This window comes from Flavobacterium sp., assembly GCF_044339515.1.
GTDB lineage: Bacteria > Bacteroidota > Bacteroidia > Flavobacteriales > Flavobacteriaceae > Flavobacterium.
Window position 1 is genome coordinate 1 of the sequence record NZ_JBIIVK010000004.1, and the last position, 57,671, is coordinate 57,671.

51 protein-coding genes and 2 tRNA genes (1 of these 53 running past the window's edge) are annotated in these 57,671 nt (G+C 33.4%); 24 read left to right on the forward strand and 29 right to left on the reverse strand.

Going from position 1 to position 57,671, the window contains the following annotated elements; translation table 11 throughout:
• From ACIQ0M_RS01635 to ACIQ0M_RS01645, 3 genes are all read left to right on the forward strand, one after another.
• Positions 1-275 (forward strand): T9SS type B sorting domain-containing protein (locus tag ACIQ0M_RS01635; RefSeq protein WP_396149056.1); only part of this gene is annotated, 275 nt, incomplete at its 5' end.
• Between the two features lie 7 nt (positions 276-282).
• Positions 283-1,293 carry a type IX secretion system membrane protein PorP/SprF gene (locus ACIQ0M_RS01640; RefSeq protein WP_396149058.1) on the forward strand — a complete coding sequence of 337 codons (1,011 nt, stop codon included), beginning with the start codon at positions 283-285 and terminating at the stop codon, positions 1,291-1,293.
• Positions 1,294-1,333: 40 nt separating this feature from the next.
• A complete protein-coding gene (locus tag ACIQ0M_RS01645; RefSeq protein WP_396149060.1) occupies positions 1,334-1,849 on the forward strand; it encodes a gamma carbonic anhydrase family protein in 516 nt (171 codons plus the stop codon).
• Between the two features lie 2 nt (positions 1,850-1,851).
• Here ACIQ0M_RS01645 and murI read toward each other — a convergent pair whose 3' ends face one another.
• The 8 genes from murI to ACIQ0M_RS01685 all read right to left on the reverse strand — a co-directional run bounded on the left by murI (position 1,852) and on the right by ACIQ0M_RS01685 (position 10,090).
• A complete protein-coding gene (gene murI / locus ACIQ0M_RS01650; RefSeq protein WP_396149061.1) occupies positions 1,852-2,628 on the reverse strand; it encodes a glutamate racemase in 777 nt (258 codons plus the stop codon).
• A gap of 76 nt (positions 2,629-2,704) precedes the next feature.
• Positions 2,705-3,205: an OmpH family outer membrane protein gene (locus ACIQ0M_RS01655; protein WP_396149063.1), complete on the reverse strand. Its 501-nt coding sequence runs from the start codon at positions 3,203-3,205 to the stop codon at positions 2,705-2,707.
• Positions 3,206-3,220: 15 nt separating this feature from the next.
• On the reverse strand, positions 3,221-4,261 hold the full coding sequence (locus tag ACIQ0M_RS01660; RefSeq protein ID WP_396149065.1) for an OmpH family outer membrane protein: 1,041 nt from the start codon (positions 4,259-4,261) through the stop codon (positions 3,221-3,223).
• Positions 4,262-4,302: 41 nt separating this feature from the next.
• Positions 4,303-7,041 carry an outer membrane protein assembly factor BamA gene (gene bamA, locus ACIQ0M_RS01665; RefSeq protein WP_396149067.1) on the reverse strand — a complete coding sequence of 913 codons (2,739 nt, stop codon included), beginning with the start codon at positions 7,039-7,041 and terminating at the stop codon, positions 4,303-4,305.
• On the reverse strand, positions 6,974-7,714 hold the full coding sequence (locus ACIQ0M_RS01670; protein ID WP_396149069.1) for an isoprenyl transferase: 741 nt from the start codon (positions 7,712-7,714) through the stop codon (positions 6,974-6,976). Before ACIQ0M_RS01670 ends, bamA begins: the two co-directional genes overlap by 68 nt.
• 2 nt (positions 7,715-7,716) lie before the next feature.
• Positions 7,717-8,400 carry a DUF6089 family protein gene (locus ACIQ0M_RS01675; RefSeq protein ID WP_396149071.1) on the reverse strand — a complete coding sequence of 228 codons (684 nt, stop codon included), beginning with the start codon at positions 8,398-8,400 and terminating at the stop codon, positions 7,717-7,719.
• A gap of 143 nt (positions 8,401-8,543) precedes the next feature.
• Positions 8,544-9,428 (reverse strand): NAD kinase, encoded by an 885-nt coding sequence (locus tag ACIQ0M_RS01680; protein ID WP_396149073.1) that lies wholly within the window; start codon positions 9,426-9,428, stop codon positions 8,544-8,546.
• Between the two features lie 2 nt (positions 9,429-9,430).
• On the reverse strand, positions 9,431-10,090 hold the full coding sequence (locus ACIQ0M_RS01685) for an acetoin utilization protein acuB (RefSeq protein WP_396149075.1): 660 nt from the start codon (positions 10,088-10,090) through the stop codon (positions 9,431-9,433).
• Positions 10,091-10,192: 102 nt separating this feature from the next.
• Between ACIQ0M_RS01685 and ACIQ0M_RS01690 the strand changes: the two genes are divergently transcribed.
• From ACIQ0M_RS01690 to clpX, 6 genes are all read left to right on the forward strand, one after another.
• Positions 10,193-10,906, forward strand: coding sequence for a pyridoxine 5'-phosphate synthase (locus ACIQ0M_RS01690; RefSeq protein WP_396149077.1), 714 nt, complete (start codon positions 10,193-10,195; stop codon positions 10,904-10,906).
• Between the two features lie 35 nt (positions 10,907-10,941).
• Positions 10,942-11,706: an alpha/beta fold hydrolase gene (locus ACIQ0M_RS01695; RefSeq protein WP_396149079.1), complete on the forward strand. Its 765-nt coding sequence runs from the start codon at positions 10,942-10,944 to the stop codon at positions 11,704-11,706.
• A 34-nt stretch (positions 11,707-11,740) separates the two neighbouring features.
• Positions 11,741-12,088, forward strand: coding sequence for a phage holin family protein (locus ACIQ0M_RS01700; protein WP_396149081.1), 348 nt, complete (start codon positions 11,741-11,743; stop codon positions 12,086-12,088).
• A gap of 92 nt (positions 12,089-12,180) precedes the next feature.
• Positions 12,181-13,506: a trigger factor gene (gene tig, locus ACIQ0M_RS01705; protein WP_396149084.1), complete on the forward strand. Its 1,326-nt coding sequence runs from the start codon at positions 12,181-12,183 to the stop codon at positions 13,504-13,506.
• 94 nt (positions 13,507-13,600) lie between these two features.
• Positions 13,601-14,260 carry an ATP-dependent Clp endopeptidase proteolytic subunit ClpP gene (clpP, locus tag ACIQ0M_RS01710; RefSeq protein ID WP_129465182.1) on the forward strand — a complete coding sequence of 220 codons (660 nt, stop codon included), beginning with the start codon at positions 13,601-13,603 and terminating at the stop codon, positions 14,258-14,260.
• A 57-nt stretch (positions 14,261-14,317) separates the two neighbouring features.
• Positions 14,318-15,550, forward strand: a complete 1,233-nt coding sequence (gene clpX / locus ACIQ0M_RS01715) for an ATP-dependent Clp protease ATP-binding subunit ClpX (protein ID WP_396149086.1) — start codon at positions 14,318-14,320, stop codon at positions 15,548-15,550.
• Between the two features lie 19 nt (positions 15,551-15,569).
• Here the strand turns inward: clpX and ACIQ0M_RS01720 are convergent, their stop codons facing one another.
• Entirely contained in the window at positions 15,570-15,734 is a 165-nt protein-coding gene (locus tag ACIQ0M_RS01720) for a hypothetical protein (RefSeq protein WP_396149089.1), read from the reverse strand.
• Between the two features lies 1 nt (position 15,735).
• Positions 15,736-17,262 (reverse strand): GH3 auxin-responsive promoter family protein, encoded by a 1,527-nt coding sequence (locus ACIQ0M_RS01725; protein ID WP_396149091.1) that lies wholly within the window; start codon positions 17,260-17,262, stop codon positions 15,736-15,738.
• A 126-nt stretch (positions 17,263-17,388) separates the two neighbouring features.
• Here ACIQ0M_RS01725 and ACIQ0M_RS01730 point away from each other — a divergent pair, with 126 nt between their 5' ends.
• From ACIQ0M_RS01730 to ACIQ0M_RS01745, 4 genes are all read left to right on the forward strand, one after another.
• Complete coding sequence (locus ACIQ0M_RS01730; protein WP_396149093.1) at positions 17,389-18,183, forward strand: DUF2797 domain-containing protein; 795 nt, start codon at positions 17,389-17,391, stop codon at positions 18,181-18,183.
• 132 nt (positions 18,184-18,315) lie between these two features.
• The gene (locus ACIQ0M_RS01735) at positions 18,316-18,885 is read left to right on the forward strand and encodes a YceI family protein (protein WP_396149095.1); all 570 of its coding nucleotides are present in this window, start codon (positions 18,316-18,318) and stop codon (positions 18,883-18,885) included.
• 31 nt (positions 18,886-18,916) lie between these two features.
• Positions 18,917-20,203 carry a hypothetical protein gene (locus tag ACIQ0M_RS01740; protein WP_396149097.1) on the forward strand — a complete coding sequence of 429 codons (1,287 nt, stop codon included), beginning with the start codon at positions 18,917-18,919 and terminating at the stop codon, positions 20,201-20,203.
• Positions 20,204-20,213: 10 nt separating this feature from the next.
• Positions 20,214-20,738, forward strand: coding sequence for a hypothetical protein (locus ACIQ0M_RS01745; protein WP_396149099.1), 525 nt, complete (start codon positions 20,214-20,216; stop codon positions 20,736-20,738).
• A 64-nt stretch (positions 20,739-20,802) separates the two neighbouring features.
• On the opposite strand, the gene ACIQ0M_RS01750 is transcribed toward ACIQ0M_RS01745, so the two are convergent.
• Together ACIQ0M_RS01750 and ACIQ0M_RS01755 are read right to left on the reverse strand one after the other, a co-directional pair.
• Positions 20,803-23,412: an AsmA-like C-terminal region-containing protein gene (locus ACIQ0M_RS01750; RefSeq protein ID WP_396149101.1), complete on the reverse strand. Its 2,610-nt coding sequence runs from the start codon at positions 23,410-23,412 to the stop codon at positions 20,803-20,805.
• 139 nt (positions 23,413-23,551) lie between these two features.
• Positions 23,552-24,187 carry a queuosine precursor transporter gene (locus ACIQ0M_RS01755; protein WP_396149195.1) on the reverse strand — a complete coding sequence of 212 codons (636 nt, stop codon included), beginning with the start codon at positions 24,185-24,187 and terminating at the stop codon, positions 23,552-23,554.
• Between the two features lie 342 nt (positions 24,188-24,529).
• On the opposite strand from ACIQ0M_RS01755, the gene ACIQ0M_RS01760 reads away from it, so the two are divergent.
• From ACIQ0M_RS01760 to ACIQ0M_RS01770, 3 genes are read left to right on the forward strand one after another with little or no spacing between them, the layout of a single operon-like run.
• Positions 24,530-25,510, forward strand: coding sequence for a restriction endonuclease subunit M (locus ACIQ0M_RS01760; RefSeq protein ID WP_396149103.1), 981 nt, complete (start codon positions 24,530-24,532; stop codon positions 25,508-25,510).
• Between the two features lie 3 nt (positions 25,511-25,513).
• Complete coding sequence (locus tag ACIQ0M_RS01765; RefSeq protein ID WP_396149105.1) at positions 25,514-29,458, forward strand: Eco57I restriction-modification methylase domain-containing protein; 3,945 nt, start codon at positions 25,514-25,516, stop codon at positions 29,456-29,458.
• A 2-nt stretch (positions 29,459-29,460) separates the two neighbouring features.
• Entirely contained in the window at positions 29,461-29,763 is a 303-nt protein-coding gene (locus ACIQ0M_RS01770; protein ID WP_396149107.1) for a hypothetical protein, read from the forward strand.
• Positions 29,764-29,835: 72 nt separating this feature from the next.
• Here ACIQ0M_RS01770 and sppA read toward each other — a convergent pair whose 3' ends face one another.
• Positions 29,836-31,605: a signal peptide peptidase SppA gene (sppA, locus tag ACIQ0M_RS01775; protein WP_396149108.1), complete on the reverse strand. Its 1,770-nt coding sequence runs from the start codon at positions 31,603-31,605 to the stop codon at positions 29,836-29,838.
• A 159-nt stretch (positions 31,606-31,764) separates the two neighbouring features.
• Here sppA and folK point away from each other — a divergent pair, with 159 nt between their 5' ends.
• On the forward strand, positions 31,765-32,901 hold the full coding sequence (gene folK / locus ACIQ0M_RS01780) for a 2-amino-4-hydroxy-6-hydroxymethyldihydropteridine diphosphokinase (RefSeq protein ID WP_396149110.1): 1,137 nt from the start codon (positions 31,765-31,767) through the stop codon (positions 32,899-32,901).
• Between the two features lies 1 nt (position 32,902).
• Here the strand turns inward: folK and ACIQ0M_RS01785 are convergent, their stop codons facing one another.
• Together ACIQ0M_RS01785 and ACIQ0M_RS01790 are read right to left on the reverse strand one after the other, a co-directional pair.
• Positions 32,903-35,038: a T9SS type B sorting domain-containing protein gene (locus ACIQ0M_RS01785; protein WP_396149112.1), complete on the reverse strand. Its 2,136-nt coding sequence runs from the start codon at positions 35,036-35,038 to the stop codon at positions 32,903-32,905.
• Between the two features lie 46 nt (positions 35,039-35,084).
• The gene (locus ACIQ0M_RS01790; protein ID WP_396149197.1) at positions 35,085-35,627 is read right to left on the reverse strand and encodes an RNA methyltransferase; all 543 of its coding nucleotides are present in this window, start codon (positions 35,625-35,627) and stop codon (positions 35,085-35,087) included.
• A 170-nt stretch (positions 35,628-35,797) separates the two neighbouring features.
• Here ACIQ0M_RS01790 and mutS point away from each other — a divergent pair, with 170 nt between their 5' ends.
• Positions 35,798-38,365, forward strand: a complete 2,568-nt coding sequence (gene mutS / locus ACIQ0M_RS01795) for a DNA mismatch repair protein MutS (RefSeq protein ID WP_396149199.1) — start codon at positions 35,798-35,800, stop codon at positions 38,363-38,365.
• On the opposite strand, the gene ACIQ0M_RS01800 is transcribed toward mutS, so the two are convergent.
• The 3 genes from ACIQ0M_RS01800 to ACIQ0M_RS01810 are packed head-to-tail and all read right to left on the reverse strand — an operon-like array spanning position 38,366 to position 41,984.
• On the reverse strand, positions 38,366-40,987 hold the full coding sequence (locus ACIQ0M_RS01800) for a hypothetical protein (RefSeq protein WP_396149114.1): 2,622 nt from the start codon (positions 40,985-40,987) through the stop codon (positions 38,366-38,368).
• A gap of 16 nt (positions 40,988-41,003) precedes the next feature.
• Positions 41,004-41,654, reverse strand: a complete 651-nt coding sequence (locus ACIQ0M_RS01805) for a GLPGLI family protein (RefSeq protein ID WP_396149116.1) — start codon at positions 41,652-41,654, stop codon at positions 41,004-41,006.
• A 48-nt stretch (positions 41,655-41,702) separates the two neighbouring features.
• Entirely contained in the window at positions 41,703-41,984 is a 282-nt protein-coding gene (locus tag ACIQ0M_RS01810; protein ID WP_396149118.1) for a hypothetical protein, read from the reverse strand.
• A 291-nt stretch (positions 41,985-42,275) separates the two neighbouring features.
• Between ACIQ0M_RS01810 and ACIQ0M_RS01815 the strand changes: the two genes are divergently transcribed.
• Together ACIQ0M_RS01815 and ACIQ0M_RS01820 are read left to right on the forward strand one after the other, a co-directional pair.
• Positions 42,276-42,348: transfer RNA gene (locus ACIQ0M_RS01815), tRNA-Gly, on the forward strand.
• 15 nt (positions 42,349-42,363) lie between these two features.
• Positions 42,364-42,449, forward strand: a tRNA-Leu gene (locus ACIQ0M_RS01820).
• Positions 42,450-42,641: 192 nt separating this feature from the next.
• On the opposite strand, the gene ACIQ0M_RS01825 is transcribed toward ACIQ0M_RS01820, so the two are convergent.
• From ACIQ0M_RS01825 to ACIQ0M_RS01840, 4 genes are all read right to left on the reverse strand, one after another.
• A complete protein-coding gene (locus ACIQ0M_RS01825; RefSeq protein WP_396149120.1) occupies positions 42,642-42,845 on the reverse strand; it encodes a hypothetical protein in 204 nt (67 codons plus the stop codon).
• A 200-nt stretch (positions 42,846-43,045) separates the two neighbouring features.
• Positions 43,046-45,193: a S46 family peptidase gene (locus ACIQ0M_RS01830; RefSeq protein ID WP_396149122.1), complete on the reverse strand. Its 2,148-nt coding sequence runs from the start codon at positions 45,191-45,193 to the stop codon at positions 43,046-43,048.
• A gap of 21 nt (positions 45,194-45,214) precedes the next feature.
• Positions 45,215-45,661 carry a GNAT family N-acetyltransferase gene (locus ACIQ0M_RS01835; RefSeq protein WP_396149124.1) on the reverse strand — a complete coding sequence of 149 codons (447 nt, stop codon included), beginning with the start codon at positions 45,659-45,661 and terminating at the stop codon, positions 45,215-45,217.
• Positions 45,648-46,904, reverse strand: a complete 1,257-nt coding sequence (locus tag ACIQ0M_RS01840) for a 3-deoxy-D-manno-octulosonic acid transferase (RefSeq protein WP_396149126.1) — start codon at positions 46,902-46,904, stop codon at positions 45,648-45,650. The genes ACIQ0M_RS01835 and ACIQ0M_RS01840 overlap by 14 nt, the downstream gene beginning before the upstream one ends.
• A gap of 129 nt (positions 46,905-47,033) precedes the next feature.
• Between ACIQ0M_RS01840 and ACIQ0M_RS01845 the strand changes: the two genes are divergently transcribed.
• Positions 47,034-48,164, forward strand: coding sequence for a DegT/DnrJ/EryC1/StrS family aminotransferase (locus tag ACIQ0M_RS01845; protein ID WP_396149128.1), 1,131 nt, complete (start codon positions 47,034-47,036; stop codon positions 48,162-48,164).
• A 14-nt stretch (positions 48,165-48,178) separates the two neighbouring features.
• A complete protein-coding gene (gene galE, locus ACIQ0M_RS01850; RefSeq protein ID WP_396149130.1) occupies positions 48,179-49,192 on the forward strand; it encodes a UDP-glucose 4-epimerase GalE in 1,014 nt (337 codons plus the stop codon).
• A 30-nt stretch (positions 49,193-49,222) separates the two neighbouring features.
• On the opposite strand, the gene ACIQ0M_RS01855 is transcribed toward galE, so the two are convergent.
• Positions 49,223-49,495: a hypothetical protein gene (locus ACIQ0M_RS01855; RefSeq protein WP_396149132.1), complete on the reverse strand. Its 273-nt coding sequence runs from the start codon at positions 49,493-49,495 to the stop codon at positions 49,223-49,225.
• Between the two features lie 138 nt (positions 49,496-49,633).
• Between ACIQ0M_RS01855 and ACIQ0M_RS01860 the strand changes: the two genes are divergently transcribed.
• A complete protein-coding gene (locus ACIQ0M_RS01860; RefSeq protein ID WP_396149134.1) occupies positions 49,634-50,710 on the forward strand; it encodes a DNA methyltransferase in 1,077 nt (358 codons plus the stop codon).
• Here the strand turns inward: ACIQ0M_RS01860 and ACIQ0M_RS01865 are convergent.
• Together ACIQ0M_RS01865 and fabD are read right to left on the reverse strand one after the other, a co-directional pair.
• Entirely contained in the window at positions 50,696-51,589 is an 894-nt protein-coding gene (locus tag ACIQ0M_RS01865; RefSeq protein ID WP_035656073.1) for a hypothetical protein, read from the reverse strand. The genes ACIQ0M_RS01860 and ACIQ0M_RS01865 overlap by 15 nt on opposite strands.
• Positions 51,590-51,609: 20 nt before the next feature.
• Positions 51,610-52,482: an ACP S-malonyltransferase gene (gene fabD, locus ACIQ0M_RS01870; protein ID WP_396149136.1), complete on the reverse strand. Its 873-nt coding sequence runs from the start codon at positions 52,480-52,482 to the stop codon at positions 51,610-51,612.
• A 136-nt stretch (positions 52,483-52,618) separates the two neighbouring features.
• Between fabD and ACIQ0M_RS01875 the strand changes: the two genes are divergently transcribed.
• A complete protein-coding gene (locus ACIQ0M_RS01875) occupies positions 52,619-54,253 on the forward strand; it encodes a hypothetical protein (protein WP_396149138.1) in 1,635 nt (544 codons plus the stop codon).
• A gap of 61 nt (positions 54,254-54,314) precedes the next feature.
• Here the strand turns inward: ACIQ0M_RS01875 and ACIQ0M_RS01880 are convergent, their stop codons facing one another.
• The 4 genes from ACIQ0M_RS01880 to ACIQ0M_RS01895 form a co-directional block, all read right to left on the reverse strand.
• Positions 54,315-55,028, reverse strand: a complete 714-nt coding sequence (locus tag ACIQ0M_RS01880) for a pirin family protein (RefSeq protein ID WP_396149140.1) — start codon at positions 55,026-55,028, stop codon at positions 54,315-54,317.
• A gap of 108 nt (positions 55,029-55,136) precedes the next feature.
• Positions 55,137-55,712 carry a Crp/Fnr family transcriptional regulator gene (locus tag ACIQ0M_RS01885; RefSeq protein ID WP_396149142.1) on the reverse strand — a complete coding sequence of 192 codons (576 nt, stop codon included), beginning with the start codon at positions 55,710-55,712 and terminating at the stop codon, positions 55,137-55,139.
• Positions 55,712-56,881 (reverse strand): formate-dependent phosphoribosylglycinamide formyltransferase, encoded by a 1,170-nt coding sequence (gene purT, locus ACIQ0M_RS01890; RefSeq protein WP_396149144.1) that lies wholly within the window; start codon positions 56,879-56,881, stop codon positions 55,712-55,714. Before purT ends, ACIQ0M_RS01885 begins: the two co-directional genes overlap by 1 nt.
• Positions 56,882-57,097: 216 nt before the next feature.
• On the reverse strand, positions 57,098-57,671 hold the 3' end of the coding sequence (locus ACIQ0M_RS01895) for a pyridoxal phosphate-dependent aminotransferase (RefSeq protein WP_396149146.1). It continues 611 nt past the right edge of the window; 574 of the gene's 1,185 nt are visible here — the last part of the coding sequence; its start codon lies beyond the right edge, outside the window — the gene reads right to left on this strand; it ends in the stop codon at positions 57,098-57,100.

Here is a 57,671-nt window from a genome sequence, read left to right on the forward strand (position 1 = left end):
ATGTGGTGGATTATCCGCTGTTCTTTACACCAAACGGAGATGGATATAATGACACATGGAATATTTTTACGTTAAGAGAGACCAATCCTAACGCAAAAATTTATATATTTGACCGCTATGGAAAATTAATCAAACAAATTATTCCGGCGGGTCAAGGATGGGATGGAACATTCAACGGTCAAAACCTCCCGTCGACCGATTACTGGTTTACGGTAGAGTATTTAGAAAACGATCAAACCAAAACATTTAAAGCACATTTTTCATTAAAAAGATAGAAACCCCATGAATCTGAATCTTAATTTTAAAAAATCTTATTTACTACTAGTGTTATTTGTTTCGCAGTTTACTTATTCGCAAGAAGGTATTGCTGTATATTCGGATTATTTAACTGATAATTATTATCTAATCCATCCCTCTATGGCCGGTGCAGCTAATTGTGGGAAATTAAGAGTAACCAGTAGAGCACAATGGTTTGGACAAGAAGATGCACCAAGTTTGAGTACGGCGAGTTTTAATGCAGGTGTGGGGGAACGTTCCGGAATTGGGGCTATTTTGTTTTCCGATCGAAACGGATATCACTCGCAAAGAGGTATAAAATTAACGTATGCTCACCACATTATGTTTTCACGAAGTGAAATTGATTTAAATCAATTGTCATTTGGTATTAGTGGAGCATTGGTTCAGAGTCAATTGGATGAAACTACTTTTCTAGATAACCAGCCGTTTGATCCAATTATTGGAGGAATTTACCAGAAAGATTCTTATTTTAATTTAGATTTAGGTGCATCTTATAATTACTTAGAGTTTTATGCTCATTTTACCGTAAAAAATGCCATTGCAAACGTAAGACGTGAAATTTACACCGAGTTTGAATCAGATAATTTAAGAAAATTTTTGTTTAGTGCAGGTTATGTTTTTGGAGATAGCGATCGTTTACAATGGGAACCATCTATTTTGTTTCAATTAGTGGAAGAAACTAAGGAGAAATCAATCGATTTGAACTTAAAAGTTTATAAAAACATGGACTTTGGTAAGTTATGGGGTGGTTTATCATATAGAAGAAGTTTTGATGGTGCCCAATTTGTTGACGGAAATAGTGTAAGTGATCAGCGTTTACAATATTTTACACCTATTTTAGGGGTGAACTTTAAACAATTTATGTTAGCATATACTTATTCCTATTTATCAGGAAACGTTCGATTTGACAATGCCGGTTTTCACCAAATCACATTGGGGATGAACTTATTCTGCAAGCGAGAGAAATATCAATGTAATTGTCCTGCAATTAACTAATAAATTATATCCCGGCAGTTGTCGGGATTTTTTTTCATCTATGATAATTAAGTCTGTAAACGGGAAATCACCCATCATTCCAAGTGATTGTTATATAGCGGAGAATGCTACCATTGTTGGTGATGTTCAACTTGGGTCTTTGTGTAGTATCTGGTTTAATGCTGTGGTGCGTGGCGATGTTCATTTTATTAAAATAGGTAATAAAGTAAACATTCAAGATGGAGCCATTATTCATTGTACCTATCAAAAGCACCCAACAATTATAGGTAATAATGTATCCATTGGTCATAATGCTATTGTGCATGGGTGCACCGTTCATGATAATGTTTTAATCGGAATGGGAGCCATTGTAATGGATAATTGTGTGATAGAAAGCAATTCGATTATTGCTGCAGGAGCCGTTTTAACGCAAAACACACATGTTGAATCGGGAACAATTTATGCCGGTGTTCCGGCAAAGAAAGTCAAAGATATCAATCAATCGGACTTTGCAGGAGAAATTGATCGAATTTCAAATAATTATGTAATGTATTCAGGATGGTTTAAGGAAGAATAGTTCTAAAAGTCTTTTTCAATAACTGAGTATTTATTTTTCAGAATAGATTTTAATACCGTTGGATTAAAATTGGTATAAAAGATTTGATTGCTATTCTTTTGTTCGTTTAGTAAATCCTTTTCTGATAAAATATTTTTTGTCTGACGAGCAACAGCTTCACCGGAATCGATAATTCTAATATGCTTTGGTAGAATTTTTTTGATTTGAGGAATCAAATAGGGGTAGTGGCTACATCCTAAAACTAAATAATCAATATTTGCTTCAACCATAGGTTCCAAATAGCTTTTGAGTAAAAAAGTCATTTCTTTAGAAGTCATTTTTCCTTCTTCAATTAGCTGAACGAGACCGTAACCCACTTGTTCTACAATTTTTGTATTGGGATAATTCAACACATTTTGGTTAAATAATTCACTGCTTAATGTTCCTTTCGTGGCTAATATACCAATAGTGTGCGTTTCTGAGTTATTTGCGGCAGGTTTTATAGCCGGTTCAATTCCAATAAACGGGACATCATAACTCGCTCTAAGCTCTTTTATGGCATTGGTGGTGGCGGTATTGCAAGCCACTACAATTAGTTTTGCATTTTGATTTAGTAAAAATTCAGTATTTTTTTTGCTTAAAGCAATAATCTCTTCTTTCGATTTTTGTCCATAAGGTGCATTTTTGCTATCGGCCAGATAAATAGTATCTTCATTTGGCAGTAAGGTGTGAATTTCTCTCCAAATGGAAGTTCCGCCAATTCCGGAATCAAATAGACCTATAGGTGCTGAATTTGTCATACTTCAAAAATAAAAAAAAACTGCTCAATTCCCGTTGATTTGGGTGAGCAGTTTTTATATTTTTTTGATAGATTTTTTAGAAACCTAAATCTTTCTTAACATCTAAAGTTAAATCGGTTCCGTCTGCAAAGATGGCAGAGTTCACATCGATTACATAATTGAAACCTTTTGCTTTTCCAACTTTTGCAATTGAAGCTTTGATTTTTTCCATTAATGGTTTTGCCAAATCAGATTCTTTTTGTTGCAACTCTTTTTGAGCAGTTTCTCTGTAGTCTCTAATTCTTTTTTCCATATCCTGAACTTCTTTCGCTCTTTCTTCATTTACTTTTTCAGTAACAGTTGCCGCTTCTTCATCATATTTTTTTAATTTCGCATAATATTCATCGGCCATTGTTTTGAACTCGGAGTCATATTGTTTGCTAAGTGTTTCTAATTGTTTTTGAGCTTCAATCATAGCAGGCATTTTCGTAATTAACTCATTTGTATCGACATGTGCTATTTTTGTTTGTGCTGAGGCGATTTGGCTTGCACTAAAGAATAAAATAGTCGCAATAAATAAAGTTTTCAATTGTTTCATCATTTCTAGTTATTATTAATTATTGTTTTCGTTTTGCTTTTCTTTGTTTTCGTTTTGTTTTTCTTCTCTTGCTTTTTTAGCAGCCTCTCGATCGGCTAATATTTTTTGTTTACGTTCTTCAATTTGTTTTTTTCGTTCCTCTAATTTTTGTTGTCTTTCCTGTTCTGCTTTCTGTTTTAATTCAGCGGCAGTAGGTTTTGGCTCACCTGATTCAGTATTTTCGTCTGATTTTTTATCAGTGGAAGCCTCACCATCTGTTGTTTTATCGTCTTCTTTTACATCTTTATCAGAAACTGTGCCATTCTTTTTTGCTTCTCGTTCTTCTTTCAATTTAGCACGTTTGTCATCAAAATCTTTTTTCTTTTGTGCAGCAATAGCTTTTCGAGCTTCAGTGATACTATCGCGTTTAGATTTTCTTTCTTCCAGAATTTTTTTTCGTTCTTCTAAAGCAGGGTTGTTATCGTCTTTGTAATCTTCAATACGTTCCTTTTCTTCTAATTCTTTTAGTTGTTTCTTACTCATTTGCTCCCGTTTTGAAGCTCGTGTTAATGAACGTATTACTTGATCGCTGATATCATGTCTTTTCGCAGCAAAAAGTACGGTTAAATCAGATGATTTATCTAAAATAAAATCAAATTTTTTAGCTTCTGCTAAATCTTGTACCGCTGTAAAAACTTGGTCTTGTATAGGTTTTATTAAGACTGCTTTTTGTACGATTAAATCGCCGTTAGGACCAAATCTTTTTTGTTGGTATTCGATAAGTTCTGTTTCAAGAAATTTGATTTCCTCTTCTTTTTCTTCAATTAATTCCTTAGTTAAAAGCACTCTTTCGTTTGCAAGGCTTTCTTTAAAGGCATTAATTTCATTTTGTTTGGTTTCAATTTCTTGTTTCCACTTTTGAGCTTTTAATTCTAATTGATTTTTTGCTTCCGTGTAATCCGGAACATTTTGAAGGATATATTCCATATCAATATAACCAATTCTTACACCTCTGGTTTGAGCTTCAACAGCCATTCCGAATAGTAATAAGAGCAATAAAAAAACTAATTTCTTCATATTCTTTAAAATTATCATGTAAATATAACAGAAATTAACAATTAAAATTGTTGTCCGATAATAAAATGTGTCTCCCAGCCATTTTTTTGTGTTTGTCCGGGTACTGCATCAAAGCCGTGTCCGAAGTCAATTCCCAATAAACCGAAGGCTGGCATAAACACTCTCAGACCCATACCGGCAGACCGTTGCAATTTGAATGGATTATATTCTTGAAAACTATTAAATGAAGATCCTGCTTCCAAAAAGCCCAAAACATAAATAGAAGCGGCCGACTTTAACGTAATTGGATAACGAAGCTCCATGGTAAATTTATTGTAAATTGTTCCACCATCGCCCTGACTTCCGTCTTTATTTAAAGGTACTAGAGATTGATTAGGATATCCACGTAACTGAATAATTTCTCTTCCATCTAAAGCAAAGTTAGCTAAACCATCTCCGCCCAAAAAGAATCGTTCGAAAGGCACTAAACCTCTGTCGTTATTATACGCACCCATAAAACCAAATTCGCCTAACGTTTTAAATACCAGTGCGTTTTGGTTTGTTCCTGCAATTTTAGTGTACCAATCAACTTTTAGTTTAATTTTATAAAATTCTAGCCATTTAAATCTTTCTTGATCTACTTTTCCTTGATCTACCGCTGCATCTTGAAAATTATCTTCGGCAACCGGTTGCCCATTTGAATCAACCAAAGTACCTATCGGAATTGAATTTCCCTCAGAATCATTTGTTATTTGCGTTGTTCTCAGTTTGTAGTCTTTTTGATTTTTTAAGTCCTCATAGTCTACTCCATTAAACAATGAATAAGGTGGAGTGAATTTTGCTGTAATTGAAAATTCTGAACCGTAGACCGGATAAATTGGATTGATTCCTTTGTTGTTTCTTGTTAAACCGATCGTGTAAGCTAAATTTCTTGCAGATCCATCTCCAAATCTAAATAAACCTGTATTATAATTGTTCAAATCGTAGTACTGAAAACTAAGTGATTGAGACAATACAAAAAAGTCATCCGGTACAGTTAACCTTTTTGCAATTCCAACTGAAAGCGAAGTAATGTTAAAACTTCTGCTTCTGTCGACATCTCTGGTTTGAAAGTTATTTAAAAATTGTTTACTGTGTGATAATGAAGTAGAAAATTGAATTGGTTTTTTTCCACCTAACCACGGCTCAGAAAACGTTAAGCTATAAGTTTGAAAGAATGAACTTCCTTGTAAACGCAACGACATACGCTGTCCGTCACCCATAGGGAGTGGTTTATAGGCATCTTTCTTAAAAATATTTCTAGCCGAAAAATTATTAAATGAAAGCCCCAGTGTTCCAATAAATCCGCCACCTCCATAACCTCCTTGCAATTCAATTTGACTTGAACCTTTTTCAACTAGATTATATTCTATATCAACAGTTCCCGCAGCCGGATCAACATTTTTAAATTTAGGATCGATTGCTTCAGGGTCAAAAAATCCTAACTGACCAATTTCACGAATAGTTCGCACTAAATCTTCTTTGCTGTATTTTTGTCCAGGTTTTGTTCGAAGTTCACGATAAATTACATGATCATTTGTTTTGTCGTTTCCAACCACAGTAATCTTATTAAAGTAGGCTAATGGCCCTTCTAAAATTCTTACTTCAAAATCAATTGTGTCGTTGGCTGTTCGAACCTCTACCGGATTAATAGTTGAAAATAAGTAACCATTATTTTGATATAAATTCGTAATGTCATTGGCGTCCGGATTTTTCTTGTTGGCAATTCGCTCTTGCAATAAAACGCCATTGTAAGTTTCTCCTTTTTTAATTCCTAAAACGCGACTTAATCCTTCATCGGTATATATTGTATTTCCTAAGAATTTTATATCACCGAAATAATATTTTTTTCCTTCTTCTACTTTAATTTTTATATCAACCGTATTTTTTTTGTTATTAAAAGTAACACTGTCATAAATAATTCGAGCATCGCGATAACCCTTTTCTTTGTATTTATCCACAAGACTCACAAGGTCTTCTTTATATTTGTCTTTAATAAATTTAGAGCCTTTCCAAAATCTTCCCGGGAATTTAACTTTGGTGTTGGACATGGCCCCTTTTAATTTGCCGTCCTTAATTTGTTCATTACCTTCGATGTCAATACTGGAAACTTTGATTTTCTTGCCTTTATCCACATTAATAACCATTTTAACTTCATTTCCGCTGGTTGTATCAGGAATGGTGTTAATGGCTACTTTAGTATTATAAAAACCGTCTTTTTTGTATTTGTTTTCTATGGTAGTTTTTGTTGTGGTGATTAAATTCTCATTCACAACTTTACCTTTTGTTAAGTTGACCTCTTTTAATAGCGTTTCTGCTTTACTTTTTTTGAGTCCTTGAATTTTAGCTTCATTTAATTTTGGGAGTTCAACCATGTTTAATTCTAAAAAAATAGTGTCTCCTTTGATGCGATTAACATACATATCAATATCACTAAACAAACCTAGCTTACCTAATTTTTTTATTGCTGTACTAATTTCTTCTCCGGGAACAACAATTTTTTGACCTTTTTCCAATCCGGAGAAAGTAACAACTGTTTGTTGATTAAAGGTTATTTTTCCGGTAACTTCAACACCGCCTAAGATGTATTGGGAACCTCTTTCATAAGGTGTAGTTTCTTGTGCTCTTAATTGAAAAATACTTCCCAAAAAAAGTATTGCAAAAATTGACGTAATGTTTCTCAACACGCTTTGTTTATTTAATTTGTTCACTTGTTTTTCCAAACCTACGTTCTCTTTTTTGATAACTAATGATAGCTTCATATAAATGTTGTTCTCTAAAATCCGGCCACAACACATCGGTAAAAAACAATTCTGCATAGGCAATTTGCCATAACAAAAAATTACTGATTCGGTGCTCTCCACTGGTTCTGATTAATAAATCAACATCGGGTAGATTGTGTGTGTAAAGATGTTGATTTATAATTGTTTCATCAATAGATTCTGGCGAAATTATATTATTTTTAACTTTATCACTTATCGTTTTTATGGCGGAAACCAACTCTTCTCTGGATCCGTAACTCAAAGCGAGTGTTAAAGTCATTCGTTTATTTTCCTTTGTTTTGTTAATTACTTCTAAAAGTTCTTTGTGTGCAGTTGTAGGTAAAAGTGATAAATTGCCGATAGAATTTAGTCTAATTTCATTTTTTTGGAGTGTTTTCAACTCTTTTTTCAATGATTTTATTAATAAATTCATCAAAGTATCTACTTCTAATTTAGGACGGTTCCAGTTTTCTGTAGAAAAAGCATATAGAGTTAGGTTTTCAATGCCAAGTTTAGCACAACTTTCAACGGTTTCTCTGACTGATTTAGTGCCTTTTTCATGGCCAAAAGCCCTGAGCATTCCTTGTTGTTTTGCCCAACGACCATTGCCATCCATGATAATGGCTAGATGTTTGGGTAAGTTGTCTTTATTTATTTGTTCTTCTAAAATCATTTTTATTCCGGACAAAAACAAGGGTTTTCTCCAAATGTATACGTTAACGTAAATCCGGTAAACATATACCAATCTTTACTGTTTATATTTCCAAATTGCAAAGGAGAAAGGTTTTCATTTTTTGGATTACTTCCGTCTAAATTGTCGGTAAAAGTAAAACGTGCTCCAACTTCTAATCCTACTACAAAACTTTTGGCCAATTTTGCCTTAAAACCAACAATCATAGGTATGGCTAATGCTCCTTCTTGATAATCTTCACTGGCCTCGTTTTCCACGTAATATAATTCTTTATATGCAAAATAACTCAAACCACTATAAACATAAGGCGTGTATTGAGGCTTCATACTATGTAAATCAAACTCAAAAAAATTAAATTCCATCCCGGCCGAAGCTTCATGAAGGGTGTTTTTAAAATTGAATCCTCTCAAATTTCTGTCAGCCACATCAGCATCTAAATCATTAGATGAAATTTTTCCATATGTATATGAAAAACGATAGGTATGCCTCGTACTTCTATTCCATTTATAAATAATTCCAATAGCAAGGTCATTTGGTGCAATGTAAGTGGTTGGTCCAACGTCACCAATATAATTAGCTCCTCCGGCAAAAATACCTATTTCGTTAATTTGGGCATTTAATCCGGCATAAAAGAGTGTAAAAAACAATGCAATCTTTATTCTATTCATCGATTTTGAAATAGCGTGCAAATATAACAATTATGACTAGTTTACAGCTAAATAATTGCTATTTATCACAAATTAATTTCAAAAAAAACGGAAATAAAAGGGTGGTAGTATAGTTGAAGGGTTTTATTTTTTTTAATCATGGGTTAATTTCGTTTGTCAACACCCCATAATAATTTGTTTCGAAGTGTTTTTAAAAACGTTTCGTCGTGAATTTCAACCATATTAATTTTAAATTGTGTTTTTTTAATGGTTAAAACGGTTTCGTTGTCCATGGTAGCTATTCTGCTATCCAAGGAAACTAAAAACTGAGGCTCTCTTCCGGATACTTTTAACTTGATTTCTGTCTTATCCGGAATAACTAGCGGTCTGGCATTGAGATTGTGTGGAGCTATCGGTGTAATAACCAGACTTTTTACATCGGGAGTTAAAACCGGACCTCCGCAACTTAGTGAATAACCGGTAGAACCTGTTGGCGTAGAAATGATTAAACCATCTGCCCAATAGGAAGTCAAATACTCACCATTTAAGTACGTTTCAACTGTAATCATAGAGGTGGTGTCTTTTCGACTCACTGAAATTTCGTTCAAGGCAAAATTGATATCTCTGATTTCTGTATTTTTCGGACTGCTCTCTAAACTTAATAAAGTTCGTTTGGAAACAGTGTAATTTTTATTCAAAATGGATTGTAAAAACAACTCAATGTTTTCTTTTTGCACTTTAGCTAAAAAACCTAGTCTACCGGCATTAACCCCTAAAATAGGGATTCCGGTATTTCGAACATAGGTAATGGCCCGCAAAATAGTTCCATCACCTCCAATACTTATTAAAAGGTCAAAACTACTGTCTAAATCTTTATAGGTTGAAAATGTTTTGTATTCTTTTTTAAGAATTTCTTCCGCATACAAAATTTTCAAAAAGGCTTCTTCGATTACCAATTCAACATGGTTGTGGTTCAAATACACAAAAATGTCCTTGATAATAGGTCGCGTATCGTTTTGATAATATTGTCCGAAAATGGCAATTTTCATGCTTAGATATTTAAGTATTTATCTAAATAATCTGAACGTTCTTTCAAATTGTTCAAATAATTGTCCTCTTGATGTTCCGAAACGATTTCATAATTGTATCGGCGGAAAGTCTGGATTATTTCGTTCATTCCGCCAAGCGAAAGTTTGATTGTGATTTCTACAAAATCAGCATTTGCCTCAGAAATAAAAACCCCTAAAATCTTACCGTTATTTGTTTCTATAATTTGTGCAACTTGGCTCATCGAAAAATCAACGGTTGGTTTTTTAACGATAATAATTCCGCCTTGTTCTTTTAAAAAAGGGGTTTCTGCAAAAAACTGAACAATATCGTTTAGCTCATAATAACCCAAATAATTGTTCTGTTCGTCTAAAACCGGAATTAAATTGGTATGATTTTGTGCAAAAACCTCCAAAACATCGAGCCAAATCATATTGTTTCTAGCAAAAAAACCCTCCAAAGTGTAACGATAGTCTATTGCCGATTTGTGATTGTCAAAAGTGATAACATCATCGGCTGCAATGCTTCCAATGTAAATTCCTTCCTGCACAACCGGAAAATGAGAAAACGTTAAATCGGTAAAAAAATCTTGAATGTTTTCAATTGTTTCTTTACAGTCAAACGGTTTAAAATCGTTGTTGATATAGTTCGTTATTTCTAACATAGCCTTTTAATTTCGTTGCAAAATAATCAAAAAATACTACAATAGAGCATGTTTTAGTTTGTATTTTTGCAATCATTTTTTAATTCAATCGTTTCTAAATACATGACAAAGTTAAGCGTAAATATCAACAAAATTGCAACCCTTCGAAATTCCAGAGGCGGAAGTATGCCCAATGTGGTGCAAGTGGCCAAAGATGTGCAGCGTTTTGGGGCTCATGGTGTCACCATTCATCCTCGTCCCGACGAACGCCATATTCGTTATCAGGACGCTCGTGATTTGAAACCGATTGTTTACACTGAATTTAATATTGAAGGAAATCCGGTTCAAAAATTCATCGATTTAGTATTGGAAGTGAAGCCAACGCAAGTAACTTTAGTGCCTGATGCGGATGATGCATTAACCTCAAATGCCGGTTGGGATACCATCAAACACAGAGATTTTTTAATTGAAGTGATTCAAGAATTCAAACGAAATAATATCCGAACTTCGATTTTTGTTGATCCTATTTTGTCCATGATTGAAGGTGCTAAAATCACCGGGACAGACCGAATTGAGTTATATACCGAAGAGTTTGCTCATCAATATAGTATTGGAAATAAAGACGGAATTCAGCCCTATATTGAAGCAGCCGTTTTATCTAATCAATTAGGAATGGGTGTAAATGCCGGACACGATTTGAGCTTGGATAATATTCAATTTTTCAAAGAAAATATTCCCGATTTATTAGAAGTTTCCATCGGTCACGCTCTAGTTTGTGAGTCGCTTTATTTGGGAATCGAAAATGTGGTGAATATGTATTTACATAAACTTAAATAGATTATCTTCTCAATTTTTAATCAAAATACATTCAAATGCTATATTCTAAAATTGAAGGCGAAGGAAAACCATTGATAATCTTACATGGATTTTTGGGTATGTCTGATAATTGGAAAACCCTCGGAACTCAATTTGCAGAACAAGGTTTTCAGGTTCACATGCTTGATTTGCGAAATCACGGACGAAGTTTTCATTCAGATGAATTTAATTATACAGTAATGTCCGAAGATATTTTGGAGTATTGCAATTTTCATCAATTAGAAAAAATTGATATTATTGGGCATTCAATGGGTGGAAAAGTAGCCATGTTTTTAGCGGTAAATTATCCGGAATTGATTGATAATTTAATTGTTGCGGATATCGGTCCGAAATATTATCGTCCACATCATCAAGACATTTTAGAAGGATTAAATGCAGTTGATTTTTCATTAAAACCTGAAAGAAATGAAGTGGAAGAAACTTTAAAAAACTACATTCCTGACTTTGGAACCCGTCAGTTTTTGATGAAAAGTTTATATTGGAAAGAACCCGGACAATTGGCTTTTCGATTTAATTTGCAGGTTTTTAATAAAGAAATTGAACAAATTGGGATTGCTCTTTCAAAAGAAGCACATTTAGATAAACCAACACTATTTGTAAGAGGCGGAAATTCTAGGTATATTTTAGACGAGGATTTTGACGCAATTAAAAATCAATTTTCTAAAGCTGAATTTGAAACAATTCCGAACACAGGACATTGGTTACATGCTGAAAATCCGAAATTGTTTTTCGAAATGGTCTTGAATTTTTTAAATAAGTAGATTTTTTTTGTAATTTTAGTAAAAATTTAATCATATGGGATTGTTACTCCGAATTCTAGTTACAGCCGCTTTAGTGATGTTAATTGCTTACCTTTTACCGGGTGTAAAAGTGGATAGTTTTGTTCAATCCATTTATGTGGCCATCATTTTAGGGTTACTTAATCTGTTTATTAAGCCATTGATAATTTTGTTTACGTTGCCGGTAACCATTTTAACTTTGGGACTTTTTCTCTTAGTAATCAACGCCTTTATTGTTTTACTCTGTAGTAATATTGTTGGCGGTTTTCATGTCGAATCATTTTGGACGGCATTGTTTTTTAGTATCATCTTATCGATTTTTCAGTCTGTTGTTTATAAATTAACGGCAGCAGAGGATAAATAACTGTCCTGAATTGTTAAAATTCAAGTCATTACTGTTGGTTGGGTGGCGAAAAAGTTGTACTTTTGCCACCCAATTTTAGTATATAAATAGAAATGAATATCACAAGAACAAATGTGGACGCTTTGAATGCGGTGGTTACCGTGGCGGTTTCCAAAAATGATTATGCTTCTAAAGTAGAAAAAGTATTGGCCGATTATCGTAAAAATGCTTCCATTCCGGGATTTAGAAAAGGAGCTGTGCCAATGAGTTTAATTCAGAAACAATATGGAAAAGCCGTGCTGTTGGAAGAAGTAAACAAAGTTTTACAAGAAAATTTAAACAACTATTTAGTTGAAGAAAAATTAGATATTTTAGGAAATCCGCTTCCAAAAGTAACCGAAGATTTCGATTGGAATAAAGAAGATTTTACATTTGATTTCGAGTTAGGATTGGCTCCTGAATTCTCAGTAGATTTATCTGCTAAAAACAATATTACATCTTTCAAAATCATTGCGGATGATAAAATGTTGAATGATCAAGTGGAGAGAATCAAAAAACAATACGGAAAATTAATTTCGAAAGATACTGTAGAAGAAGGTGACGATTTAAATGTTACGTTCACAAACGAAGCAAACGGAATCAATAGTACAACTTCTATTTCTTTGGATGTTTTTAAAAACAAAAAAACAGCCAAAAAATTCATTGGGAAAAAAGTAGGAGATGTGGTTGAAATCTCAACAAAAGGTTTATTTGATGATGATCATAAATTAATGGATTATTTAAAAGTAGATCACGATTTAGTGCATGGTTTGGATATTGAAGTTTCAGCTAAAATTGAAGGAATTACAACCAGTGAAAAAGCAGAATTAAATCAAGAATTGTTTGATAAATTATTTGGTGAAGGAAATGTAACTTCTGTTGATGGTGTTAAAGTCAAAATCAAAGAAGATGCTGAAAAACAATTTGCTCAACAAGCAGATCAGAAATTCCTAAACGATGTAACTGAATTTTTATTAGAAAGCACCAAATTTGATTTACCATCAGAATTTTTAATCAAATGGTTGCAAAATGCCGGTGAAAAACCTTTGACCGAAGAAGAAGCAAGAGAAGAATTCGCCAAATCAGAAAGAGGTCTTCGTTATCAATTGATAGAAGGTAAGATAATGACAGAGAATAACTTACAAATTACTTTTGAAGATTTGAAAGCATTTACATCTGAATTAATCAAAAAACAAATGGCTCAATTTGGTCAAATGAATCCAACGCAGGAAGACATTGACGGTATCGTAGCCCGCGTACTTTCTAACCAAGACGAAGTAAAAAGATTGTCTGAACAAGTGATGAGTGAAAAGATGTTAGGTCTTTTTAAAGAGAAAGTTAAAGCAAAGTCAAAAGAAGTTTCTTACGAACAGTTCGTTAAAGAAATGTACGGAGAATAAGAATTTTCAAAAAAAGTAGTATATTTGGGCGTCGAATGTCAATTTGACGCTCTTTTACGTTTAAAAGAGCAAATAAAAATAGCCTATTTTAAAAATGAACTTCGGAAAAGAATTTAAAAAATTTGCTACCAAACACCATGGTGTGAATAGCATGTATTACGATAAAATTGTAAGTGGAATGACTCCTTACATTATTGAAGAACGTCAATTAAATGTTTCACAGTTAGACGTTTTTTCTCGATTAATGATGGACAGAATTATCTTTTTGGGAACAGGAGTAGATGATTATGTAGCCAATATTATTCAAGCTCAATTGTTGTTTTTGGAGAGTGTTGATGCTTCAAAAGACATTCAAATTTACATCAATTCACCAGGCGGAAGTGTATATGCTGGATTAGGAATTTACGATACGATGCAGTATGTAAAACCTGATGTAGCAACGATTTGTACAGGTATGGCCGCTTCTATGGGAGCTGTCTTATTGTGTGCCGGTGCTGAAGGAAAGCGTTCAGCGTTACCACATTCAAGAGTAATGATTCACCAACCTTCAGGAGGAGCACAAGGTGTTGCTACTGATATGGAAATCAACTTAAAAGAAATGTTAAAGCTAAAAGACGAGCTCTATCAAATTATTGCTAATCATTCCGGACAATCGTTTGAAAAAGTGTATAAAGATTCAGAACGTGATTATTGGATGATTGCCGATGAAGCCAAAGAATACGGAATGATTGATGAAGTTTTAAGAAGAAAATAGTTGTAGGAAATGGTTTTTTACCAATTACCTTTAACCTATAACCCATTACCATAAATTATGGCAAAAGAAATGTTGGAATGTTCTTTCTGCGGAAGGAAGAAACCCGAAACAAATTTGTTAATCGCCGGTATTGATGCTCACATTTGTGACAAATGCATTGATCAGGCACACGGTATTGTTTTAGAAGAACTAAAGCAAAGCAAGCATTCGCATGGTTTGGGCGATTTGGTGCTCAAAAAGCCAAAAGAAATTCGTTCTTTTTTAGATCAATATGTAATTGGACAAGATCAAACTAAAAAAGTAATGTCTGTTGCCGTTTACAACCACTACAAGCGATTGATGCAAAAAAATCATGATGACGAAGTTGAAATTGAAAAAAGCAACATCATCATGGTAGGTCAAACCGGAACAGGAAAAACATTGGTAGCCAAAACTATTGCCAAAATGTTGAATGTACCGCTGACTATTGTAGATGCAACAGTTTTAACTGAAGCTGGTTATGTAGGGGAAGATGTGGAAAGCATTTTAACTCGCTTATTACAAGTAGCTGATTATGATGTGGCAAAAGCAGAGAGAGGTATTGTTTTTATTGACGAAATTGATAAAATTGCACGCAAAAGTGATAATCCCTCCATTACGAGAGATGTTTCCGGTGAAGGAGTTCAGCAAGCTTTATTGAAATTGTTAGAAGGAACCGTTGTAAATGTTCCGCCAAAAGGAGGAAGAAAACATCCTGACCAAAAATTTATCGAAGTAAACACACAAAATATTCTTTTTATTGCCGGAGGTGCTTTTGACGGAATCGAACGAATCATTTCAAAACGATTAAATCGTCAAGCGGTAGGGTATAGTGCTTCTGCCAATACAGACCAAATTGATAAGGATAATTTGATGCAATACATTATTCCAAAAGATATTAAAGATTTTGGTTTGATACCTGAAATTATTGGTCGTCTTCCCGTGTTGTCTTATATGAATCCTTTGGACCGAGAAACCCTTCGTTCTATTTTAACAGAGCCAAAAAATGCACTTATCAAGCAATATAAAAAATTGTTTGAAATGGATAATGTAGAATTTTCGATTTCAGAGGAAGCTTTAGATTATATTGTAGATAAAGCCTTAGAATACAAATTAGGAGCTCGTGGATTACGTTCGCTTTGCGAAGCTATTTTAACGGATGCTATGTATGATTTACCAAGCTCAGATGAAAAAACATTGCATATCGAAAAAAGTTATGCCGAACATACGTTGAACAAAAACATGTTACAACGACTAAAAGCAGTTTCTTAGAATTACTTACAATACTAAATTAAACTAATCCTGAGGTTTTTGCTTCAGGATTTTTTTGTGGAATTAAATTAAGTTTTTCTTTTTGAGTAGGAGCTTCGCATCGTCTACCTGGTCCGCAACCAAGCCTTCTTGGTCCGCAAGAAAATAAAGTAATTAAAAGAAAAAGTAAAAGTAATTTTTTCATATTAAATCTGTTCCGCAAACTGCATTCGTAATAATTGCTCCAAATAAGTTCGCTCGTTGGAAAGCCTAGGAATCTTGTGTTGTCCACCTAATTTATCACGTTCTTTCAACCAATCATAAAACAAATTTGGTCTGGCAACATTAATGATTAACGGATTTAATGTCATATTATTACGTCTTTTCGCTTCATAATCCGAATTGAGCGTTTGTAATATATCGTCTAATATCTTTCTGAAATAGTTGATGTTTTCGGGTGATTTTTTAAACTCAATCATCCATTCATGAGCTCCTTTTTCCTTGCCATCCATAAAAACAGGAGCAACAGTATAATCAACTACTTCTGATTCAGTTTCATGGCAAGCTTTAGCAATGGCTTGGTCGGTGTTTTCCACAATCAACTCCTCACCGAAAACATTGATAAAATGCTTGGTTCTTCCGGTTACTCTAATGCGATACGGATTTAAAGAAGTAAAACGGACCGTATCACCAATCATATACCGCCATAAACCGGAGTTGGTGGTAATTACAACCGCATAATTTTTAAACAATTCTACTTCGGCCAACCGAATAATTTTTTGCTCTGGTGTTCCAAAGGCATCCATCGGAATAAATTCATAGAAAATTCCATAGTCCAGCATTAGTAATAAGTCGTTGGAATTATTCAAATCCTGAATGGCAAAGAAACCTTCGGAAGCATTATAAATTTCGTAATAATTAAAATCACTGCTCGGAAATAATTTTTGATACTGTTCACGATACGGATCAAAACTCACGCCGCCATGAAAGTAAACTTCGGCATGTGGCCAAATTTCTAATAAATTAGTTTTGCCGGTTTCTTCTAATACTTTATTAAGCAAAACCAACATCCAAGAAGGCACTCCGGCCAAACTGGTAACATCCTCATAAATGGTTTCTTGAACAATAGCCATTAATTTAATTTCCCAATCGCCCATGAGCGAAACCCGGTTGCTGGGTGTAGAACTAAATTCAGCCCAAATCGGCATATTGTCAATCAAAATAGCAGATAAATCTCCAAAAAATGTATTATTATCTTCATATAGTTCTTTGCTTCCGCCCAAGCGAAGACTTTTGCCTACAAACAATTGCGAATCCTCGTTATTGTTTAAATACAAACTCAATAAATCTTTACTGGCTTTGTAATGACAGTTTTCCAAAGCTTCATTACTCACCGGAATAAACTTGCTTTTGGCATTGGTCGTTCCGCTTGATTTGGCAAACCATTTGATAGAAGTTGGCCAAAAAATATTTTGCATTCCTTTTCGCGTCTGTTCTATCATGGGTTCTAAATCTTCATAGGCAGAAACCGGAACCCGTTCGGAAAAAGTATGGTAATTTTTGATAGTATTAAAGTCATATTGCCTGCCAACAACCGTGTTTTCAGATATTTTGAGTAGTGAAAGAAGTAATTCTTCTTGCACTTCATTGGGATATTTCATAAACAATTCAATTTGATGAATCCTTTTTTTTAAGATCCAAGTAGCAATCGAATTGATAATGGGTAGTGGCATTTTTCTCTATTTTAATAATATTGCTGTTTGATTTGAAAATTAAAAATACAAACCTAACTTTACAGCTTCACCAAAAATAATGATTTTTGGTAAACGATGAACTTTAATTGACAAACTTTCTCTTTTATGACATACGAAGGCGTTCTAACCAAAATGCAAACGGAACTTGGTAATCCCATTCACTATTATTTGGTATTTGAAAATAGCTTTTTAAACCTTAATCAATTGTTAGATAAAGAGCTTGAAATTTCATTTCAAGGTTATCAATGTTTGAATTGTGGAAAGAAGAAGAAAATATTTCGTCAAGGTTTTTGTTATGATTGTTTTATGTCAAGTGCTTCTGCCGGTGATTGGATTATGAAACCTGAACTCAGCACGGCACATTTAGACATTGAAGACCGTGATTTGGAGTATGAAAAAAAAGTGCAGTTGCAACCGCATATTGTTTATTTGGCCTTATCAAGTGAAGTAAAAGTCGGAGTTACTCGTAAAACACAAGTCCCCACGAGATGGATTGATCAAGGAGCGGTGCAAGCGATACCTATTATTGAAGTTCCTAATCGTTATTTGGCAGGAATTGCCGAAGTAGCTCTTAAAAGTCAATATGCCGATAAAACCAATTGGCAAAAAATGCTTAAAAATGAAGTTCCCTCTGTTAATTTAGTTCAGGAACGTTTAAAAGCAGGAACCTTTTTACCCAACGAAGTACGAGAATATTACAGTAATCAGCATCCAAATTTGATTGAACTACATTATCCTGTGCTCGTATACCCAAAAAAAGTAACCAGTTTAAATTTAGATAAATCACCAATTTACCAAGGGAAATTATCGGGTGTTAAAGGACAGTATTTAATTTTTCAAGATGGTACTGTTTTTAATATTCGAACATTCGAAGGTTATGTAGTAAAGATTCAACTGTAAGTTATCAACTATTTCGATTTCGAAAACGTATTCTAAATTAAGATATAAAATACTCAATAAACACTGACATTCGTCATGTTTTTTTCCCTTTTTCGGGCAGAAATTTGTCTCATAATTCAAAACCTCACAATTATGAAACGATTATTCAACTTCGAAAAAGGAATTTTGCTATTGTTTTTTATAGCTTCTTCTACCTTTGGTTTCGCTCAAAAGACTTTAACACTTGATGCAAAACCACAATTAAAAATTTCCGGAACATCAAGTTTACACGATTGGGACATGGTTTCTGAAACAGCTACCGGAAAACTTGTAGGAACAGTAGATGGGAATAAATTAACAGCCATTACTTCTCTTGTAGTAGAAATGCCGGCCGAAAGTATCAAAAGCGGAAAAGGCGGTATGGACAAAAATGCTTACAAAGCATTAAAAACGAATCAATACAAAACAGTAAAATTTGATTTAAAAGCAGCTGCAAAAAACACAGATGGCACTTGGAATTTTACCGGGACATTTTCCATTTCGGGTGTAACAAAATCGGTGACATTAAAAATCAAAGAAACAATAATAGGAGGTCAATCTGTTTTTGAAGGAAGTTATTCTTTTAAATTGACCGACTACAAAATTACACCACCAACCGCCTTAATGGGGACCGTAAAAACGGGTGATGATGTTAAAATAAGTTTTACACTAAAATTCAAATAATTCTAAAATCAACCTCTAAATTAATTTAAAAATGAGAAATTTATTTACCCTTGCTCTTGTATTGATAAGTACACTTGCAATCGCTCAAAAGCAACAATATCAATTAAACAACTGGAGACCTTATGATAAGACCGGACTATCTATGTTTGAGGCTCCAAAAGACACAGCATCTACCTTTGAAAATGTGAAAGTACGAATAGGTGGTGCATTTGCTCTCCAGTATCAAGCATTAGACCATGAAAACAATGCTGATCCGGTTTTAAACACAAACAGTGTTAATACCAATCAGTTAGCTAATTTAGGAAATAACTTTAACTTAGCAACAGCCAATTTAGACATTGATGTGGCTTTGTATGATGGTATTAATCTTCACTTGAGAACATATCTTTCTTCTCGCCACCACCCGGAACCTTATGTAAAAGGAGGCTATATCCAAATTGATAAGTTAGACTTTATCAGCAAAGGATTTATGGCAGAAACAATGAAGAATCTTACCATCAAAATTGGTCACATGGAAAACAATTATGGTGATGCTCATTTTAGAAGATCGGATAATGCTTTGGCCATTTACAATCCATTTGTAGGTAATTATATCATGGATGCTTTTACAACTGAAGTTGGAGCAGAAGTTTACTATCAAAGAAATGGCTGGTTGGCAATGCTTGGAGCAACAAATGGAAAATTAAATCAAACGACTAATGCACCAGGCGTAACAAGTCCTTCAGTGATGGCAAAAATAGGCTATGATAAACAGTTGAATAATGATTTACGTTTCAGATTAACAGGGTCTTTGTACAACACAGCTCAATCTGCCAGAACCTATCTTTATGGTGGTGACCGTGCCGGTTCTAGATATTACTTTGTAATGGAAAATACATTGGCAACCTCTTCTGCAAATTATTCTTCAGGTTTGATTACTCCTGGTTTTACTAATGAATTAACCGCAATTATGATTAACCCGTTTGTGAAATACAAAGGATTAGAGTTTTTTGGTATGGTTGAAAAAGTAAGCGGAAAAACAAAAGCGGAAGTAGACGAGAGAGATTTTACCCAATTAGGAGCAGAGTTAATCTACCGTTTCGGTAAAAATGAAAACCTTTATGTTGCCGGTCGTTACAATAACGTAACTGGAGAAACTGCTGCTAACGAAGATGTAGACGTGACTCGTTTCAACATTGGTGGAGGTTGGTTCATGACTAAAAATATTTTGATTAAATTTGAATATGTTAATCAAAAGTATGACGGTTTTGCCAAAACAAATATCTTAAACGAAGGTAAGTTTAACGGATTTGTTGCCGAGGCTGTGATTGCATTCTAAAACAAACAATATGCGTGTTTTTGGTCTCATATTAGTTTTAACAGGAGCACTGTTTTCAACACCTAAAGATTATCTGTTGGTCAGTACGAAACAGTTCACTGTTCAAGGTACTACTTCAATTGGAGGTTTTGAATGTAACTACGATATGAATGCTAAAGACACGCTGTTTTTTAATCAACCTGACAGAACAAAAAAAATTTCGCATAGTGTTCCAGTTAAAAGTTTTGGTTGTGGAAATTTTATTCTAAACAATGATTTTAGAAAAACTTTAAAAGAAAAAGAATTTCCAAATGTTAGAATTGAACTTTCAAATTTTAAAAAAACTGCTGAGAATTTCAGTTGCGATTTAACCCTCAATTTGGTTGGAAAACAAAAAATTTATAAAAATCTCCTATTGAAATCTGATAAAAACCGTTTAGTCGGTAACATTACATTACAGTTTAGCGATTTCAATCTCACTCCTCCCAAAAAAATTGGAGGAGTGATTAAGATAAAAGAAGAAATTAAATTGTCTGTTAGTTTACAAACAGAATAGTAGCGTTAGTTATTTAGTTTTAAAGAAGAACCCCAAATTGTATTTTCAATTTGGGGTTACTTTTTTATTCTTTTTTCTTTTTGTTGCCAAACAAGTTGTTTAAGCCCTCTTTTACTTTGTCTTTTACAACTTCTTCTGTTTTGGTTTTCACTTCTTCTTTTGTTGATGGAGTTGTTGTTTTTGAAGTGTCTTTTGGATTTTTTGTTTGATTTAACAAATTGCCTAAAGCTGAAGTTCCTTGGTTTACTAATTTTTGTTTTTGTTGCTCCACCAATTGATTAACCAAAGCAGTTGTGGCTTGCTTCATGTCCGTAGAGATAGTTGGTTTAGAAAAATTTCCACCCAACACAGCATTTACCGGAATGTTTTTAATTTTTGATGCATCTGCGGGAGATAATTTGGCTATTAAATTGTTTGCTTCTTTTCCTAAATATTTAGCGGGGACATCAAATTTCAGATTGTAATTCATCGATTGATCAAAACCATGGGTTCCACCAATATTTACAGTTACATCTTCATATTTAATGTCAAATGGTTTAACTTTTACTTTTCCATTTTCAAAAGATAAACTTGTTTTTAAATCATTCAAATTCAGTTTTTTCAAATCAATAAAATTAATTTGACTGTCTAAAGCACTTAGCAACGTAGAGTTGGAAGCATTTACAGTAGTAGAAAGTAATTGGCCGGCTAAATCTCCTGTTAATGTTTTTAAATCCGGAGTCATTTCTTTCGCGTCCAAATTACCGGAAAGTTTAATGGTCGAATTGAGTTTGCCGTTTATAACATTCGCTATTGGAGCAATGCTTTTCATCATATCCAATTGGGTAAATGTTTCACTAATATTGACTGTTTTTAAATCCAAATTCATGGCAAATGTGGGCACTTTTGTTTTGGTAGAAACATTTCCGTTTAAACCAATCATCCCACCAAAGATGTTTGTTTTTACATTTTCTAAAGTTACTCTTTCATCTTTCACAATTAATTTTCCTGAAACATCTTTCAAAGTTAAATTATCATAGAAAACCGTATTGGCTTTGGCATTTAGCGTCACATCTAAAAATGCCGGAATCTTCAACGCTTCACTCGGTTTCTGACCTTCTTTGGTTGGTTCTTCAGTTGTCATGAAATCATTTACAGCCAATTGATTAGAACTCATATTGAAATTTCCTTTCAAATTTTGATCGTTAAATAAATAACCATAGAAATTTTCTAAAACACCATTCACATTAATATCGCTTTTTCCTGTTTGTGCGGCGAATTTTTGTAAATTCAACGTACTTGGATTAAACTGAACAATCGCTTCGCTAATGTTCATTCCTTTTCCGTTTTCATCGGTATATTTAAATCCGGTTATACTTACTAAACCTGCATTTTGAATGTTTTGATATTGCTCTTTTTCCACCGATTGCATATCAAATTTTGTTGTTACATCGGCTTTTAAAATTCCTGAAAGCGGTGTGTCTAACTTAATTGGATAGGCTTTGCTGAGGTTTGCTAAATTAATTGTTCCTTTCAAAGCCGCATCAACCAACGGGTTTTCGGAAACATTTCTGATATTTGCTTTCGCATTAAAAACATCTTTGTCAATTTTAAACGACAAATTATCAATGTTTACATAAGTGTCATTCATTAAACCGGTTTCGTTTTTAATTTTGGTATCAATGATGATGTTTTCCACTTTTTTTGGTAAGTCAGGAAATTTAAAGGAAGCATTGTTAGAAGCTATTTCCAAGTTGAATTTTGGAATAGTGGTTTCAGAATACAATCCTTTTGCAAAACCGGAAACTTTAAAATCTCCTGTGGTTTGAATTTTATCTAAATCACCTTTATAAGCAGAAGGAACCAATCCTAAAAAGTTTTTAAACGACGAGGTGGGTGTGTTAAACGTCAAATCATATTGCTGTCCGGCTTCCACTAACTGAATAAAACCGGCAAACTTTAAAGGCAATTGGTTAATTAATGCTTCGTTGTCTTTAAATTCATATTTGCTGTTCTCCAAATCTATTCCTAAAATGGCATCCAATGTTAATGAAACGTCTTTCATATAGTTGGTTTTATCCATATCCAAACTCATCAAGGCATTGGTTTCAGTATCTAAATCTAGTTTGGAAGCGGCGAAATTTCCTGTTCCGGTGTGATTAATTTTATCCACAACCATCTTGATTTTGGAACTTTCATCCAAAAAAGTAAACTTCAAATTTTCAATTGAATAACTCTGAATATTCATCGCAAAAGGCTTGCTATCCGAAGGTTTTTCTTCTTTATCGTCTTTCATGGCAATATCAAAATTGCCAATTCCGTCTTTGTTAAAAATGATGTTTACAATGCCATCTTTGCTGGAAAACGATTCCAATTCCATTGCTTCGCCTTCCGATTTAAACAATTCTTTCACCGACATTTTCAGGTTTAATTCACCCGAATAAAATAATGTATCGCCTTCAAACGGAGCTTTGTTAATAATGCTCAATTTGTCAATCGTTACATTGGCACGCGGAAAACTTTTGAACAAACTCAAACTCACATCATCAAACGCCACATTGGCATCCACATTCTCGTTAATCGATTTTAATACTAATGCTTTGATTTTGTCTTTAAACAAAAACGGGGCAGCTGCTAAAGCAATAATGGCTATTAACAAAAAAATCCCTAAACCTTTTAAAATTTTTTTAATCATAATTATGTTTATTTATTTGGAGCGAATCAATAGTTAGGTTTGGTTACGTAATTCCTGCCCTCCTTTCCAGTTTCATATAAAAAACGAGAGCTAACCAGTCGGACTGGGCTATGGGGATTTTAATTTTCGTTTTTAGGATTTAGTCCAAATTTAGCTCTTCGCCACGAGCTAGGTTAAAACGCTTTTGAAAATAATACACCGCAGCATACAAAACGGGTGTATCTAAAATGGCTATGAGTACTTTAAACAAAAAACCACTTAGTAACAATCCGGGAAACAAATCCCAACTTAATATTTTAAAACTACACAGCAAAAATAATACCGCAAATGTATCAACAAATTGAGAAGTGAAAGTGGAAAAGTTATTTCTCACCCAAAGCATTTTTCCTTTGGTGACTTTTTTCCAAAAATGGAAGATGTAAATATCGATGTATTGTGCCGCTAAATAAGCTATCATCGAAGCTAAAACGGCTAATGCAGTCTGACCAAAAACAACTGAAAAAAGTTCGTCATTCACAGGAGAATTTTCTATCGCAGGAGCGGCATTGGAAATATAAATAATTAATAGAGAAAAAACTGAGGCAAAAATTCCTGTAGTCACCACTTGATTGGCCATTTTCTTCCCATAAATCTCGGAGATAATATCAGTAATTAAAAACGTAATCGGGTAGGGTAGAATTCCCACCGAAATTTCAAACCGATACAACCCGAAAAAATCCCAATAAAAAAATTTCTGAAAAATTAAATTCGACACCACCAACGAAGCAATGAACATGGCTCCCAGTGTGAAATAAATTTTATAGGCAAACAGTTTGTCTTTTGTTTCCAATGCTTTTTTTAACAAAAATAATAAATTAGCAAGGAAACAGTTGTTAACTAAATTAAAAAAAACCTGACAGTTTTTAGTTGTTGAACTTGAACTTGTAACCCAGTGCTTGTCCAAAAAACAATCTGCTATATTATTATAAAAAAATGTTTACTATTTTCATTACAAGAAAATAAAAAACTAAATTTGTTAATCTTCATATTAAATTAGAATTTGAAAAAAAATACTGATTTTTTGAAATAATTTTTTTCAGATTAGATGAATTAAAATCAACTAATAAATGGCTTACCAATGCAAGTAGTTATCGACATATTAGAAAACGAGTTAATCGAGAAATACCCAGACGTTCTCGCAATACTACTACGTGACCAAACTACTCAAAAAAATATTTTTTGGGCAACAGATAACTATAAGAATCTTGGAGAGGCATATAGATTTAGTTCAGAAATATCGCCTGAACTAATCACAGGAGAGAATGGAAATGTTATAATGCCAAGAGTTCACAAAGACAAGATTTTACAATTATCACGCTCCAAAGAAATGGCAGAAGTTTTCACACCTTCTTGGATATGCAACGCACAAAATAATTTGGTTGACAATTCTTGGTTTGGGAAAGAGAATGTTTTCAATAAAGAAATCGTGTTGAAAAATGGCACAAAATCTTGGGAAACAACAAGCGAAAAAATTGTTTTTCCAAAAGGCAAAACTTGGCAAGACTATGTTCGCGATACAAGATTAGAAATTACTTGTGGAGAAGCACCATATTTAGTGAGTAGATATGATACCACAACTGGAGAATTTATCAAGATTGAAGATAGAATTGGACTTTTAGATAGAAAATTAAGAGTATTAAATGAAAATTTAGATATTAAAGAAGATTGGATAAAATCTGTAGAAATAGCCTATAAAAGCACTTATGGCTTTGAATGGCAAGGCGATAGTTTGCTTTTGGCTCGTGAAGCTTTATTAATAACATTTATTGAAAACTTTACACACAAATTTGAAACAGAACCAACTCTTGAATCTATACAAAATATTGCGAAAATTATTTCTTGGAACATCTGGCAAATGGATGGTCTGAAAGGAGTTGTCCCAGTCAGTTGCAAAGATGAAATGGTAGAAGTTGCAGATATTTTTGAAACCAAAACAGAAATAAAGAAATGTAAAGGTTGTGAAACCCAGAACATGAAATTACACAATGGCATTTATTGCAACATTATGGATTGGGAAATTGAAGAGCCTATAAAATTTATATCTCTATTAGAAAAGTAAATAATGAGTGAACAGAATACTATCAATGTAACTATTCTTGATGATTTAATTATTGGAAGAGTTGAACCTCAAATCTATGCTTTTACAACTGAAACAATTCCAAATTTCTTGAAAGTTGGTGATACTTATCGACCAATTGAAAAGAGGTTAAATGAATGGCGAAAGTATTTTCCAAATCTTGAAAAAAAGTATGGAAACGTTGCAAAAGTAGATGACGAAACTTTTTTTAGAGATTATGCAGTTCATTTTTTTCTTGAAAACGAATTAAAAAGAAACCGTTTAAAACCCAATATTTTAAAAGGAATTCCATATTACTCTAATGAGTTTTTTGAAAATGCTACAGAAGCAGATTTACAAGAAGCCATAGAGGATATAAAAAGAGGACATCAAAAAAACGAATCAAAGTATCAATATTATCGTTTTGATGAAAGTCTTCTTCCGATAAAACCTATTTACAACAGAATTGAAGATTATCCACTTCGACCAAACCAACAAAAAACAGTAGACAATTTTAGAAATGCCATCAAAAAAGGCAGATCCAACTTGCTGATGTATGCAGTAATGCGTTTTGGCAAATCGTTCACCTCCATGTGTTGTGCTGTTGAAATGAATGCAAAATTGGTGGTGGTTGTTTCAGCAAAAGCGGATGTTAGAAATGAATGGAAAAAAACAGTTGAAAGCCATATTAAATTTGATGGCTATAGTTTTTTAGAAAGTGATGATTTATATAGAAATGAATTTATCATAGCCGAAAAACAAAAGGCAAATGAAAAAATTGTTTTGTTTCTAACCTTACAAGACTTGCAAGGTGATGAAATAAAAACCAAACACAAAGAAGTATTTGACAATCAAATTGACTTATTGCTCATAGATGAAACACATTTTGGAGCAAGAGCAAATGAATACGGAAAAGTATTAAGAGCAGGCGATTTAAAAGTCAAAGACATTAAAAGTGAAGAAAAACTCAACGAAATTTCGATAGATAATATAGATGAGATTGAAAAAGAGTTAAAAGCAAAAATCCGCATTCATCTTTCTGGAACTCCTTATCGAATTTTGATGAATAGCGAGTTTACCAATGATGATATTATTGCATTCTATCAATTCACAAACATTGCAGAAGACCAAGAACAATGGGATTTAGAAAATATAAATAAAGACGAAGTTAAAGAATGGGATAATCCTTATTATGGCTTTCCTCAAATGATTCGTTTCGCATTTAATCCAAATGAATCTTCACGAAAAAAAATGGAGGAGCTGAAAAAGAATGGTGTTACATACGCTTTTTCAGAGCTTTTTAGACCAAAATCCATTTCCAAAGACAGCAAAACAAATCTTCATCAAAAGTTTATTCACGAAAAGGAAATTCTTGAATTGCTTAAAGTTATAGACGGCTCAGAAAATGATTCCAATTTATTGAGTTTTCTTGACTACGATAAAATACAAGAGGGTAAAATGTGCCGTCATATCGTTTGTGTTTTGCCTTATAGAGCTTCTTGTGACGCATTGGAGGAATTAATCAAGACCAACCAATTTAAACATCTTAGCAAATACGAAATCATCAATATCTCTGGAGTTGATAACGAAAAAAACTTCAAAGACACACAATCAGTTCAAGCCAAAATAAAAAAATGTGAAAGTGAGAATGTAAAAACAATCACTTTGACAGTTAACAGAATGTTAACCGGCAGCACAGTTCCTCAATGGGATACTATGCTCTATCTAAAAGACACGGCTTCGCCACAAGAATACGACCAAGCTATTTTTCGCTTGCAAAATCAATACGTAAAAATTTTCAAAGAGCCGAATGGTGATGTGGTTAAATTCAATATGAAACCTCAAACTTTATTGGTTGACTTTAACCCAAATAGAATGTTCCAAATGCAGGAACATAAGTCGCAGATTTACAATGTAAATACTGAATCTAACGGCAACAGTTTATTAGAAGAACGAATCCGAAAAGAGCTTGAAATATCTCCAATTATCGTTTTAAACAACAATAAAATTGTTCGAATACAGCCAGCAGATATTTTAGATGCTGTTCGTAAATATTCAAGCAGTAGAAGCGTATTTGATGAAGCTACAACTATTTCAATTGATTATTCTTTGTTGGATATTGAAGCAATCAAAGCCGAAATTGAAAGACAAAATAAAATTGGTTCTCGCCAAGGTATTGAAATTAAACCATCAGAAGGAGATGGCGATGATATTGATATTGACAATTCTCCTGAAGATGACGATAATAATAAAATTAAAGTCAATAAACCTAAACAAACAAAAGAAGAAGAAGACCCAACAAACGACTACAAAGGTCAATTTGCTATGTATTATGCAAGAATTTTATTCTTTGCATTTTTGACAGATTCAAGAGTTAAATCCTTACAAGAAATCATTACTCACATAAAGGATAATGCAGATAATTTGCGAATTGCTTCAAATTTGAGTCTTGAAACCACAATACTCGATTTGTTTCAAAATCACATCAATCCATTTATTTTAAGCGAACTAGACTATAAAATCCACAACATTAATTCATTAGCCAACGATACCGCGATTTCTCCAATAGATAGAGCGAGTAATGCAATGAAAAAGTTTAGTCGCTTATCAGATTCAGAGATTGTAACGCCCGAATTTGTGACCGACAAAATGATTGAAGGTTTGCCAGAAAATGCCGTTAACAAGAATACAACGCTTTTAGACATTGCGTCCAAACAAGGCGAGTTTGTCTATGCCGTTTATAAAAAATTCGGCAAAGAAGTAGCCAACAAATTCTACTCCATTCCCACATCAAAAATTGCGTATGAATTTACTAGAAAAGTGTACAAGCTACTCGAATTAGATGTAAAACTAATTGAAGCAAACTACACATCTTATGACTTAATCAGTGAAAACAAATTCATTGAAAAAGAAACCATCAAAATAAACAACCAAAAAATGAAGTTCAATGTAATTGTAGGCAATCCGCCTTATCAGCAAAGTGGTGTAGCTCGTGACGAACCAATTTATCAATACTTTTATGACTTATCAGAAAATTTATCAGAGCAATATATTTTAATATCTCCTGCAAGATTTTTATTTAATGCTGGACAAACATCTAAAATTTGGAATGAAAAAATGCTGTCAGATAAACATCTGAAAGTTGTATTATATGAACAAGATTCATCCAAATTATTTGAACATACAGATATAAAAGGTGGTTTAGCAATCCTTTTTAGAAATAAAAATCAAGTTTTTGAGCCTATTGAAACTTTTACACATTTCCAAGAACTATCAACTATTTCAAAAAAAGTTGATCAAAAAATAGAATTGTCATTTTCTGAACTTGTACAATCGCAAGGGATTTATCGTTTTTCGAATACTTTTTTCTCAGAATTCCCATATGCTGAAAAATTGCAAGGTAAAGGAACTAAAAATAAAATTGTTTCAAAATCATTTTCAAAAATGGATTTTGCTTTTTTGGATAATTGTAAAAATCAAGATTCGATAAAAATATTAGGTTTAGTAAATGCTAAGCGACAATATAAATGGATTGATAAAAAATATTTGTCTTTGCCTGACTCATTCGAAAAATGGAAAGTTATTGTGCCTGAAGCTAATGGTTCAGGTGTAATTGGAGAGATATTAAGTACACCAATTATTGGACAACCTTTTATTGGTCATACGGATACTTTTTTATCAATAGGTGCTTTTGACAATGAAATAGAGGCTCAAAATGTTCTGAAATACATTAAATCAAAATTTACTCGGACTATGCTTGGACTCTTAAAGATTACTCAACATAATACAAGAGCCACGTGGCAAAAAGTACCATTACAAGATTTTACTTCTGCATCAGACATTGATTGGACTAAATCTATTTCTGATATAGACCAACAGTTATATGCAAAATATAAATTGACTAATGAAGAAATTGATTTCATAGAAACTATGATAAAACCAATGGAATAATTATGAAAGCTATTCGATATGAAAAAGATTCCGTTTTAATTCAAGATGGAAAAATCAATGCTTGGGTTGATATTTGGATTGAAAATGAAGTTGTTATTTGTGATTGGAATCAAAACAATTTTGTTATGACTGATTCGAAAGATGTTGCTTTAAAAAACTGGCAAGATAACTTAGAGCATTTTGAAGACGCCACAAGTTTAGCAATGGAAACTTTAGAAAATACAGGAATTATTTTTCAAGACGAAAACGCAAAATGGCATCAAACAGAAAAATATCATACTTTGAAGGGTTCGATTGCTCTTTAGCAAATTAAAAATGGTAGATATTTTACAATTAAAAAAACCTGACAGTTTTAAGTTGCTGTCAGGTTTCTATAATTATTTAATTTTTAACTCAAAAGGCATCAGCGTTTGAATGCCGGTTCGAGCCGTTGCTCTTTTTACTTGTTGTAGCGTTTGATAAGCCTCTTCTCCAATTTCTTCCTTAATCATAGCTTCTTTGGATTTAGCAAAAGGAATACCGTTTTGATTGCTTAAAAATTGCATGAATGTTTTATCAAATTCAGGATAGTTTACCGTTTTATATTTTTTGATTTTTGCTAACGTCGCCGCTTCGCTCAACGCTACATCTAAACCACCTAATTTATCTACTAAACCATTTTGCAATGCTTCTGTTCCGGTCCAAACTCTTCCTTGAGCAATGGCATCTACTTGTTCAAAAGTCATTTTTCTTCCGGTAGCAACGCGATTCACAAAAACGGTGTAAATATTTTCTACCGATTCGGTAGTTACTTCTTTAAATTTCTCATCAATTGGTTTAAACGGGCTATAGCCAATCGCATGATCATGTGTTTTAACTTGAGAAGTACTGATTCCGATTTTTTTGGATAATTCTGTCATATTCGGTAACACACCAAAAACACCAATAGAACCTGTAATTGTGTTGGGTTCTGCAATAATTTTATCGGCATTACAAGCAATATAATAACCACCCGAAGCGGCTAAATTACCCATAGAAACCACAACCGGTTTCACTTTTTTGGTTAGTTCAATTTCTCTCCAGATTAATTCAGAAGTCAAGGCACTTCCGCCCGGGCTATCTACTCGAATTACGATGGCTTTCACTTTTTCGTCTTTTCTGGCTTCTTGCAGTGAAGTTCTCATCGCACCTTCGCCAATCACATTTACATCACCTTCGCCGCCCATGATTTCACCTTGAGCATAAATAATGGCAATTTTATCTTTCGAATCTATTTTTTGAGGCGTTTTTGATACGTTTTTAGCATAATCCATGATCGATATCCACTCATAATCCTCATCTTTTTTAACTTTCAACGCTTTTTTAATTCCGTCGTGGTATTGATCTTCATAACCAATTTTGTCAATTAGTTTTTTTGATTTAGCCATTTCAGGAGTTCTAGCCGATAATTTATTCGCAATACTGTTTAATGAATCTACCGAAATATTTCTGCTTTTTGAAATATCGCTTACAATTGAACTCCAAGCCGAGTTTAATAAAGCCGAAATCTGTTCTCTGTTGGCATCACTCATTTCGTTTTCCAAAAACGGTTCAACCGCACTTTTGTATTTTCCGTGACGAATTACTTCCATTTTCACACCTGTTTTTTCCTGAATATCTTTAAAGAACATGATTTCAGAAGCAAGACCTTTAAAGTCCATTTCGCCCACAGGATTCATATAAATCGTATCGGCAACAGAATTAATGTAATATTCACCTTGCGTAAAATAATCGGCATAGGAAACAATAAATTTTCCTGATTTTTTAAAATCAATCAATTTGTCTCTCAAGGCTTTGGATTGAGCTAATCCTAAACTGCTGTTGCTGTTCAAGATTGAAATTCCTTTTATTTTATCATCGGTTTTGGCATTATCAACTGCGTTTAAAACATCAATTAAACCTACTGATGCTTCTTCATTTAAAATAGTTACCCAAGGATCGGTAAATTTTCCGGTGTAATCTAAAGATACATTTTCCATGTCTAAAACTAAAACGGAATTAGATTCTACTTTTGCAACATCAGAGCCGCTACCAGCAACTGCTCCAACAATCATTAACCCGAAAAATAATATCATACAGAATACAAACAATCCGATGATGGTGGCCAATACATTTCCTAAAAATTTCATTTTATACTTATTTAATTGAATATTGTTTTCCTAATTAGTAGTCTTTCATTGTATTATGTTACATTTTAATTTTTATGTAATTCATTATTACAGAAACTTATTAACAGGATTGGCAAAGATACTTTATTTCTAAAATAGTTTTAGTTATTTTGCTTTTCTATGAATAATCAAAGCCAAGTCATTTTATCGTTAGGAAGTAATTTAGGTAACCGTCTGGAAAACATTCAGTTGGCTACAAAATTCATTCATCAAAACATTGCTACGGTAGTGAAAGTTTCTTCGCTATACGAAACACCTTCGTGGGGTTTTGATAGTGAACCCTTTTATAATTGTGCATTAGTTTTGCAAACTTCAAAAAATGCCGAACAAATTTTAGACGAAGTTTTAGAACTCGAAACCAAATTAGGAAGAGTCCGAAATAACGAAGAAGGTTATCAACCCAGAATAATCGATATTGATGTAATTACTTATAACGAGGAAATCATCAACACCGAAAGATTAAAAGTTCCTCATCCGCACATGCAAAACAGAAAGTTTGTGTTGTTGCCCATGCGTGATTTGAATTTGGATTGGCGTCATCCTATTTTACAAAAGTATTTACCAGAATTAGTTCAATTAGCGGAAGATAAAAGCAATTGCAAAGTAGTACAAAAATTAGAAGCTCCGCTTGAAAAAATAAATCTTCAACAGTTTAATTATATTGCCATTGAAGGAAATATTGGAGCCGGAAAAACTACTTTATCATCCAAAATTGCTGAAGATTTTAATGCCAAGTTAGTTTTGGAACGTTTTGCTGATAATCCGTTTTTACCCAAATTTTACGAAGACCAAAGTCGGTATGCTTTTCCTTTGGAAATGTCTTTTTTGGCCGACAGATACCAACAATTATCGGATGATTTAGCTCAATTTGATTTGTTTAAAGATTTTATTGTAGCCGATTATCATATTTTTAAATCCTTGATTTTTGCAAAAGTTACCTTGGCAGAAGATGAATTCAGGCTTTATAAAACCATGTTTGACATCATTCATAAAGAGATGCCTAAGCCTGATTTATATGTTTATTTATATCAAAACACAGAGCAACTTTTAGAAAATATCAAAAAAAGAGGCAGAAGTTATGAGATGCAAATTCCGGCAGAATATTTAGAAAAAATCAATCAAGGTTATTTGGATTTCATCAAAACACAAACCAATTTAAATGTGTTGATTATTGATGTTTCCGATAAAGATTTTGTAAACAATCAGGAAGATTATATTTTTATTTTAGAAGAAATAGAGAAAAAAATAGCCGGATAAATTACCTTTTTAATGAAAAATGTCCTTTTCGTTCCGCTGTAGCATTGTCAATTTTCAAAACATACCAATAATCATCGGCAGGTAGATTTTCACCTTCAAAAGTTCCGTCCCAAAACGGATTACTTGGAACAATTTGTTTGATTAATTTTCCATAACGGTTAAAAATGGAGATGGAACAATTTGGATAAAATTCCATCCCTTTCAAATAAAAAACATCGTTTAGACCATCGCCGTTGGGTGTGAAAAAGGGAGGAACCAAAAGCACAACAAAGGTTTCCTCGTCGGAATAACCACAATTGTTGATTTTCTCTCGAACATAAGCCGTGTATAATCCGCCTTCGCCAACGGTAAATAAATTTGAATCTTGGTAAGTAAAACCATCAATAGAATACTCATATTCGCCATTTCCTGAAGATATAATTTCAACTGAGTTGTCTTTAACAACAACTGTTTCAATTACCGGAATATCGTATTGAACGATGGTAAAATTTTTTGTTTTAGAACAATTTCCAGCTTCTAAAGAAGTTACCACAACGGAATAATTTGCATTGTTATTCACTTGAATGGTTTGCGAACTTTCTCCGGTTGACCAGAGGTAATTGGCATTTGAAACACCTGCATTTAAAGTGATAACTGTTCCTTCACAAAGTGTAACCGTTTCATCTTCCACATCCGGCAAATCATAAACTTGAACAAGAATTGGAATTCTATTTCCTGATGAGCAACCATTATTTATTCCTTCAGCATAAAAAGTAGTATCTTCTGAAAGAATTGGAGTGGTGAATGAAGTTCCTGTTCCCAAAATAGTTCCGCCCGTTTCAACAGCATACCAATTGATAGTTCCCGCAGTGGTAGAAGCAGTTAAAACAGTTGAATTTTCTCCGCACACCGGATTTGGGTCAACAATTGTAACTGTCGGAATTTGATTTATTGTTGCCGTAACAGCTGTTCTAGTTCCGGTTGTGCAACCAATTTCAAATGCATCGACATAGTAAGTTGTTGTCTCAGTTAAATTTGGTGTTGTAAAGCTGTTTCCGTTTGCTAAGGGTGTTCCTCCGGTTGGTGTTGTATACCATTTTATGGTTCCCGCAGAAGCACTTGCGGTTAGTGTTACCGAACCATCTCCACACCTTGATTGACCTACTGAAGAAGTAATACTCGGAATTGTAATGGTTGTACTTGTTGAAATCTGCAAAACCGGATCACCCGGCATTCCACCATATTCTACGATGAAACCTTTGGGTTGATAATCGCCACTGGCTTCACCCGTATTGGATAAATCATTCCAAGAACCGAGAATACCAACTCCGGGAGCAGTTATGTGAGCATAATCTTCATCACCAATGTTGTTCGGCTCTCCATTGTTCCAATTTGCAAAATTTGGTGTTGTACCATTAATTCCTCCATTCCAAAAAGCAGTACCATTTTCGGGTCCTGTCATCCATCGCCAAACACCTTCATTTGCTTCATCGCTTCCACCAATCCAACCGGCACCGGCTGCTTGTTCGCCGGAAAGTTGAGCTTCATCGGCTGCTGTGATGGTGGCTAAATAACCTTGTAAGCCATAGTAAGTTCGATTTGCAGCTGCTGTTCTTGCATTGTTCCAAGTGATACCAATGGAGGGTACAAACTCGTAATAATGACCATTGGAAGGGAGATAATTCGCCTGACCAACTGTAATGGAAAAAGTTCTAACTCCGCTTGGGTTTGGGGATGAATTTGAATAGACTACATCTTCAATAGCCGAAATTAAATCAGCATAAGTGGGTTGTCCTACAGAACCTGTTAACGTAAGTTTTCCGGTAAGAGCATCCCAACTGAAAATAATAGTAGGATGTGTTCCTGTTAAAGTCAATACGTCTTGACCATTCACATATCCGGATGAAATTTGAATATAAATTGCATCAATTCCGGTATCATCAGGATCGGTGATAGACATGTTGGTCACAATATTCATTTGCGAACCCGGACAATAAATTTGATTACCTGTAGCAATTAAAATGGGAGCATCATTTAAAATAGCTGTTTTTTTTTCTTTAGGGTTTAGAAATAAATTTTTATCAACCAAAGATGAAAAAAAACCAGAACACAAAAATAGAATGAATAAGGAATTGCGAAACAATGAAAATCCGTTCATTTTGTAAAAGTAAGAATTAGTAAGCAAAAGACGCCTTCACTAATTGCTAATTTTCTCCTAAAACTATTAGTTTCGTGAATAAATCCCATACTACAATTCCGGCACTGACAGAAATATTCAATGAATGTTTGGTTCCTAATTGCGGAATTTCAATTACACCTTCCGATTTTTCGATGGCTTGTTGCGAAACACCCTTTACTTCATTACCGAAAATTAAAGCATATTTTTTGTCTTTTTCAACTTCAAAATCATTTAACATAATCGAATTTTCAACTTGTTCGATGGCAAAAACGGAAAAGTTGTCTGCTTTCAATTGCTCAATCACCGAAATCACATCTTTTTGATATTCCCATGCAACTGTGTCGGTGGCACCTAAAGCCGTTTTATGAATTTCCTTGTTGGGGGGTGTAGCCGTGATACCACACAAATATATTTTTTCAATCAAAAAAGCATCTGAAGTTCTAAAAACCGAACCAATGTTATGCAAACTTCTAATGTCATCTAAAATAAGGATGATTGGCGTTTTTTGAGCATGTTTAAACTCTTCAATATTTTTACGTTCCAGTTCAGAATTGGCTAATTTTCTCATCTTACAAAAATAGGTAATGCTTTTGAATTTTGCCATTGAATTTTGCCATTGAATTTTGCCATTGAAATTGCCATTAAAATTTTATTTCCGTATTTTTGAATCCAAACCTAAAACCTAATCCATTGTCAGCCAAATCCAGCACCGTCAAAGAACCGAAAGAAACGCCTTTAATGAAGCAATACAACGAAATCAAGCGGAAGTATCCCGATGCTTGTTTGTTGTTTCGTGTAGGCGATTTCTATGAAACGTTTGGTGAGGATGCCGTTCGTGCTTCGCAAATTTTAGGGATTGTTTTGACCAAAAGAGGTGCCGGTTCTGAAACTGAAACGGCCTTGGCAGGTTTTCCATATCATTCGTTGAATACGTATTTACCAAAATTGGTTAAAGCCGGACTTCGGGTAGCGATTTGCGATCAATTGGAAGACCCAAAAATGACCAAAACCATTGTGAAACGAGGTGTGACCGAGTTAGTTACTCCCGGCGTTTCGATGAATGATGAGGTGTTGCAATCTAAATCAAATAACTTTTTGGCTTCGGTTTATTTTGGTAAGAAACAAATTGGCGTTTCATTTTTGGATGTTTCAACAGGCGAATTTTTGACATCTCAAGGAAATGAAGAATACATCGACAAATTGTTACAAAATTTTAGCCCGAGTGAAATTTTAGTAACCAAAAATCATAAACAACATTTTAGAGAAGTTTTTGGCGAAGATTATCACACTTTTTTTCTGGAAGATTGGGTGTATAATGAGGATTATGGCCATGAAGTGTTGACCAAGCATTTTCAAACTAATTCATTAAAAGGATTTGGAATTGAAGAAATGCAAGAAGGAATCGTCGCTTCGGGTGCGGTTTTGTATTATTTGTCGGAAACTCAACACAATAAAATCCAACATATTACTTCCATTCAACGCATTGCTGAAGATGCGTATGTGTGGATGGATCGTTTTACGATTCGAAATTTAGAATTATACCACAGTACCAATCCCAATGCAGTCACATTGTTGGATGTAATTGATAAAACGCTTTCGCCGATGGGTTCGCGTTTATTGAAACGTTGGTTGGCTTTGCCATTGAAAGATGCAGCTAAAATACAATCTCGTCACGAAGTAGTGACTTTTTTAAAGGATAATTCAGAAGTTTTACAGAAAATTCAATACCAAATCAAACAAATATCCGATTTGGAACGGTTGATTTCCAAAGTCGCAACCGGAAAAGTTTCACCTCGAGAAGTGATGAACCTTTGTCATTCGTTGGATGCTATTATTCCAATCAAAACATTGGCATTGGCAAGTGCAAATGAATCACTCAAAGCGATTGGCGATAGTTTACATGCGTGTGATTTATTGCGAGAAAAAATCAAAACTACTTTGAATCAAGATGCTCCCGTTTCCATCAACAAAGGAAATGCAATTGCCAAAGGAATTCATCCCGAATTAGATGAATTAAGAGCAATTTCTACATCCGGTAAAGAATATTTAGAAGGAATTGAGACCAGAGAATCGGAGCGAACCGGTATTTCATCCTTGAAAATTTCGTTTAATAATGTGTTTGGGTATTACATAGAAGTTAGAAATACGCACAAAGATAAAGTTCCTGCAGAATGGATTAGAAAGCAGACCTTAGTGAATGCCGAACGATACATTACGGAAGAACTAAAAGAATATGAAACCAAAATTCTTGGGGCAGAAGACAAAATTCATCAACTCGAGTCGCAGTTATTTGAGCAATTGGTCATTTGGATTGGTACTTACATTAAACCTGTTCAGTTAAATGCGGCTTTAATTGCTCAATTAGATTGTTTGAATTCGTTTACGCAATTGGCGATTGAAAACAAGTATGTTCGACCCATTTTAGATGATTCGTATGAATTAGAAATTACTAACGGTCGTCATCCTGTTATTGAAAAACAATTGCCGGTTGGCGTTCCGTATATTGCAAACGATGTTTTTTTGGATAGGGATTCGCAACAAATTATCATGATTACCGGTCCGAATATGTCGGGTAAATCGGCTATTTTGCGACAAACAGCTTTAATTGTGCTGTTGGCCCAAATGGGAAGCTTTGTTCCGGCAGAAGCGGTGCGAATGGGTGTAATAGATAAAATATTTACAAGAGTTGGAGCAAGCGATAATATTTCGATGGGTGAATCGACGTTTATGGTTGAGATGAATGAAACAGCTTCCATTTTGAATAACATTTCTGAAAGAAGTTTAGTTTTGTTAGATGAAATTGGTCGCGGAACCAGTACTTATGACGGAATTTCCATTGCGTGGGCGATTGCGGAGTATTTACATGAACATCCGAACCGACCAAAAACGTTGTTTGCCACACATTATCACGAGTTGAATGAAATGGAAGTTACGTTTGACCGCATTCAAAATTTCAATGTTTCGGTTAAAGAATTGAAAGATACCGTTCTTTTTATCCGAAAATTAGTGAAAGGCGGCACCGAACACAGTTTTGGTATTCACGTTGCTAAAATGGCCGGAATGCCACAAACCGTGATTCAAAAAGCACAAAAGATTCTAAAGAAATTAGAAAAAAATCATTCGAGTGAAGAATTATCCGGTATAAAATCTTCGAAGGATGAATTGCAACTTAGTTTTTTCAATTTGGATGATCCGTTGTTGGAAGAAATCAAAGAAGAAATTTTGAATATTGACATCAATACCTTGACCCCTGTGGAAGCTTTGATGAAATTGAACGAAATCAAGCGAATGTTGACGAAGAAATAGTTAGAACTTATATTTTATACCTAAATTCAAATAACCTGGAAGAATATTGTTTGAAGTAATCGATTCATAGCCAATTGCACTTTGATTGGATACAAATACTGTACTATTAAAGTTTAAAATATTATGACCTGTTATCATGTATTCCCATTTAGAATCTTTTTTAGAATATCTTAAAGAAGGTGAGAGAATTTTTATGACACTTTTGTTTAGGTCTGTTTTAAAGTCATTGTGCGAATAGTTAATTCTCCAATATAAATTTTTGATTACCAAGCCATTCATGTTTAAATATACTTTTGAAATTTCATTTTTACTCAAATTATCATTATTATCGAAATTTGTTTGACTATAATTATAACCAATTTCAAAGTGAATAGGTGATTTTTTAAATTTTGATCTTAGTTGCACATCGTATGAAGTGTATATGGATTTGAAATTTGCAAGATCATTATTTATGTAAAAGTCTCTGTTTATATAATTGACATCAAAGTTAAATGATGAAGTAAATGGTATTTTATTGAAATTCTTTTGGTAAAACAAAATGAAATTAGACATTTCTTGTTTTGGAGAAATTCTATTCTCATAAATGTTAAAGCTATTGCCACTTATCAAATTAATATTTTCGGCTTTATTCGTCCAAGAGTAATTTAGGTTAATAATTAAAAAAGTATTTGTGATTGGATTTGTTTTTAAATAATTAACTCCAATTTTTTTTAAAGGAAATAGTGTGTTTGATCTAAAATCCAAATTTCTATATACGGTTCGATAGTCTTTTACAAATTCATTATTAAAAAGATTCTCCCTGTTGGCAAGATTATTTGAAATTGAATTGTTCAATTGTAAAATAGAATTTGAATTAAATTTATATTTCAAATTAGCCGTATAACCGAAATAACTGGCGTTTTCAGTATTTGAATTGTAATTTTGATTTACATTATTATAATTTCCGGTAAAAGAAACGCTTAGTTTATCGGAAAACAAATAGTTTAAATTTATTTCAGGTGTCAAAATATTTTTCATTATGCTGAAAAAATTTTGATAATTTTGCTCTACATCATTCCAATTTCTAAATTCAAAATCTGAATTTTCATAATACAATTTAAATATAGGATTAAATTTATTTAATTTTATAGAATATTCAGATGCTAGTTGAAACTCACTATTGTTCTTATTGAAACGTTGCTCAAAAGAATTAATTGAATTTAAGTCGAATAATTCAAAGTTTGCATTAATATTACTTTGATTAGTTGTTTTGCTAATATTATGAGAAACCGTTGTTGAAAAATATGATTTCTTTATTTTTTTAGAAAACTCAATTTTATTTTGAATTTTTAAAATTCTACTGTTATTATTTTGGTTTATTATAGATTCTTCTTGTACGAAGTCATTAATAAAATTATCTTCTTTACTTAGATTGTCTATCAATACATTATTAGTCATTTTAACTAATGTATTTGAATTGAATTTATGAGTTGAACTTAGATTTAAATTTGCAAAAAAACTGTTTTCATTAATTTTAGAGTTCTCAAAAAAATCAATGTTAGTATCGATAAATCGTTGCTTGTTAGAATAAACTTCTTCTTGCGAAGAACCATTTAAAATAGAATAAAAGTGAACTTTTGTCTTTTTGGAAATATTGAAAATATTTGAAACATTTAAAAATGTATTTTTTTTACGGGCCACATTTTCACCTGAAGTTAAGAATTTTGGAATTTCATTTAATGACGTAAATGTCACAGAACTTTCCTCTTTGTTATTTACATTATTATTGTCAATTAATTCGAAATAATCTTGAATACTCATAGGTGCTATACCCAGATTGTTTGAATTTGCAATGAAAGAAAACTTGTTTTTTGAATTAAAATTATATAATGTAGTATGTAGCTTATAACGATTTATAAAATTATAGTCTTTTTGTAAGTTACCTTTTAACTTCTTTTTATATTCATCTTTTATGATGATATTTAATGCCGTATCACCGGTTAATGAATCTTTTTTTATTTTATCGAATGGCGCATGATTCTTGTAAAATTCGATAGATTTTACAATATTCGAAGGTAAGTTATCTGTCGCTAATTTATGTTGACTTTTGTATAAGTTATCACCGTCAATCAATAGTTCGGTTATTTCTACACCATTAACTTCTATCCGACCTTTGGGTGAAATTCTAATACCTGGAATATTCTCTATTAAATCTTTAAGACTATCTTCTGTGCCGTTTAAAAAACGATTCACATTATAAAAAGTAGTGTCACCTTTTGTTATTATAGCATTTCGTTGCGATTCTAAAATAACTTCTTTGAGTGCTAATGGATTTGACTTAATTGTAATATCACCAATATCTATTGGCTCATTTGTAATTTCAATTTCTTGGCTAAAGTTTTCATAACTTAAAGCACTGAATGTAATTAGTATTTTTTTAGATTTAGACTTGTTTTTAATTTTAAACAAACCGTTAGTTTGACTTACGCTATAATCAATTATAGATTCAGTATTTATTTCTTTAAGAACAACATTTACTCCTTCAACCCCAAGCTTGTTTTCATCTATAATTGTTCCAGTTATTGTATTTTGAGAGAAAGATTGCTGAAAGAGTATAAAACAAAGGAAAAAATATTTCAACATAGCATTATATTTCAACTTATTTGCTATCTCGAATATATTCGATATTAGTTTTTAAATTTTCATCATATTTGAAATTAACAAATTTACATATAAATAAATTTTCAGCACTAATTTCCAATATGAAACCGGGTAAACCACCATATTCAAACGGGCCATCATTTACAGGTATTTTTTCGCTATACCAAGCAGTATATGAAATAGTATAACCATATTTAGTGAGTTCAGTAACAGCTTTTTTACATAAAAAACCTTCTATTATTTTGGTTTCATTAGTAATTGTCCAATTAATCTCAGATAGTTTTTCTTTTTTATAATCTTCTTCACCATCACTTATCCATATTCTTTCATAAACTCTATTTTTTAAATCTTTGACACACGTAGATTTTGAAAAATGAATAGTTGTTTCTACCGTCTCGTAGTGAAAATCATATTCTGGATTATACTTCTTTAAAGTATCAATCTGAGTACCAGTTGGATTTATCAATTCCATTTTTGATTTAGAGTCATGAAAAGTATAACTGTAAATGTCAATTTTTTTTGCTTTATTAGTCAATTTACCATCTCCGCCTAAGCCTCCAATTAATTGTAGCATGTAGTTTCCAGTTATTGTTTGTGAAAAAGAAATATTTGTAATAACTACAAATAATAAAATAAAATATGTTTTCATTAGAATGTTTTTTAAAACCACCCCATTTGTGTGAGGTGGTTTATTTTTTTATTGTGCATTGATGTAATATGTTCCGTTGCCTAATCCAGAATTTGGATATTCTGTACAACGATATGTAATAGTTATCAATTGTAGTCCATGTTCTAAATTCTTAACGGTTCTGTTTACCTCCCAGCATAATGTGTGTGCATCATCTTCGTTTGAAGAAGTTTCTTCAAGCACTATTGAATTCTCAATGGCTTTTTCAGTAGGTTCAATTTCAATTGTTTTTGCAACACTTGTTGCACTAAACATTACTAAAGCTGTTAAGCTAAAAAAAAGTTTTTTCATAATTTATCTATTATTAAGATTATGAGTGCTAAACAAAAAAAAAAAAAGGAATATTCCTAATTTTTTTCTGTTTATTTTCATGAGTTAAAAAAACAATAGCTTGGCTTACGCATAATTCTTGATAAAATCAAGCGAATGTTAATCAAAAAATAAAAGCTATCGATTTAACTTTCAAATCATTAGTTTCTACTGTAAATTTTTTTCCAAAAAACGCTTGTAAAAGTAAATATTTATAGTACATTTGCATCCGCATTACTAAACAAGTAGTGTTGTTCTGTAAAAAACCTGTACGCGAAAATAGCTCAGTTGGTAGAGCACGACCTTGCCAAGGTCGGGGTCGCGGGTTCGAGTCCCGTTTTTCGCTCTCCTATCACATAATGCTCGAGTGGTGGAATTGGTAGACACGCTGGACTTAAAATCCAGTGAACAGTAATGTTCGTGCGGGTTCAAGTCCCGCCTTGAGTACAAAAGCTTCATTTGTTTTTCAAATGGAGCTTTTTTTATTTATAAAATTTAAAGTTCACTTGAATTTGTAAAACAATAAGAAGACCATAAGTTTATAGAAGATAAATAAAAGCATCAATAGTTTCCTTCACTTTAGAGCAAAAAAAATCCCGAACAAGTCGGGATGATTTTTTTCTGTTAGCTTATTGCTAATTACTGAGCAGCAGGAGCTTCAGCAGCAGGAGCTTCAGTAGTAGTAGCAGCAGAATCAACTACTTCAACAGCCTCTTCAACTGGAGGAGCAACTTCTTCAACAACTTCTGTAGTTTCTTCTACAGCAGCTTCAGTTTCTTTTTCTTTACAAGATACTACTGTTAAAGCAGCAACAAATACTAAACTTAAAATTACTTTTTTCATCTTACTAAATTATAAAAGGTTAATTATTAATTCGGAGCAAAGATATAAATTTTTTGGTTCAACAAAATGTTTTACGAAAAATTTTTAAAAAAAAATAAACTATTTGTTATTCAAACGTTTGAGTGCCCATTTTTAGGCTATTTTTTAAACATAAACCCCCTATTTTGATGGGGATTTACTGTTGTTTTCTTTAAAATGTTCTATTTTTTGACTTTTTTGCCCACTACTTTCATTTCATTAATCAAATGTTTCGCTCCGGCATACTTGTCAATGACGAAAAGTACGTAACGAATGTCCACCATAATGTTTCTGCAAATGGCAGGGTCGTAATAAATATCGCTCATGGTTCCTTCCCAAACGCGGTCGAAATTTAAGCCGATTAAGTTTCCTTTTGCGTCAATTGCCGGACTTCCAGAATTTCCACCTGTGGTGTGATTTGTTCCAATAAAATTCACCGGAAGTTTTCCATTTTCTGCATACGGGCCAAAATCTTTGTTGTTGTAAAGTTCAATTAATTTTGGTGAAACATCAAACTCGTAATCGCCCGGAACATATTTTTCCATCACACCTTCTAAATAGGTCACCGGACTGTAATACACAGCATCACTTGGTGCATAACCTTTTACCTTTCCATACGTTACACGCAGAGTTGAATTAGCATCTGGGAAAATTCTAGCTTCTTTCGGACTTAATTCTAAAATACCTTTCATATAGGTGCGTTGTAAAGCGGTATTTTTCAAATTAATTTCGTCGTATTTTGGAACTACGTTCTTATTGTAAGCATCAGCAAGCATTTTTACAAATACAAATCCACTGTCATTGTTCAATTTTTCAAGAACAGTTTTGGCATCTCCGGTTAACAATTCTTGGAAACCATTGTAACTTGTTAGTTTTGATGTTTTAAAAATTTCTGCCGTTTTCGCTTTTAAATCTTGATTCAATAAGCCTTCCGGTAAAAATTGTTTAGGAGATTTGGTGGCATACAACTCAATTAATTGCTCCATTACTTTTTCGTCAACTGTTGCGTTAAAATCTTTGTATAAATCGGCAAAACCGGTGATGAAATTTTCTTTTCTATCCATGAATGCTTTTTCACCTCTGGTATTGTAAAGATTTTCCAACTGAATCAAACGATAACCAAAACTTAGTAGTTCGGTGTTTCGCATGACAACTTCCATAAAATAATCACGACTTAAAGCATACGGAGCAATTTCTTTATAATTTTTCTCAAATTCTGAAAGTAAATTGCCGTATTCAGTCTGTTTTCCGGCTTTCGCCACTTTATTCATGAAATCTTTCTCAAACTCTTTTTTGATTTGAACCGCATTTGATTTTTTTAACCCTTTGGTTTCGCCAATCCATTTTTTCCAATAATTAGCCACTGAAGCATATTTTGCAGCATATTGAATTTTGATGGCTTTGTCTTTTCGCATGAATCCGTCTTGTACTTTCAAAGCAGCATCACGTACTTCAATTTTAGCAGGATTTAATTCATTTACAATTTGTTCTACCGCAACAGCAGGCAAATATTCCTGTGTTCTTCCCGGATAACCGAAAACCATGGTGAAATCATTTTCTTTCACACCATCAATTGATACCGGGAAAAAATGTTTTGGTGTATAGGGTACATTGTCTTTTGAATAAGCAGCCGGACGATTATTTTTGTCGGCATAAATTCTGAAAAGTGAAAAATCACCCGTGTGACGTGGCCAAACCCAGTTGTCAGTATCCGAACCAAATTTTCCGATGGAGGATGGCGGTGCACCTACTAAACGAACGTCTTTGAATGTTTCCACAACAAACCAAATGTATTGATTGCCGTCATAAAAAGCTCTGATTCGATTTTCTTGCCAACTTTCTTTCGGTAAAGAAGTGGTTAAAGCTGAAATGTTCTCTTGAATTTTTTTCTGTTTGTCCGCTTCGCTTGATATGGATTGAGTGTCTTCCAATACTTTTGAAGTGACATCTTCAATTTTAACGATGAATGTCACGACTAAACCTTCGTTTGGAAGTTCATCCTCTAAACTCATCGCCCAAAATCCCTTTTCCAAATAATCATTTTCAACAGTGGAATGCGATTGAATTTCGCCATAGCCACAGTGGTGATTGGTTAATAAAAGTCCTTTTGACGAAATTACTTCCGACGTACAACCATTGTTGAAATGCGGAACAGCATCCTTCATGCTCGATTTGTTGACGTCGTAAATATCTTTGGCCGACATTTTCATGCCGAGCGATTTCATTTCTTTTTCGTTCATTCCTTCCAAAAGTGACGGAATCCACATTCCGCCTTGTTGGGCAAATGCAGAAAAGGAAAGAAACAGTATGAGTAAGCGTAAAAATTTCATAATAAGTTGTTTAGTAAGTTATTATTTTACAGTGTGTTTGAATAATTTTCGTTTGTGTACTTCAAAATCGTTTGCAATATACAATTTTTGAGCAGCATGATTGTGTGGTTCTACTTCTAAATAGATGATTTTTAACGATAATTTGTGAGCTTCTTGACGGATGAAACGAAGCGTTTGTTTGCCAAAACCCTTTCCTTGAGCAGTGTTTTTGATGTATAATTCGTCTAAGAAAGCAATTTTTCCTTGGTATTCAAAACTGAAAACGAAGGTGAAAATGACATATCCAACGATTTCATTTTCATTCAAAATTAGCCAAGCTTTTCCGAGGTTTTCATCTTCAAGAAATTGATTAAAAAGTTTTTTGGACGTTTCAATTTGAAAAGGATATTGGTCGATGGCATAAAATTCCTCCATCAGTGGAAGGATTTGATCAATATCTGCAAAGCATAACGGTTTAAAGGTTGTCATTTTTAATATGATTTAAAATGACATCTGTTGCCCCTTTGTTCATTTGCACAAAAGTACTGCAAATATGACCTTTCTCATGGCGAATGTCATCGTTGGAAAGTAAGGTTTGAAACGTTTCATTCAATTCGTTTTGAGAAGAAATAGAAACACAACCTTCCATATTTACCAAAGCAATTGCTTCGGCAAAATGAGCATAATTGGGTCCGATTACGATTGGAATGCCAAAGGTTGCCGGTTCTAAAATGTTGTGCACACCGGGATTTCCGAAGCCGCCGCCCACGTAGGCAATGTCGGCGTATGAATAAATTTTTGTCAGAATACCAACTGTATTTATAACAAAAACTTGATATTCTTTTGGACTTGGTTTTCGGAGTGTTTCAATAGAATAATTAGAGTATTTCAGTTTTGTTTTATGAATTTTTTCGTAAAGAGAATTTATTTGTTCCTCTTTAATATTATGAGGAGCAATGATGAATTTCAAATTTTCAGCAGAATTATTAATGAAATTAACAAGCAATTCTTCGTCTTTCGGCCAAGAGCTTCCAATTACAATTGTGGTTGTATTATTTTTAAATTCTTCGATAAAATCCAAAGTATTATCTCTTTCCAAAATCGAAACTACGCGATCAAAACGCGTATCGCCGGAAATTTTTACATTTTGATATCCTAGCGATTGCAGCAGTTTTTTGGAGGAATCATTTTGTACAAAAAAGAAATCAAAAGTAGTTAAGCATTTTCGGTAAAATCCGCCATACCATTTAAAAAAGACCTGATTTTCTCTGAGAATTCCTGAAATTAAATAGGTTTTTATTTGCCTTTTTTTGAGTTCATTGAGGTAATTTGGCCAATATTCATATTTGATAAAAAACACCATTTCTGGATGAATAAAATCTAAAAATTGTTTAGCGTTTTGTGTGGTGTCTAATGGCAAATAAATCGTTAAATCGGCAATTGAATTGTTTTTTCTCACTTCAAAACCGGAAGGAGAAAAAAATGTCACTATAATTTTATGGTTTGGGAATTTGATTTTGATTTTTTCCATTACCGGAATTCCTTGCTCAAATTCGCCTAAAGAAGCGGCATGAAACCAAATCTTTTTATCATTAGAAGCAATTTTTTGTTTGATTTGCTCAAAAACATTCTTTCTTCCATCCACAAATAGCTTCATTTTTGGGTTAAAATTGGCAATGATTTTCAACAAAAAACCTACTAAATGAACCAATACATTATATAAAAAATACATAGAATATAAATTGTGTCGCTAAAATACATCACTTTACAGAATTTTCATTGTTATAACTCCTTAAATAATTACTTTTGTTCTACGATTAAGGTTTTCGACCTTACTCTTTTAAAATTTAATACAAATACAATGCGTAAACTCCAAATGGTTGACTTAAAAAGTCAATATGATAAAATTAAATCTACTGTTGATGCTTCCATTCAAGAAGTTTTAGATACTACAACTTATATCAATGGGCCAAAAGTTCATGAATTTCAAAAAAATTTAGAAGAATATTTAGGTGTGAAACACGTGATTCCATGTGCGAATGGAACGGATGCTCTTCAAATTGCTATGATGGGATTAAATTTAAAACCAGGCGATGAAGTCATTACAGCTGATTTCACTTTTGCCGCCACTGTTGAAGTGATTGCTTTATTGCAATTGACTCCCGTTTTAGTGGATGTGGATATGGTGAATATGAATATTTCAATTGAAGCAATCAAAAAAGCAATTACACCAAAAACGAAAGCAATTGTTCCTGTTCATTTGTTCGGAAGAGCAGCTAATATGGAAGCCATTATGCAAATTGCTAACGAACATAATTTATTCGTCATTGAAGATAATGCCCAAGCTATTGGAGCGAATTGTCGCTTTTCAGATGGAACAAAAAAGAAAGCAGGAACAATTGGTCATGTAGGGGCAACTTCGTTTTTCCCTTCTAAAAATTTAGGTTGTTACGGTGATGGTGGTGCCATTTTTACCAATGATGATGCGTTAGCTCATACCATTCGAGGAATCGTAAATCACGGAATGTATGTGCGTTATCACCATGATGTTGTTGGAGTTAATTCTCGTTTGGATAGTATTCAAGCAGCGGTTTTAAATGCAAAATTACCGTTGTTAGATAGTTACAATACCGATCGTCAAAATGCTGCAAGAAGTTATTCAAAAGCATTTGAAGGACATAAAAATATCATCGCTCCAACCATTTGTGCTATTTGTGATTGCCATGTTTTTCATCAATATACGTTGCGAATTATTGATGCGGATAGAAATGCCTTGATGGATCATTTACAAAGCAAAGGAATTCCTTGTGCGATTTATTATCCGATTCCGTTACATGCACAAAAAGCGTATGCGGATATTCGATATAAGGAAGAAGATTTTCCGGTAACTAATCAATTGGTAAAAGAAGTGATTTCATTACCAATGCACACTGAATTAGATGACGAACAAATTAAATTCATAACCGATTCAGTTTTAGAATTTTTCAACTAATCATATAAAAAAACATGAAAGTACTTGTAACCGGAGGCCTTGGATTCATTGGGTCTCACACTGTTGTAGAATTACAAAATGTAGGTTTTGAACCTGTAATTATCGATAATTTATCAAACTCTTCCATTGAAGTATTAGACCGAATTACCAACATTACCGGCAAGAAACCACTTTTTGAACAAATGGATTTACGGGACAAAACTTCTGTGCAAAATTTTTTTAAAAAGCACCATGATGTTTCGGGTGTAATTCATTTTGCCGCTTCTAAAGCAGTAGGGGAAAGTGTTGAAAATCCATTGTTGTATTATGAAAATAATATCAATGCATTGGTTTATATTTTACAAGAATTACAACAAAAAGAAGAAGCTCATTTTATTTTCAGTTCTTCTTGTACGGTTTACGGTCAAGCCGAAAAGATGCCGATTACAGAAGATGCATCGGTTCAGCCTGCCATGTCGCCTTACGGAAACACAAAACAAATTGGTGAAGAAATTATTTCTGATGTAGTAAAAGTTTCAAATATCAATTCCATTCTTTTACGTTATTTTAATCCGATTGGAGCACATCCAACAGCGGAAATTGGTGAATTACCAATTGGTGTTCCACAAAATTTAGTGCCATTCATTACTCAAACCGGAATTGGTTTACGTCAGGAATTATCGGTTTATGGTGATGATTATCCTACTCCTGATGGAACCGCTATTCGTGATTATATTCATGTAGTAGATTTAGCAAAAGCACATGTAGTAGCACTACAAAGATTAGTTGAAAATAAAAATCTGGATAAAGTAGAAACATTTAATCTTGGAACAGGAACTGGTAGTTCTGTTTTAGAAGTCATAACAGCCTTCGAAAAAGTTTCGGGTAAAAAATTACCTTATAAAATTGTAGGTAGGAGAGAAGGTGATATCACTTCGGCTTATGCCAATACCGATAAAGCAAATAATGTTTTAGGTTGGAAAGCACAATCCACCTTAGAGGAAAGTTTAGCAAGTGCTTGGAAATGGGAACAAAAAATTAGAAGTTAAAAAGTAAGGCTGTCATTCGACAGCCTTTTTTTATTTCTTAATTTCTTCTTTAATGATTTGAATTTTCTCTTTTCCTTTTTCAAGAGCTTTTTCTGATTTAGTTTTCAATGAATCAACCATTTTATCCGTTTTGAATTGAACAGAATCTAATTTTTTCTCTGCTTCTGTTTTTAGAGAATCTGATTTTTCTTTCACATCCGTTTTTACGGCATCAATGGCTTGATTAATTTTATCCTCTGTTGTCTCTTTACAAGAAATAGAAAACATTCCCAATGCGATTATTCCAAAAAATATTTTTTTCATTTTTATCAAAATTATAGTTCACCAAAAAGCATCAAAAAAAGTGCCAGAATTTCACAATTTGAGTTTAAATTATTTTTTTAAATTTAAAAAAATATATTAGTTTTGTGTAATCTTGTGTAATGTTGTGTAATCTTTATTATGGAAAACTATTTAACTGTTAGTCAAGCTGCAAAATTATTAGGTGTAAGTTCTGAAACGCTAAGAAGATGGGATAAATCAGGAAAATTCGAAAGTGTTAGACATCCTATTAATAACTATAGAGTTTATCCTGAAAACAACATAATATCTCTAGTTGAAGAGTTTCAGCTTGAAATACCTTATGAAAGTAAAACTTATTTTTTAAACAGATTAGATAAACCATATTTTGAAACAGAATTAGGAAAATTATATAAATATGATGCAATAAAATTCTTGAGGTCATTACCAAATGAATCTGTAGACTTAATTTTTGCAGATCCTCCGTATAACATCAGAAAAGCTGAGTGGGATACTTTTTCTTCTCAACGAGAGTATATTGATTGGAGTATGTTATGGATTAAAGAAGCAAATAGAGTTCTTAAAAAAACTGGCTCATTGTATATCTGTGGTTTTTCCGAAATTCTAGCTGATTTAAAGTGGTCTGCATCTCCTCTGTTTGCAGGTTGCAAATGGTTGGTTTGGTTTTACAGAAATAAAGGGAATTTGGGCAATGATTGGGGTCGTTCGCATGAAAGTATTTTGCATTTTAGAAAAAGTAAAAATTTTACTTTTAATATTGATGAAGTTAGAATTCCTTATAACGAACATACACTTAAATATCCTAACAGAAGTCAGGCTGAGAGTTCTCATTTTTCAAATGGAAAAAAGAGTCACTATGATTGGACTCCAAATCCTTTAGGAGCCAAACCTAAAGATGTAATTGAAATTCCAACTATTTCAAATGGATCTTGGGAGAAAACTATACATTCTACTCAAAAACCTGTTGAATTATTAAGAAAAATTATTTTATCTTCTTCAAATGTTGGTGATTTAGTACTTGATCCATTTGGAGGCTCCGGTACAACATTTGCTGTTGCAGAAACATATGGAAGGAATTGGGTTGGGACTGAATTAGAAGAAGAATATTGTGAAGTTATTAAAAATAGATTAAATGATAAAGAGCATTTAAAAAGAATTTTGAATGCTATTGATGAGGTAAAATCTAAACAAAGGAGAGAAAAATTAAGAAATAAGTAATCTCCATATATCATTTGTTAATAATTCTGAAAAAGATTTCATGTGTTTATTATATGGTTCTTTGTTAACATTTGGAGGTGGGTCTAAGTAATATATTCCCTCTAATTCTGTCAAAAACTTTGAATATACCATGAATAAACCAGATACAAGTGTATAGCTAATATTATCACTTTCTTTTCTTTGAACATCATTTAGAAATATTCCAATTACTTTTTGTTCATGTTCAACAAATCTTTCTAATAAAATTTTATCAATGAACATTTTACCCATTCTGTCTTTTGAAGTTGTTTTTATTGAAACAATAATCTCATTTTTATCTAATTGTGAAGAACTTGATTTTACTTTATTGTATGGTGATAAAATCAAGTCATTTTCGCATTTATATACCTTTTGACCCTCCTCTGTTTCATATGGTATTTGAAGGACAGCTTTTTTATTAGAAATTTTTAATTCAGTAAATACTTCTTTTATCAGTTCTTCAAATCTATTTCCAACGTGTTTTCTTGAACTATTTTGATTTGCTAACAAGTCAAAACCACAACCAATTGATTGTTGAATTGTATATAATACAGAATCAATTAAATGTTTTTCTGATCTATCATATTTTGAAGTTTTTACTTTAAGTTTTTCAAAAAGAAAAATAAATTCATCAAATTTAGTTTTAAAAGCTGTTGAATCATAGATGAATAAATCTTGATTAATTGGCCTCAAATATTTTGTAGAACCAGCAATTTGAGAAGAATGTAATTTATAATTATTTTTGGTTTTAGATTCAGATATTACATTAGGTAAATATTCTAAAACTCTAACAGTTATATCTCTAAAATCAATTAGAGAACATTTTTTTAATTGTAAATCTTTATCTAATGGTAAAGTCATAAAAATGAATTATATATAATTTAAGCCGAAACCGTTTCTACTTCTTTATTGATTTTATTTACCAATCCAACCAATACTTTTCCTGGGCCAACTTCGGTAAAACTTGTTGCTCCGTCAGCAATCATTTGTTGAACAGATTGTGTCCATTTTACAGGTGCAGTTAATTGAATGATTAAGTTCTTTTTAATTTCTTCCGGATTGGAAACTGCATTTGCTGTTACATTTTGATAAACCGGACACACAGGTGTGGAAAAATGGGTCATTTCAATGGCGGCAGCTAATTCTTCTCTCGCAGGTTCCATCATTGGTGAATGAAATGCTCCACCAACAGGCAAAATCAACGCCCGTTTGGCTCCTGCTTCTTTCATTTTTTCACAAGCTAATTCAACCGCTTTGTATTCGCCGGAAATCACTAACTGTCCGGGGCAATTGTAATTGGCAGCTACCACAACACCATCTATTGAAGCACAAATGTCTTCCACTATTTTGTCGTCTAAATTCAAAACCGCTGCCATGGTAGATGGTGTAATTTCACAGGCTTTTTGCATCGCCAATGCTCGTTTGGAAACCAATTGCAATCCGTCTTCAAATGACAAAGCACCATTAGCAACCAATGCTGAAAACTCGCCCAACGAATGTCCCGCCACCATATCCGGTTTAAAATCGGTTAGTGTTTTTGCCAGAATAACTGAGTGTAAGAAAACAGCAGGTTGTGTTACCTTGGTTTCTTTCAACTCCTCAGCAGTTCCTTCAAACATAATGTCTGTAATTCGGAAACCAAGAATTTCATTGGCTTTTTCAAACAATTCTTTGGCTAAAGCCGAATTTTCATATAAATCTTTACCCATTCCGGTAAATTGTGCTCCTTGTCCGGGGAAAACGTATGCTTTCATTCTATTTATTTTAGGTTGTGTTTATATTAATTCTAACAAAACTAATAATTTTAAAACACATTATCTTACTAAATTTTATAAGTTTAATTGTAACTTTAAAACTATTTTTCGACTAATCAATCAAAAAAATATAATGATGAAAAAATTTGTACAAGTTTTGTTTTTACTATTTCTTGGATTTTTGTTATTTTATTTAAATCTACCGGTAGTTTCTTATGGTTTTTACGGTATTGGTGTAATTGTTTTAGTATTGGCTTTATTTTATTTTTTCATTTCTTTAGGTTTTGGAATTGATAGTACGGGTAAGAAAGTGATGATAAAATCAAGACCAAGTAAATTTTTATTATTTTTTATTGGAATTATTTTAGTTTACCTTTCAGTTATTCCAATTATTACAACGGCTACAATTTTTCATGCTTCCAAATATCAAAAGATGATTGGAAAGGTTGAGAGTGGGGATAAAATTTCTGAGCATATTGCTCCAATATCAATGGATAAAATTCGTGTAGTTGACCAAAAATTAGCCTATTTACTGGGAGAGAAAATTATTGGTTCTCAGCCTGCCTTGGGAAGTCAAGTTGAATTAGGAACATTTTCCATACAAAAAGTAAACGATGAATTATATTGGATAGCACCCTTATTGCATTCCGGTTTTTTCAAATGGTTTAACAATAAAGAAGGAACTCCCGGTTATGTTATGGTTTCTGCCACAAATGAACGAGATGTAAAACTAGTTCAAACGATAAACGGAAAACCTTTAAAAATTAAATACCAATCGAATGCCTATTTTTCAAGCGAAATTCACAGACATATTTATTTTAATGGTTATGCTACAACCGGTTTAGCCGATTTTACATTTGAAGTTGATGAACAAGGAAATCCTTTTTGGGTTATTGCTACCTATGACAAAAAAATTGGTTTTTCCGGTGAAAACACAAATGGAATTTTGGTTGTTGATGCACAAACGGGTGAAATCGAACACTATTCAATTGCCGATTCTCCGGTTTGGGTAGATAGAATTCAACCTGCTGAGTTTGTTGAAAACCAATTGAACGATTGGGGTGAATTGGTTAATGGTTATTGGAATTTCTCAAATACTGATAAATTACAAATTACGGAGGGTCTGACATTAGTTTACGGACATAATAATAAATCGTATTGGTACACAGGTCTGACCTCAGTTGGTAGCGATGAAAGTGCAGTAGGTTTTGTTTTGGTTGATACAAGAACCAAAGAAACGACATTCTATAAACAAAGTGGGGCAACTGAATTTGCTGCTCAAAGTTCTGCTGAGGGTAAAGTTCAAGAAAAAGGATACAAAGCATCTTTACCTATTCCGTATAATATCAATGGAATACCAACGTATGTAATGACATTAAAAGATGATGGTGGCTTAGTAAAAATGTACGCCATGGTTGCCATCAACGATTATACAATTGTTGGTGTTGGAAATTCAATGCGTGAAACGTTAACTTCCTTTAAAAGTGTTTATAACATGGCAGGTAATAAAATAAACCCATCGAATGTAGCTGCCAAAAAATCAATATCCTCTGTAATTAGTCGTATACAAAGTGATGTTAGAAACGGAAATAGTTTCTATTATTTTACAGTAAAAGATTATCCAAATATTTTTGTGGGATCATCACAAATTTCAAATGAAATCCCTGTTAGTATTGTAGGGGATAGCATAAAAGTCTCGTTTGATATTGATAATGAGCAAGTAATCGATGTTACTAGTTTTGATAATCTGAATTTAAAGCTTAAAGAGTAGTAAAAATCCCAACAGAACTCAAGTTTATGTTGGGATTTTTTTAAAAAACTAATTTCAAACTTTATTCCATAGGAATATCCATCAACAAAATTTCTGCATCCGAAGTAGACGTAATTTCTAGATTTTCAGTATTCCAAACACCTAATGCATCTCTTGTTTCCAGAAGTTGACCATTAATTGTCACACTTCCTGAAATCACAAAAGCATAAACACCATTTCCTTCTCTTTTTACAGTGTAATTTTCAGTCAATCCTTTTTCAAATTTACCTAAATGAAACCACGCATCTTGGTGAATCCAAACGCCTGCATCCTCTGGATTGGGTGATAAGATTTGTTGCAATTTGTTTTCTCTGTCGTTTACGTTCAAGGTAATTTGTTGGTAACGAGGTTCCACATTTTGCTTGTTTGGAAATAACCAAATTTGCAACAATTTTGTTCTTCGATCCGCATTTGGATTGAACTCACTGTGGCGAATTCCGGTTCCGGCACTCATTACTTGAACATCGCCAAATTTAATGGTTTCGGCGTTGCCCATGCTGTCTTTGTGAGCCAAATCACCTTCCAACGGAATGGTTATGATTTCCATGTTATCGTGGGGGTGCATTCCAAAACCCATTCCGGGAGCAACGGTGTCATCATTCAACACTCTTAATACTCCAAATTGAACTTTATCGGGATTGTACCAATTGGCAAAACTAAAACTGTGATAAGCATTCAACCATCCATGGTCGGCATGACCTCTTTCGTTGGCTTTGTGTAAAACTGCATTTTTCATAACTAAAAAGATTTTGTGTTATTGATGATACAAATTTACAACCAAAAGTAAGGTTTGGCACTTAATGTAGGTTAAGAAAGTTGTCAGTTTACTGTAAACTGCGACTGCCTACTTTTTAACCATCCGGCTTTTCATTTTACTAAAAAATTCCGGCGTAACGCCAATATAGGAAGCAATTTGTTTTTGAGGCACACGTTGAATGAGTGAAGGATACCGTTTGCAAAATTTATCAAATCGATCTTCGGCTGATAAACTTAAATTATCCATCAATCGTTCTTGATGAGCCACCAATGAATTTTCGGTTAAAATTCTAAAGAAGCGTTCTAATTTTGGAATGTCAAAATACAGTTGTTCTTGATTTTCTTTGGATAGTAGAACAACTTCGGCATCTTCCATTACTTCAATGAAGAGATTGCCTGGTTTTTGAGAAAGTAAACTGTACATGTCGCCAATCCACCAACCTTCGCAGGCAAAATGCAGAACATGTTCTACGATATTATCATTGACGTTGAAACTTCGCAATAGACCCGAATTGACAAAATAGGAATGTTTGCAGATTTCTCCGGCATTGTGCAAAATTATTTTGGCTTTGTACTGTTGTGTTTCGATTTTAGACAAAAACAATTCTTTTTCCGCTTCAGAAAGGGAAACAATTTTGGCTATGTTATCTAAAATCAATGTCATTATGCATTTACTTTTACCAATTTTGCTGCTGCTTTTGCTCGTTCAATAATTTCTTCGATTGGTGTGTCTAACGAATCATTTACCAAGGCAACGCCCATTCTTCTGTACGGTCGTGAAGTTGGTTTTCCAAAAATTCTGAAATCGGTTTTGGGTAAAGCTGCAATTTGTTCAATTCCTGAATAGGTGGGATGGTTTGAGTTTTCAGCAGCTAAAATAACGGCACTTGCTCCGGATTTTTCTAAGGTAATTTCGGCTATCGGCAAACTTAAAACAGCTCGTAAATGCAATTCAAACTCATTAAAATTCTGTGTTCCGGCTAAGGTTACCATTCCGGTGTCGTGAGGTCTTGGTGATAATTCAGAGAAATAAACGCCTTCATTGGTTAGGAAAAATTCTACTCCAAATAATCCGGCTCCACCTAAGGCTTCGGTTACTTTGCGAGCCATTTCCTGAGCTTCCAAAATGTCTTTTTCTGAAACATTTGCCGGTTGCCAACTTTCTTGATAATCTCCACGCTCTTGTCGGTGACCAATCGGAGCACAAAAAAAAGTGGGTAAATTGTTGTTTTGAGTGACGGTTAATAAGGTAATTTCTGAATGAAAAGTAACAAAAGCTTCTACTATAACTTCCACCACATCGCCACGAGAACCTTCTACGGCGTAGTTCCAAGCTTTGACAATATCTTCATTTGATTTGATGGTTGATTGTCCTTTTCCGGAGGAACTCATTAAAGGTTTCACGACGCAAGGAATTCTAACTTCTGAAACTGCTTTTTGCAATTCTTCAGCTGAAGTTGCGTAGCGATAATTGGCTGTTCGTAATCCTAATTCTTTTGCCGCCAAGTCGCGAATGGCTTTTCGGTTCATGGTGAAATTTGCCGCTTTTGCAGAGGGAACAACGGTTATACCTTGCTTTTCATAATCATAAAAACGTTCGGTTCTTATGGCTTCAATTTCAGGAACAATGAAATCGGGTTGGTGTTTAGCTACAATTCGGTCGAGTTCTGCACCATCTAACATATTGATGACTTCAAAACCGTGAGCCACTTGCATGGCGGGAGCATTTTCATAACTATCCACTGCAATTACCGTTTGGCCAATTCGTTGTGCGGCGATGACAAATTCTTTTCCGAGTTCTCCGGAACCGAGTAGGAGGATTTTTGTTTTCATATTCTAATTGAGTAGGGTTTGCGTGAGGGATTGAAGTGGAAAGCCCGCAGCACAAAGGTTGAGTTTTTGCGGGTTGTGCCGGCGACCAAAGAAGCCGAGCACAACCCGACAAAAACCAACCTTTGGGCGAGGACTTGCAACGAAAAGCCCGTTCGCCTTTTCGGCGAACACGCCAAAGTTATAAAAAAAGCCCCAAGTTTCCTTGAGGCTTTTGTATTATGCTAAAACTTCTTTGATTCTTCGCATGGCTTCCACCAATAATTCTTCGCTGGTTGCATAAGAAAAGCGAATGCAATCCGGATTTCCAAAGGCATCTCCGGTAACCGTGGCTACATTGGCTTCAGCTAACAAATACATCGAGAAATCGGTTGCGTCTTTGATGAATGTGCCGCGTAACGTTTTTCCGAAGAAAGACGATACATCCGGAAATACATAAAAAGCACCTTCGGGAACATTTATTTTTAGTCCTGGTATTTCTTTGATTAAACCTACGACTAAATCTCTTCTTTTGTGAAACGCTTCTACCATGTAATTCAACACCTTTGGGTCGGCATCCACAGCAGCTATCGTAGCTCGTTGAGCAATGGAATTGGCTCCTGAAGTCACTTGACCTTGCATTTTGGTACATGCTTTTGCGATAAATTCGGGTGCTCCGATGTAACCAATTCTCCATCCTGTCATCGCGAATGCTTTTGCAACACCGTTCACCGTGATGGTTCTTTCAAACATACCCGGAATAGAAGCGATACTGCAAAAAGTGCCTGAGAAATTGATGTGTTCGTAGATTTCA

Excerpts from the sequence above, each read along its gene's own strand:
- ACIQ0M_RS01735 (WP_396149095.1), top strand. The coding sequence starts at position 18,316 with ATGAAACGATTATTCAACTTCGAAAAAGGAATTTTGCTATTGTTTTTT.
- ACIQ0M_RS01880 (WP_396149140.1), bottom strand. The coding sequence starts at position 55,028 with ATGAAAAATGCAGTTTTACACAAAGCCAACGAAAGAGGTCATGCCGAC.
- ACIQ0M_RS01840 (WP_396149126.1), bottom strand. The coding sequence starts at position 46,904 with ATGTATTTTTTATATAATGTATTGGTTCATTTAGTAGGTTTTTTGTTG.
- ACIQ0M_RS01855 (WP_396149132.1), bottom strand. The coding sequence starts at position 49,495 with ATGAAAAAAATATTTTTTGGAATAATCGCATTGGGAATGTTTTCTATT.
- ACIQ0M_RS01810 (WP_396149118.1), bottom strand. The coding sequence starts at position 41,984 with ATGAAAAAACTTTTTTTTAGCTTAACAGCTTTAGTAATGTTTAGTGCA.
- ACIQ0M_RS01770 (WP_396149107.1), top strand. The coding sequence starts at position 29,461 with ATGAAAGCTATTCGATATGAAAAAGATTCCGTTTTAATTCAAGATGGA.
- ACIQ0M_RS01800 (WP_396149114.1), bottom strand. The coding sequence starts at position 40,987 with ATGTTGAAATATTTTTTCCTTTGTTTTATACTCTTTCAGCAATCTTTC.
- ACIQ0M_RS01755 (WP_396149195.1), bottom strand. The coding sequence starts at position 24,187 with ATGTTCATTGCTTCGTTGGTGGTGTCGAATTTAATTTTTCAGAAATTT.
- clpX (WP_396149086.1), top strand. The coding sequence starts at position 14,318 with ATGGCAAAAGAAATGTTGGAATGTTCTTTCTGCGGAAGGAAGAAACCC.
- ACIQ0M_RS01860 (WP_396149134.1), top strand. The coding sequence starts at position 49,634 with ATGGAAAACTATTTAACTGTTAGTCAAGCTGCAAAATTATTAGGTGTA.
- clpP (WP_129465182.1), top strand. The coding sequence starts at position 13,601 with ATGAACTTCGGAAAAGAATTTAAAAAATTTGCTACCAAACACCATGGT.
- folK (WP_396149110.1), top strand. The coding sequence starts at position 31,765 with ATGAATAATCAAAGCCAAGTCATTTTATCGTTAGGAAGTAATTTAGGT.
- ACIQ0M_RS01765 (WP_396149105.1), top strand. The coding sequence starts at position 25,514 with ATGAGTGAACAGAATACTATCAATGTAACTATTCTTGATGATTTAATT.
- ACIQ0M_RS01700 (WP_396149081.1), top strand. The coding sequence starts at position 11,741 with ATGGGATTGTTACTCCGAATTCTAGTTACAGCCGCTTTAGTGATGTTA.
- ACIQ0M_RS01805 (WP_396149116.1), bottom strand. The coding sequence starts at position 41,654 with ATGAAAACATATTTTATTTTATTATTTGTAGTTATTACAAATATTTCT.
- ACIQ0M_RS01670 (WP_396149069.1), bottom strand. The coding sequence starts at position 7,714 with ATGATTTTAGAAGAACAAATAAATAAAGACAACTTACCCAAACATCTA.
- ACIQ0M_RS01760 (WP_396149103.1), top strand. The coding sequence starts at position 24,530 with ATGCAAGTAGTTATCGACATATTAGAAAACGAGTTAATCGAGAAATAC.
- fabD (WP_396149136.1), bottom strand. The coding sequence starts at position 52,482 with ATGAAAGCATACGTTTTCCCCGGACAAGGAGCACAATTTACCGGAATG.
- ACIQ0M_RS01740 (WP_396149097.1), top strand. The coding sequence starts at position 18,917 with ATGAGAAATTTATTTACCCTTGCTCTTGTATTGATAAGTACACTTGCA.
- ACIQ0M_RS01845 (WP_396149128.1), top strand. The coding sequence starts at position 47,034 with ATGCGTAAACTCCAAATGGTTGACTTAAAAAGTCAATATGATAAAATT.
- ACIQ0M_RS01825 (WP_396149120.1), bottom strand. The coding sequence starts at position 42,845 with ATGAAAAAAGTAATTTTAAGTTTAGTATTTGTTGCTGCTTTAACAGTA.
- ACIQ0M_RS01660 (WP_396149065.1), bottom strand. The coding sequence starts at position 4,261 with ATGAAGAAATTAGTTTTTTTATTGCTCTTATTACTATTCGGAATGGCT.
- mutS (WP_396149199.1), top strand. The coding sequence starts at position 35,798 with ATGAAGCAATACAACGAAATCAAGCGGAAGTATCCCGATGCTTGTTTG.
- ACIQ0M_RS01750 (WP_396149101.1), bottom strand. The coding sequence starts at position 23,412 with ATGATTAAAAAAATTTTAAAAGGTTTAGGGATTTTTTTGTTAATAGCC.
- ACIQ0M_RS01645 (WP_396149060.1), top strand. The coding sequence starts at position 1,334 with ATGATAATTAAGTCTGTAAACGGGAAATCACCCATCATTCCAAGTGAT.
- ACIQ0M_RS01745 (WP_396149099.1), top strand. The coding sequence starts at position 20,214 with ATGCGTGTTTTTGGTCTCATATTAGTTTTAACAGGAGCACTGTTTTCA.
- ACIQ0M_RS01725 (WP_396149091.1), bottom strand. The coding sequence starts at position 17,262 with ATGCCACTACCCATTATCAATTCGATTGCTACTTGGATCTTAAAAAAA.
- ACIQ0M_RS01690 (WP_396149077.1), top strand. The coding sequence starts at position 10,193 with ATGACAAAGTTAAGCGTAAATATCAACAAAATTGCAACCCTTCGAAAT.
- tig (WP_396149084.1), top strand. The coding sequence starts at position 12,181 with ATGAATATCACAAGAACAAATGTGGACGCTTTGAATGCGGTGGTTACC.
- ACIQ0M_RS01685 (WP_396149075.1), bottom strand. The coding sequence starts at position 10,090 with ATGTTAGAAATAACGAACTATATCAACAACGATTTTAAACCGTTTGAC.
- ACIQ0M_RS01675 (WP_396149071.1), bottom strand. The coding sequence starts at position 8,400 with ATGAATAGAATAAAGATTGCATTGTTTTTTACACTCTTTTATGCCGGA.
- ACIQ0M_RS01875 (WP_396149138.1), top strand. The coding sequence starts at position 52,619 with ATGAAAAAATTTGTACAAGTTTTGTTTTTACTATTTCTTGGATTTTTG.
- sppA (WP_396149108.1), bottom strand. The coding sequence starts at position 31,605 with ATGAAATTTTTAGGAAATGTATTGGCCACCATCATCGGATTGTTTGTA.
- ACIQ0M_RS01680 (WP_396149073.1), bottom strand. The coding sequence starts at position 9,428 with ATGAAAATTGCCATTTTCGGACAATATTATCAAAACGATACGCGACCT.
- murI (WP_396149061.1), bottom strand. The coding sequence starts at position 2,628 with ATGACAAATTCAGCACCTATAGGTCTATTTGATTCCGGAATTGGCGGA.
- galE (WP_396149130.1), top strand. The coding sequence starts at position 48,179 with ATGAAAGTACTTGTAACCGGAGGCCTTGGATTCATTGGGTCTCACACT.
- ACIQ0M_RS01830 (WP_396149122.1), bottom strand. The coding sequence starts at position 45,193 with ATGAAATTTTTACGCTTACTCATACTGTTTCTTTCCTTTTCTGCATTT.
- ACIQ0M_RS01865 (WP_035656073.1), bottom strand. The coding sequence starts at position 51,589 with ATGACTTTACCATTAGATAAAGATTTACAATTAAAAAAATGTTCTCTA.
- ACIQ0M_RS01655 (WP_396149063.1), bottom strand. The coding sequence starts at position 3,205 with ATGAAACAATTGAAAACTTTATTTATTGCGACTATTTTATTCTTTAGT.
- ACIQ0M_RS01835 (WP_396149124.1), bottom strand. The coding sequence starts at position 45,661 with ATGACAACCTTTAAACCGTTATGCTTTGCAGATATTGATCAAATCCTT.
- ACIQ0M_RS01640 (WP_396149058.1), top strand. The coding sequence starts at position 283 with ATGAATCTGAATCTTAATTTTAAAAAATCTTATTTACTACTAGTGTTA.
- ACIQ0M_RS01785 (WP_396149112.1), bottom strand. The coding sequence starts at position 35,038 with ATGAACGGATTTTCATTGTTTCGCAATTCCTTATTCATTCTATTTTTG.
- ACIQ0M_RS01695 (WP_396149079.1), top strand. The coding sequence starts at position 10,942 with ATGCTATATTCTAAAATTGAAGGCGAAGGAAAACCATTGATAATCTTA.
- purT (WP_396149144.1), bottom strand. The coding sequence starts at position 56,881 with ATGAAAACAAAAATCCTCCTACTCGGTTCCGGAGAACTCGGAAAAGAA.
- ACIQ0M_RS01730 (WP_396149093.1), top strand. The coding sequence starts at position 17,389 with ATGACATACGAAGGCGTTCTAACCAAAATGCAAACGGAACTTGGTAAT.
- bamA (WP_396149067.1), bottom strand. The coding sequence starts at position 7,041 with ATGAAGCTATCATTAGTTATCAAAAAAGAGAACGTAGGTTTGGAAAAA.
- ACIQ0M_RS01790 (WP_396149197.1), bottom strand. The coding sequence starts at position 35,627 with ATGAGAAAATTAGCCAATTCTGAACTGGAACGTAAAAATATTGAAGAG.
- ACIQ0M_RS01720 (WP_396149089.1), bottom strand. The coding sequence starts at position 15,734 with ATGAAAAAATTACTTTTACTTTTTCTTTTAATTACTTTATTTTCTTGC.
- ACIQ0M_RS01885 (WP_396149142.1), bottom strand. The coding sequence starts at position 55,712 with ATGACATTGATTTTAGATAACATAGCCAAAATTGTTTCCCTTTCTGAA.